The following is a 56707-nucleotide window of genomic DNA, read 5'->3' as shown; positions in this document are numbered from 1 at the left end:
TCGGTGGCGGTGGCGTCCTTGGGTACGCCGAGGACCTTGTAGTAGTCCTTCTCGACGAAGTCCTTGCCGCTCATGCGCCCACCTCGTTCCGCTCGGCAGCCGCTGAGCGGTTCACGCGCCCCTTGATGGCTCGCTCGCTGCGCTCGCTCACGGCTTCCGCCACCTCCTGATGTCCATCGTCACTGCGCTGTCAACAGCGTTTGCAGGAAGCGCTGTTGACAGCGCGCTGCGGAGTCGGCCGCCGTACCGGCCGGCGTGTGACTCCGCAGCGCACTGGTTGTCAGCTGTCACAGGTTGTCAGCTGTCCGAGCCACCGTCGGACTTGTCCTTGTCGGTGGACTTCGGCTCGGCGTCCGGGCCGGGCGTCGTCTGGGTGCCCGGCTGGGGCTCGGCCACGGCGACCATCGCCGGGCGGATGATCCGCTCGCCGATGCGGTAGCCGGGCTGGAGCACCTGCACGCAGGTGTCCTCGGTGACGTCCGAGGAGTAGCTGTGCATCAGCGCCTCGTGCTGCGTCGGGTCGAAGGGCTCGCCCTCCTTGCCGAACTGCTGCAGGCCCAGCTTGGCGACGACCGTCTCCAGGGACTCGGCGACGGACTTGAAGCCGCCCGTGACCTCGCCGTGCTCGCGGGCGCGGCCGATGTCGTCCAGGACCGGGATCAGGGACTCCAGGATGTTGGAGACCGCGATCTCGCGGACGGTCAGCCGGTCGCGCTCGACCCGCTTGCGGTAGTTCTGGTACTCGGCCTGCAGTCGCTGCAGGTCCGCGGTGCGCTCGGCCAGCTCGCGCTTGGCCGAGGCGGCGTCCTCGGAGCCCTCGCCGGCACCGCCGGCCGCGGCCTCCTCGGCAGCCTTGATCACGGCTTCCTCGGCGGAGTCGTCGCCGGGCTTGCCGCCCTGCGGCTTGTCCGTCATGCCGACGCACCGCCCTTGGGCTTCTCGTCGTCCACGATCTCGGCGTCGACGACGTCGTCCTCCTTGGCGTGGGTGGACTCGCCGGCCGCGGCGGCACCGGCACCGGCGGCGTCGGCGTTGGCGTAGAGCGCCTGGCCGAGCTTCTGGGCGGTGGTGGAGACCTTCTCGGAGGCCTCGCGGATCTTCGCGATGTCCTCGCCCTTGAGGGCTTCCTTGAGCTCGCCGATGGCGGTCTCGACCTCGGTCTTGACGTCGGCCGGCAGCTTGTCGGAGTTGTCGGCGATGAACTTCTCGGTCGAGTAGACGAGCTGCTCGGCGGAGTTGCGGGTCTCGACGGACTCGCGGCGCTTGTGGTCGTCCTCGGCGTACTGCTCGGCCTCGCGGCGCATGCGGTCGACCTCGTCCTTCGGCAGCGAGGAGCCGCCGGTGACGGTCATCTTCTGCTCCTTGCCGGTGCCGAGGTCCTTCGCGCCGACGTGCATGATGCCGTTGGCGTCGATGTCGAAGGTGACCTCGATCTGCGGCAGGCCGCGCGGCGCCGGCGGCAGGCCGGTCAGCTCGAACATCCCGAGCTTCTTGTTGTACGCGGCGATCTCGCGCTCGCCCTGGTAGACCTGGATCTGCACGGACGGCTGGTTGTCCTCGGCCGTGGTGAAGATCTCGGAGCGCTTGGTCGGGATCGTGGTGTTGCGCTCGATCAGCTTGGTCATGATGCCGCCCTTGGTCTCGATGCCGAGGGACAGCGGGGTGACGTCGAGCAGCAGGACGTCCTTGACCTCGCCCTTGAGGACACCGGCCTGGAGCGCGGCGCCGATGGCGACGACCTCGTCCGGGTTGACGCCCTTGTTGGCGTCCTGGCCGCCGGTCAGCTCCTTGACGAGCTCCGCGACGGCGGGCATGCGGGTCGAGCCACCGACCAGGACGACGTGGTCGATCTCGGCGAGCGAGATGCCGGCGTCCTTGATCACGTTGTGGAACGGGACCTTGCAGCGCTCCAGCAGGTCCGCGGTCAGCTGCTGGAACTGGGCCCGGGTGAGCTTCTCGTCCAGGTGCAGCGGGCCCTCGGCGGAGGCCGTGATGTAGGGCAGGTTGATCGAGGTCTCGGAGGACGAGGACAGCTCGATCTTGGCCTTCTCGGCGGCCTCGCGCAGACGCTGCAGGGCCATCTTGTCCTTGGACAGGTCGACGCCGTGGCCGGCCTGGAAGACCTTGACCAGGTGGTCGACGACGCGCTGGTCCCAGTCGTCGCCGCCGAGGTGGTTGTCACCGTTGGTGGCCTTCACCTCGACGACCCCGTCGCCGATCTCCAGCAGCGAGACGTCGAAGGTGCCGCCGCCGAGGTCGAAGACCAGGATGGTCTGGTCGTCCTTGTCCAGGCCGTACGCGAGGGCGGCCGCGGTCGGCTCGTTGACGATGCGCAGGACGTTGAGGCCCGCGATCTCACCGGCCTCCTTGGTGGCCTGGCGCTCGGAGTCGTTGAAGTACGCCGGGACGGTGATGACGGCGTCGGTGACGGTCTCGCCCAGGTAGGCCTCGGCGTCGCGCTTCAGCTTCTGCAGCACGAAGGCCGAGATCTGCTGCGGGTTGAAGTCCTTGCCGTCGATGTTGATCTTCCACCCGGTGCCCATGTGGCGCTTCACCGAGCGGATGGTGCGGTCGACGTTGGTGACCGCCTGGCGCTTGGCCACCTCGCCGACCAGAACCTCGCCGTTCTTCGCGAAGGCGACGACGGACGGCGTGGTCCGCGCACCCTCGGCGTTCGTGATGACGGTGGGCTCGCCACCCTCCAGAACGCTGACGACCGAGTTCGTCGTACCGAGGTCGATGCCGACCGCGCGTGCCATCGTAGATACCTCCACGGAAGAGTTGAGCTTTACAGGCTCAAGGATGCACGACCCGACGGTGGGCGTCAACAGCTATGAGTGTTCAGCGCTCAACTTTGCTGAGGCCCCGCTGGCGGGCGCGCCGTCACGTGACTGCCGCCATACCTTGGGAACCTTCTGGAGAACTGTTGCCCACCGGTAATGTCCGGGCCGTCGGCCCGGCAAGTTACCGACCAGTACAATCACTTCGGAAAACCCCAGAACCGCAGACACTGCTCAACCGCAAGCCGCAGGAGACGGAGAGCGATGCAACTAGCAGCGATCGTCATCTCGCTGGTCACCTTCGTGATCGGCACCGCGCTCGCCCTCCGTGCGGCGTGGCACATCTTCAGGGTCGTGCTGACCGGCGCGCCGGACTCCACCCGCTTCGGGCAGCCCGCCCAGCGCGTGAAGACCGTCGCGACCGAGTTCTTCGGCCACACCAGGATGAACCGTTGGGGGATCGTCGGCATCGCCCACTGGTTCGTCGCCGTCGGCTTCTTCAGCCTGGTGCTCACCATCGTCAACGCGATGGGGCAGCTCTTCGACGCCGAGTTCGAGCTGCCGATCATCGGCCACTGGGTGGTCTGGCAGCTCTTCGTCGAGCTGGTCGGCACCCTGACCACGCTGGGCATCGCCACCCTGATGGTGATCCGGCTGATGAGCCTGCCGTCCCGGTCCGGTCGCAAGTCCCGGTTCGCCGGCTCGATCGCCTGGCAGGCCTTCTACGTCGAGTACACGATCCTCGGCATCGGCCTCTGCATCCTGATGCTGCGCGCCCTGGAGGGCGCCATCAACGGCGTCGACTCCTACGGCCCGGCGCACCTGGTCTCGTACCCGATCGTCACCGCGCTGAGCGGGCTGTCGCACGGCACCCTGGAGAACCTGATCTGGATCTTCGCCACCGCGAAGATCTGCATCTCCTTCGCGTGGGCGATCACCATCGGCCTCAACCCCTCGATGGGCGTGGCCTGGCACCGCTTCCTCGGCTTCTTCAACATCTACTTCAAGCGCGAGGAGGACGGCGGCACCGCTCTCGGCGCCCTCCGTCCGATGACCAGCAAGGGCCAGCCGATCGACTTCGAGGACCCGGCCGACGACGCCGTCTTCGGCGTCTCCCAGGTCGAGCACTTCTCCTGGAAGGGCATCCTCGACTTCTCCACCTGCACCGAGTGCGGCCGCTGCCAGTCGCAGTGCCCGGCCTGGAACACCGGCAAGCCGCTCTCGCCCAAGCTGCTGATCATGAGCCTGCGCGAGCACGCCTACGGCAAGGCGCCGTACCTGCTGGCCGGCGGCGGCAAGGACATGGAGGGCACCGAGCAGGCCACCGCCGAGCAGCTCAAGGACGTTCCGGCGGCCGCCCTGGCCGAGGCCGAGCGCCCGCTGATCGGCACCGCCGAGGAGAACGGTGTCATCGACCCGGACGTGCTGTGGTCCTGCACCACCTGCGGCGCCTGCGTCGAGCAGTGCCCGGTGGACATCGAGCACATCGACCACATCGTCGACATGCGCCGCTACCAGGTGATGATCGAGAGCAACTTCCCGACCGAGGCCGGGACGATGCTCAAGAACCTGGAGAACAAGGGCAACCCGTGGGGCATGGCCACCAAGGCCCGCCTGGACTGGGTCAAGGAGCTCAAGAAGGAGACCGGCATCGAGGTGCCGGTGATCGGTGAGTCCATCGACCCCGCCGAGGTCGAGTACCTCTACTGGGTCGGTTGCGCCGGCGCCCTGGAGGACCGCGCCAAGAAGACCACCAAGGCCTTCGCCGAGCTGCTGCACACCGCGGGCGTGAAGTTCGCGATCCTCGGCAAGGAGGAGACCTGCACCGGTGACTCCCCGCGCCGCCTGGGCAACGAGTTCCTCTTCCAGATGCTCGGCGCGCAGAACGTCGAGACCCTGAACGCCGCGCTGGAGGACGCCCCGACCAAGCGGATCGTGGCCACCTGCCCGCACTGCTTCAACACCATCGCCAACGAGTACCCGCAGCTCGGCGGGCACTTTGAGGTGATCCACCACACCCAGCTGCTGCAGCACCTGATCGACGAGGGCAAGCTCGTCCCGGTCAACCCGGTCGAGGGCCTGATCACCTACCACGACCCCTGCTACCTGGGCCGCCACAACAAGGTCTACAGCCCGCCGCGCGAGATCATGGACAAGGTCCCCGGTCTGCGCCAGCAGGAGATGCACCGCCACAAGGAGCGCGGCTTCTGCTGCGGCGCCGGCGGTGCCCGGATGTGGATGGAGGAGCGCATCGGCAAGCGGATCAACACCGAGCGCGTGGACGAGGCGCTGTCGCTCAACCCGGACATCGTCTCCACCGCCTGCCCGTTCTGCCTGGTGATGCTCTCCGACTCGGTCAACGGCAAGAAGAACGAGGGCGCGGCCAAGGAGCACCTGAAGGTGGTCGACGTGGCCCAGCTGCTGCTCGACTCGGTGAAGGCGGCCCCGCCCGCCGAGACCGAGGAGCCCGCGACGGTGGACGCGTAACGGCACCCGCTGTTCGACAGTTCTGCTACAACCGCCCGGCCCGGTGGACGCCGCCAACGCGCCCGCCGGGCCGGGCTTTTCGGTGCCCCGGGCGACGAACGGCGGTACGGCGGGCGGACGGCGAGTGACGCTGATCGCACGGCTGCCGGACGGGTATCCGGTCGGAAGGAAATACAGTAGGCGCCGGACCGGCTACGAGCCGGTCGACCCGTTTCGGACGGGACCAGACCACCGACGGAGGTATCGGCCCGCCGGGCCGGGCCGCACAGAGCACAAGGGGAACAGCGCAGACCATGACCGAGGCGATCATGCTCGTCGGTGGTAAGGGCACGCGACTGCGTCCGCTGACCACCCACACCCCCAAGCCGATGCTGCCGGTGGCCGGTGTCCCGTTCATCGCGCACCAGCTGGCCCGCGCGGCCGCCGCCGGGGTCACCCGGGTGGTGCTCGCCACCTCCTACCTGGCCGAGGTGTTCGAGGACCACTTCCAGGACGGCACCCCGTACGGCATCGAGCTGGTCTACCTGACCGAGCGCGAGCCGCTGGGCACCGGCGGGGCCATCCGCAACGCCGCCTCCGGGCTGACCTGCGGCCCGGACGAGCCGGTCCTGGTCTTCAACGGCGACATCCTCTCCGGCCTGGACATCGCCGCCCTGCGCGACGGCCACGTGGCCGCCGGGGCCGACGTCACCCTGCACCTGACCCGGGTGGAGGACCCGCGGGCCTTCGGCCTGGTCCCGACCGACGCCGACGGGCGGGTGCTGGAGTTCCTGGAGAAGCCGGAGACCCCGGAGCAGATCGTCACCGACCAGATCAACGCCGGCTGCTACGTCTTCACCCGGTCCGTGATCGACCGCATCCCGGCCGGCCGGGAGGTGTCCGTCGAGCGCGAGACCTTCCCCGAGCTGCTGGCCACCGGTGCCCTGCTGCGCGGCGTCGTCGACTCCTCGTACTGGCTGGACCTCGGCACCCCGGCCGCGTTCGTCCGCGGCTCGGCCGACCTGGTGCTCGGCAAGGTCGACTCCCCGGCCGTCCCCGGCCCGACCGGCGACGCCCTGCTGCTGCCCGGCGCCACCGTCCACCCCGGCGCGGTGCTCAGCGGCGGCACCGTGGTCTCCGCGGACGCGGTGGTCGAGGCCGGCGCGATCGTCGAGGGCAGCGTGATCCTGCCCGGCGCGGTGATCGGCCCGGACAGCCTGGTCAAGGACTCGATCGTGGGCGCCTTCGCCAGCGTCGGCGACCGCTCCGCGCTGGACGGCGCGGTGATCGGCGACGGCGCCATCGTGGAGTCCGACAACGAGCTCCCGAACGGCATCCGGATCGCCTGCGGCACCCTGCTGCCGGTCGGCGCGGTCCGCACCACGGCCGGCCCGGGCGGCTGCCCGGCCGGCACCACGGCGGCCGCCGCGGTGCACGGGCCGTCGGTCTCCGCCCAGCGGTAGCGGCCGGCCCTCCGGACCGCTTGCCGGCGGTCCGCCGACCGCTCCGGCGGACGGCTTTCGGCCCCGTTCGTCTCAGGCTCGCTGCAAACCGGCCCCGGCTCTGTCCGGGACCGACGCGCACTGGGCCGGACGGGTACCTTCGGAGCGTGGCTGGTAATCGATACGACAGCGGTCAGGGCGCCGACCGTCCGCACGGCGGATGGCCGGGCCCTCCGCCGCCGCCGGCGGGGGCGCCCGGGGGGTACGGGCGGACGGACGGGTCCGTGGACGGGCCCGAGTACTTCACGACCGCGCACCCGACGGCCTCGGCCGGCGGTCCGGGTGGTCCGGGCGGTCCGGGCGGTCCGGGCAACCCGGGTGGCCCGTCGAACGGCCCGGGCGGCACGGTCGGCGACGGGTACGACCCGTACGCGGCCGACCGGCCCGGCAACACCCGGGCCTTCCCGGTCGGCGGCCAGGGCCAGTACCCGGGCGGCGCCCCGTACGGGCAGCAGCCGCCGCCGTACGGCCAGGACCACGGGCAGGACCACGGCCACTACGGCCAGGGCCCGGGGCACTACGGCGACGACTACGGGCAGCAGCCGCCGCCGTACGGCCAGGACCACGGCCGGCAGCCCCAACCGCCGTACGGCCAGGACAACGTCACCGTCTACCGGGCCGGCGGCCAGTCCGCCCCGCACGCCACCGGCCCCCGGCCGCAGTGGCGCGAGCTGTTCGTCGGGATCTTCCGCGACCCGACCGCGACCTTCGACCGCACCCGTGACCACCAGGTCTGGCTGCCCGCCCTCACCGTCTCGCTGCTCTACGGCGTGCTCGCGGTGCTCGGCATCGGGCTGACCCACGACGACATCGTCAACTCGACCTTCTCGGTGGCGCTGACCGGCCTGGTCGCCGCCGCCATCGGCTTCACCGTGGCCGGCGCGGTCTTCGGCGGGGTCACCTACGCGCTGGCCCGCCAGCTCGGCGGCGACGGCCCGTGGAAGTCGACGGTCGGCCTGGCCGTGCTGATCGGCTGGCTGACCGACGCGCCCCGGCTGGTGCTGGACCTGGTGCTGCCCTCCGGCAGCGCGGTGGTCCAGGTGGTCGGCTGGATCACCTGGATGCTCTGCGCGTACCTGCTGACCGGCATGGTCCGGCGGGTGCACGACCTGCCCTGGGGCAAGGCGGCCGGAGCCGCGGCGGTGCAGCTGGTCGCGCTGCTGGTGCTGATCAAGCTGCCGACCCTGGGCTGACCGGGCCGGGGGCGCCGCGAACCGGAGGTGCCGGGCCGGTGACCGGGCTCCCGTCGATGATCAACCTCCCGGCCCCCGGCCGAGGGGCGACAGGCAGAATGGTGGGCGGGTCCGGCCGCGAGGCCCCGGGCCCGCCCACCCTCGTTCGTCCACCCCCACCGGAGCCAGCCATGACCCTCCCCACCACCCACGTCAGCTTCCCGGCCGGGGCGGTGACCGGAGAGTCCCCGGTGCTGGCGGTGCACCCGCTGGCGGACGGCCGCTACGCGGTGGTGACCGCGGCCACCCCGTTCCACCCGCTCGACCACACCTGGCCCGACCAGCCGGCCGACCACGGCACCCTCACCGTCGACGGCACCGAGCTGGCCGTCGTCGACTGCCTCACCGGCGCGGTCGGCCCGGACGGCGGCGCCCCGCTGGTCGGCGCCGAGATCCCGGTCAAGCGCGGGGACGAGGAGTGGTCCTGGCTGGTCCTGCACGTCCTCGCCACCGACCCCGGCGACCTCACCGGCCGCACCGCCGTGCTCGCCGTGGACACCGGCCGCCGGGCCGCCCTGAGCGCCTCGCACAGCGGCTGCCACCTGCTCGCCCTCGCCCTCAACGCCGCGCTCGCCCCGCGCTGGCGCAAGGACCCGGGCCGCTCGGACGCCTTCGGCAACCCCGACTTCGACAGCCTCGCCATGGCCTCCTCGGTGATGGACACCCAGGCCAGCACGGACACCTACCGGCTCGGCAAGTCGCTGAAGAAGAAGGGCTTCACCGTCGACGCCACCGAGGACTTCCCGGCCCTCGCCGACGCCCTGCCCGCCCTCACCGAGGCCGTCAACGCCCGGCTCGCCGCCTGGGTCGCGGCCGACGCCCCGGTCCGGATCGACGTCCCCGGCCCCGAGCTGACCGCCCGCCGCCAGTGGCACTGCGAGCTGCCCGAGGGCGGCGCGCAGATCTTCTGCGGCGGCACCCACCTGCACCACCTCGGCGAGCTCGCCGCGCTGCGCACCGAGCTGCGGCTGTCCGAGGACGGCGCCGAACTGGTCGCCGTCACCAGCCCCGAGCGGGCCTGAACGACGCCGCGGGCGGCCACCCCTCGCGAAGAGGGGTGGCCGCCCGCTGTGCGTGCGCTCCGTCGTGCCGTGCTCAGACGTCGCTGCGGTGGAAGTTCAGGTACGAGCGGGACGGCGTCGGACCGCGCTGGCCCTGGTACCGCGAGCCGTAGCGCGCGGAGCCGTACGGGTGCTCCGACGGCGAGGACAGCCGGAACAGGCACAGCTGCCCGATCTTCATCCCCGGGTAGAGCTTGATCGGCAGCGTCGCGACGTTCGACAGCTCCAGCGTCACGTGACCGCTGAAGCCGGGGTCGATGAAGCCCGCCGTGGAGTGGGTGAGCAGGCCCAGCCGGCCCAGGCTCGACTTGCCCTCCAGCCGGGAGGCCACGTCCTCGGGCAGCGTGATGACCTCGTACGTCGAGGCCAGCACGAACTCACCGGGGTGCAGGATGAACGCCTCGTCGCCGTCCGGCTCGACCAGCCGGGTCAGGTCCGGCTGCTCCTCGGAGGGGTCGATGTGCGGGTACTTGTGGTTCTCGAACACGCGGAAGAAGCGGTCGAGACGCACGTCGATGCTCGACGGCTGGATCATCGCCGGGTCGAACGGGTCGATGCCGACCCGGCCCAGGTCGATTTCGGTCCGGATGTCCTTGTCAGAGAGCAGCACGCTTCGAGGTTACGTGCACGACGGGGCCCCGGACGAATCGTCCGGGGCCCCGGTGTCCTCCCGTCGGCCGTCAGGCCAGGAACTCCGCGGCCTCCAACCGCAGCGCCTGCGCCAGTTGGGCCGTCGACAGCTCCCGCACGTCGGCCTGCACCGAGCTCCGGAGCCGTCCGCACTGCGGACAGCGGATCAACCGTCCGGGCCCGAGCCGCCCGGGACCGAGGTTCTGCATCGGGAACGTGGTGGTGCTGAACAGGTGCCCCTCGGCACAACGAACGACGGTGCGCTGCTCCATCGATCCCCTTCCCATCCCTAACCCAGTACTCACCCGTACTCATCGCGCCCCGGCGGCCAGGCTCCGGGACAGCGTCACATTAGGGGATGTTCCGGACATTCCACACCATGGCTCGCCGCCCCGACCCCACGCCCACCGGGGGCACTCGCACGCGGCCCAAACAGTACGCCTCCACCCCGCCCCCACCCGGCTCCGCCACGGCCCCTGAGCGGCCGTGCAACCACTGTCGCGAATGGGGTACAGTGACACTGGATTGAGCGGTCTCTGACGGCTCATCAGGCGGGCGTAGTTTAATGGTAGAACATGAGCTTCCCAAGCTTAGAGCGCGAGTTCGATTCTCGTCGCCCGCTCCGTACCGAAAGCCGCAGGTCATATGACCTGCGGCTTTCGTGTTTCCGCGGCACGGCGCGGGCGGGTCGGCGGGGGTGGCGGGTCAGGCGGCGGTGAGGAAGTCGAGGACGGTCCGGGTGTAGGCGGTCGGCTCCTCGGCGAGGACGATGTGGCCGGTGTCGAACTCGGCGTAGCCGCTGTCGGGGAGGGCGGCGTGGAGGCGGCGGGTGTTCTCGACCGGGACGGTGGCGTCCTGGGTGCAGCCGATGACCAGGGTGGGGGCCTGGACGCGGGGGAGGTACGGGGTGAGGTCGAGGGTGAGGTCGAGGGCGATGTGGCGCAGGGTGCCGGGGGTCGGCTGCATGTAGGCGGTGTTGCTCTCGACGGCTTCGCGGCCGATGCGGTTGAGGAAGCCGCGGCTGAAGGCGGTCAGGGTGGCGTAGCGGCCGAAGGCGGTGGGGTCGTCGGCGAGCGAGAGCCAGGTGGCCATCGAGAGTCGCAGGTACTCGTCCTGTTCGGCGCCGATCCAGCCGGCCGTGGCGATCAGGCGGCGGACCTGGTCGGGGCGCCGGCCGGCGGCCGCGGTGGCGACGACGGCGCCGAGTGAGAAGCCGAGCAGGTCGACCGGGCCGCGGCCGGCGTCGTCGATCACGGCGTTGACCTGCTCAGCGAGGGTCTCCAGGGTGAGCGGGGCGCCGTCGTCCTCGGCGGCCTCGCTGCCGGAGAGGTCGGGCAGCAGCACGGTGTAGCGCCCGGTGAAGGAGTCCAGCAGGTAGTCCCACATGCCGGAGCCGGGACCGGTGCCGTGCACCAGGACGAGGGTGTCGGGGCCGTCGCCGACGACGCGGTAGGGGATGTGGGCGGTGCCGACGGTGATGGTGGGCATGGGTTTCCTCCTGGTCCGGGGCCCTGGTGGGCGGTGGTGGCCCGGGTGTTCCGGGCCTCGGTGGCGACGAGAAGTAAACTACACGGTGCAGATCAGTGCTTCAACTGCACCGTGTAGTGCAATTCAAGGTCGGGTGGGGGCGGAACTGTCCGTGCCCGGCTACCGTCCAAGGAGTGACGGAATGCCTGCCCGGGTTGAACGCCGGGAGGAGTACGGAGGGCCCAGTGCAGTCAGGTGGTGCGGAACTGAACCTCGGTTGCCCGGACGGCTTCCGCCGTGCCGCGTCGGCCGCTCCGGACTGGTGGCCGGAACTGAAGCCGGATGTGACGGTCGATCAACTCGACGCGGGGGAGCACTGCGAGGCGCTGCTCCGGGACACCGTGGACGCCATCCGGCCGCTGCCGGCCTGGCAGGAGACGGTGCCGCGGGCGGGGCTGCGGCTGTTGGGGCCGGGGCGGCGCGGGCCCGGGGTGCGCTGGTACGTCACCCGGGGGCGGGACCTGCTCACCGTCGTATCGCCGGGCCGGCGGCCGGAGTTGGCGGCGGCGGTGGAGCGGCAGTGGCGGCGGCGCGGGTGGACGATCACCTCGTTGAACGCCGGGCGGGACCGGCCCGGGGTGGCCGCCACCACCCACGCTGGCTCCCAACTGGTGCTGTGCTTCGGGGAGTTCGGTGACATCCGGCTGACCGCGAGCCTGTACGGGATGGCCTGCTCGGAGCGGGTGCCCGCGCTGCCGGGGGCCGGCGAGCCGGACCCGGCGCCGCTGCCCCATGTGCACTGCGCGTACTGGAGCGCGCTGGTGTGATCGGGCGGTGAGCGGTGAGCGGTGAGCGGGCTGGGGGAGGCGTGGAGCGAGTCCCCCCGGACCCGCTCCACGCCGCCTCCGCGAGCGGCTTCGGCGCTGCCGCTCCCCCCGACACCCCGGCAGCCCCGCCGTTCCCCCCTGGCATCACCCTCCGGCGAGAGCGTTCGCACAGACCCCGGCGAGCCCCCACCCCCGGGGACGTCGTGATCTCACGCTAACAAACCGCGTGGTTGGTTTGTCAATAGTGGGATCCACGGAAAATCCACAATCGTGACGGTCCGGTCGGGACGGTGTGACGGCCGTCCCACCAGGCAGTTGTGGGTACATCAGGGTGGTGTGCGGTGGTGCCTGCACACTCCCGGACGCCCCTGGCCACCCCCGGACACGGAGGGAACGCACCTGGAATCCGACATTCCGAGCATCATGGCAGCACGGAGTGACACCGCGCGAGTGCCCAGCGCAGTGATGTACGTCCAGTGGTCGCGCGGCGGCGCGGACCCCTCAGCGCAGCAGCCGGCGCTCCTTGGCCACCGCCACCGCGCCCGCCCGGGTGTCCACGCCCAACTTGTCGTAGATCCGCCCCAGATGGGTCTTCACCGTCGCCTCGCTGATGAACAGCGCCCGGGCGATCTCCCGGTTGCCCAGCCCCTGCGCCAGCTGTTCGAGGATGTCCTGCTCGCGCTCGGTGAGTTGGGGCGCGGGAGCCCGCATCTGCGCCATCACCCGGGAGGCGACCGGCGGCGAGAGCACCGTCCGGCCCAGGGCGGCCGCGTGGACGGCGGCGAACAGCTCCTCCGGCCGCTCGGCCTTCAGCAGGTAGCCGGTGGCGCCCGCGGCGATGGCCCGGGTGATGTCGGCGTCGGTGTCGTAGGTGGTGAGCACCAGGACGTGCGGCCCGTCCGGGGCGGCGGTGATCCGCCGGGTGGCCTCCACACCGTCGATGCCGTCGCCGAGTTGGAGGTCCATCAGGACGACCTGCGGCGCCAGCTGGGCGGCCAGCGCGACGGCCTCCTCGCCGGTGCTCGCCTCGCCGACCACCTCGATGTCGCCCGCGCTGGCGAGCAGCGCCAGCAGGCCGGCCCGGACCACCGCGTGGTCGTCGCAGACCAGCAGCCGGACGGGGATCGCGTTCATCGGTGCTCCAGGGGGATCGCGGCGGAGACGACGGTGCCCTCGCCGGGGGTGCTCTCCACGGTCAGCGTGCCACCCAGCTGCCGCAGCCGGGCGCGCATGGCCGACAGCCCGTACCCGCGGGCGCCGGCGGCGTTGCGGGGACGGTCCGCCGAGGGGTCGAAGCCCTGTCCGTCGTCGGCGACGTCCAGTACGGCCTGGTCGCCCAGGAAGGACAGCGTGATCGCGGCCGTCGAGGCCCCGGCGTGCTCCCGGACGTTGGCCAGCGCGCCCTGGGCGATCCGCAGCAGCGCGGCCTGCACGGCCGTCGGCAGCGGGACGGGTGTGCCGTCCAGGTGGAAGCGGACCGGCAGCCCGCTCTCGGCGGACTCCCGCTCCGCCAGGGCCCGCAGCGCCCGGTCGAGGGTGCCGCCGTCGGCGAGTTCGACCGGGGCGAGGTCGTGGACGAAGCGGCGGGCCTCCGCCAGGTTGCGGGCGGCGACCTCGGCGGCGGTGCGGACGTGGCCGCGGGCGGTGGCCGGGTCGGCCTCCCAGGTGCGGTCGGCGGCCTGCAGCAGCATCTGCTGGCTGGACAGGCCCTGCGCCAGGGTGTCGTGGATCTCCATCGCCAGCCGCTCGCGCTCGGCGAGCGTGCCCTCCCGCCGTTCGGTGGCGGCGAGTTCGCGCCGGGTGCGGACCAGGTCGGCGATCAGCGCCCGCTGCCGGGCGGCCTGCCGGGCCATGAACAGGAACACCCCGGTGGCCAGCGCGGCCACCGCCGGCGGCAGCAGGACGAGCGTGGCGTCGGCCGTGGCGGGCAGCCGGAGCTCGGCGATCACCACCAGCAGGGTCAGGGCCGCCACCAGCGGGATCGCCGCCCGCGCGGGCAGGGCGCGCAGCGCGGTGTAGATCAGCGGGACGGCGCACCAGGCGAAGCTCGGCGCGAGCAGCACCAGCACCACCCAGAGCGCGACCACCGGGGCCAGCGGCCACCGGCGCGGCCGGTCCGGTGCCACCGGACGGCGGTGGTCCAGCCAGGACGCGGCCGGCTTGGCGACGGCCAGCGCGGCGCTCAGCCCGACCACCCAGGGGATCCGCGGGCTCCCGGTGTGATGGGTGAGGTAGCGGCTGAGCGAGGCGGCGAGCAGCAGCAGGAAGGCGGAGTCCAGCAGCAGGGCCAGCCGGCCGGCGTCCGGGTCCCCGGCGTCCCGCCCGCGGGGCGGGCGGCCGGTGGACGGGCGGGTCTGCTGCACGGGGGCTCCTGGTGCTACGGCTCTCGCTACGGCTGCTCGTCACCGGTCTCCCCACCGGTCTCCCCGTGGGTCACCCCGCCGGGCCCCGGTCCGGGCCGATGCCGGTGCGTCGACCGGCGCCGACCTGCGCCGATCCCTCGATGGTGGCCCGTCCGGCCCGGTCCCGCATCAGCCGATCGGTTGACGGCGCCGTCCTCCATCATGCCCGGACGGTCGCGCCGGACCGTCGATGCCGCGCGCCCGGGTCCGGCCGGAGGATCGAAGCAGAGCCGGGCGGTCCCCCCGCCGCCCGGCCCGCGAACCCCGTTGCGAACCCGTCACGGACCCCGCGAACCCGTCACGGACCGTGCGGTCCCGTTGAGTTGAGGAGCTGGACCATGAAGAAGACCTCCGTGCGCGCCCGGGTGCTGACCGGCACCGTCGCCGTCGCCGCGCTCGCCGCCGCCGGCGTGGGCGCCGTCTCGGCCAACGCCGAGACCACCGAGACCCCGGCCGTGCCGGCCGCCGCCAAGGTCGACGCGCAGAACAAGAACCTCGCCCAGAACACCGGTCTGACCATCGACGCCGCCACCCGCGCCGCCCAGGCCGCCCTGGACGCGGCGACCAAGGCCGGCCAGCACGTCTCGGTCGCCGTGGTCGACCGGGACGGCGTCACCCGGGTCCTGCTCAAGGGCGACGGCGCCGGCCCGCAGGCGCCCGAGTCGGCCGAGCGCAAGGCCTACACGGCGGTCTCCTGGAACGCCCCGACCTCGGAGCTGGCCAAGCGCCTCGCCCAGGCCCCGAACCTCAAGGACATCCCGGGCACGCTGTTCCTGGCCGGCGGTGCCCCGGTGCAGTCCAAGGGCGCCCCGGTCGCGGCGATCGGCGTCGCGGGCGCGCCCAGCGGCGACCTGGACGAGCAGTTCGCGCAGGCCGGCGTCGCCGCACTGGCGAAGTGACCCGCCCCGGCCGGTCGGACCGCCCCCGCGGCCGACCGGCCGGACGCGTTCCCGCCCCCGTACCGGCCCGCGGTCGGTGCCGCGCGCCGTCCTCGATCGGGTGAACAAGGGGAGGGTCGCCGCAGAACAGGCGATGACCCTTTGAAAAGCCGGTGTCGTTGTCAGTGCCGCGTGGCAGGCTTCCCGGTATGACGGCGTGGACCCTCAACGACATCGAACGTGCGATCCGCTCCTCCTGGGGTGTCGACACTTGTGCGCCCGAGGACTTGGCCCACTGGCGTCCCGACAATCCCGCCCGCGGCCAGTGCGGGGTGACGGCCATGGTGGTGCACGACCTGCTCGGCGGCGAGCTGATGATGGGCGAAGTGCACGTCGACGGGGTCCGGACGGACCTCCACTGGTGGAACCGCTTCGCCACCGGCTTCGAGATCGACCTCACCCGTGAGCAGTTCGGCCCGGGGGAGCTGGTCGGCCCCGGCCGCCCGGTCGCCCGCCCGGCCCGCCCCGGTCGGCTCCAGGCCCAGTACGAGCTGCTGCGCCACCGGGTGGTCACCGAGCTGGAGCGCGGGGCCGCCGCAGGCCGCCTCCGCCGCCCGGTCCGGGTCGCCTAGCGGTACCGGCGCGCGGTACCCGGCCCGTGCGCCGGACCCCGGCCGCTCGCCGGGCCCCGGTTCGCTCGCTCACCTGACGTACAGTCGGCTCCGGACGGACCAACGTACGGATGGCTGCGGCGACGGGAGTGCGCGGATGAGCGGGGCGACGGTCGGTTTCGTGGGGCTGGGCGCGATGGGCCAGGGCATGGCGGGCAGCCTGCTGCGGGCCGGTCACGCCGTACGGGTCTGGAACCGCTCACCCGAGCCGGTGGCCGCCCTGGTGGCCCAGGGCGCCGAGGCGGCCGGCTCGCCCGCCGAGGTGTTCGCGGCCGACACGGTGGTCTCCATGCTGGCCAACGACCGGGCGGTGGAAGGGCTGTTGCTCGACCCCGCGCTGCTCGCGGGCGCCAAGGCCACGCTGCACGTCAACATGGCCACCATCTCGCTCGCGCTGGCCGAGCGCGCCGAGGAGCTGCACGCCGAGCACGGCATCGGGTACGTCGCCGCGCCCGTCCTCGGCCGGCCCCCGGTCGCGGCGGCGGGGAAGCTCAACATCCTGGTCGCGGGCGCGCCCGAACTGCTGGACCGGGCCGGGCCGCTGTTCGCGGCGATGGGCGAGCGCGTCTGGCACTTCGGTGACCACCCCCGGCAGGCCAACACCGCCAAGATCAGCACCAACTTCCTGCTGGCCTGCGCGATCGAGTCGATGGCCGAGGCGTGCGCGTTGGCCGAGGCCCAGGGTGTGCGGCCCACCGACCTGGTCGAGATGCTCAGCAGCACGCTCTTCCCCGGCCCGGTCTACTCCGGCTACGGCTCGATGGTGGCCGAACGCCGTTACGAACCGGCCGGGTTCCGCTTGCCGCTCGGCCTCAAGGACGTGGGCCTGGCCCTGGAGGCCGGGGCCGCGCGCAACGTCCCGCTGCCGTTCGGCGGCATCCTGCGGGACGCCTTCCTGGACGCGCTGGCGCACGGCGACGGCGAGAAGGACTGGGCCGCCGTCGCCGAGGTCGCCCGCCGTCGGGCCGGCCTGCCGGACTGAGCCGCGGACCAGGTCCCGACCGGACGCCCCGACCGTCCGCCCCGACCGGACGTCCTGGCCGGATCATGATCGGACGCCCTGACCGGACCCGGTCAGGGCGCACGGAATACCTGGCGCGCCGCGGACGCTCGCCCCTCTGTCCGCAGTACCTGACGAGGGGGAGTACCCGATGACCGAGCAGTCGTCCGGCGCCGAGGCGCCGCGCCGTTTCCTGTTCCTCGACGCCAGTTCGCGCGTCGGCGGCAACACCGAGCAACTCGCCCGGCTGGCCGCGGAGTCGAGCCTGCCCGAGGGTGCCGAGCAGCAGTGGCTGCGGCTCGCGGACCACCCGCTGCCGCCCTTCCAGGACCTGCGGCACACCGGCGACGGCAGCTACCCGGAGCCGGTCGGCCACGAGCGGACCCTGCTGGAGGCCACCCAGGCGGCCACCGACCTGGTCTTCGTCGCGCCGGTGTACTGGTACACCCTGCCGACCAGCGTGAAGCTCTACCTCGACTACTGGTCGGCCTGGTTCCGGGTGCCCGGGGTGGACCTCCGTGCGGCCCTGCGCGGGGGCACCGTGTGGGACGTCACCGTCCTGGCCGGCACGGCGGACAAGGCCGAGCCGATGATCGGCACGCTGAAGCTGATCGCCGACTACATGGAGATGCGCTGGGGTGGCGCGCTGATCGGCAACGGCACCCGCCCGGGCGACGTGCTGAACGACGAGCAGGCACTGATCGCGGCCAAGTCCTTCTTCGCGAGCTGACCTCCGCGAACCGACCTCCACGAGCTGACCTCCGCGAAGCGACCTCCGCGAACCGACCCTCGCGGGCCGACCGCACGGGCGGACCGATGGATTCACGCCATCCCCGCCCGTGCGGTACCGTCCTCCGGACGTGTACCCGTCACCTTGCGGCCATCTCCGGGCAAGCGCAAAAGCCCTACCGTAGGACGGAGTTGGGCGATTCGGACGTCCACGGTCGGATAACGACCCACAACAGGGCACCTGCCTTCCGAAGTGGCTGAAACGTTCGGTACTCTCCGTCGGAATTTCAGCTTCGCGGGGGGCATGCGGCGTCTGCGCCCGTCCCTCGCGCCCGGGCCTCGCCCGGACACTTCCGTGAGGTCTCCTTGTCGATTCGTCGCAGTCTTGCCCTTGCCGGCGCCGCCGCGCTCGCGTCCTCGTTCGTACTGGCCGGCGCCCAGGGCGCCATGGCCGTCGGCGTCGCCGGTACCCCGTCCGCCGCGGCCCCGTCTGCCGCCGCCCCGTCCGCCGCCGCCGTTCAGGCCGCGCAGGCGAAGCACCAGAGCCTGGACCTCTCGGTGCGCGGTGTTCCGGACACCTTCGTCGCCGGCGGCAACGCCCGCGTCTTCTCCTACCGGATCCAGAACTCCACCAAGAACGACTTCGTCGCCTTCCCGCTGCTGAAGTTCAAGAACAAGGCCGGCACGCTCAAGGCCAAGGACCTCAAGGTCGAGTACCAGCTGCCGTCCGGGCTGCCCGGTGGCGGCACCTGGAAGACCGGCTCCATAGCGCCCGGTGGCGGAGACGGTGACGACAGCGCGGTGCTGATCCTGCTCGGCGGCGTGAACGAGGCCGGTGACGCCGCCGACGACGCGCTGCTGTACATCGCCCCGGGCAAGCGGATCGACATCGACATCCGGGTCTCCTTCACCAAGGACACCCCGCTGGGCAAGGCCGGCGTCGTGCCGGTGGCCTACGAGGCCAACGCCGACGACGAGTCCGACAACGGCCACTTCAGCTGCGACGGGATCAAGGGCGCCGGCTTCACCATCAAGGCCGGTGGCGGCGGCAAGCCCAGCCCGACCCCCACCCCGACCAAGACCGGGAAGCCGACCCCGACCCCGACCACCGCGCCGACCACGGGGACCCCCACCACCGCGCCGACCACCGGGACCCCGACCACCGAGCCCACCAGCGCGGCCCCGACCACGGCGGCCCCGACCACGCCCGCGCCGACCACCCCGGCCACCGGCACCGCCTCGCCGTCCGCCTCCCCGACCGACTCCGGCTCCGGCACGACCACCACCCCGGCCCCGTCCGGCAGCAGCACCGACGGCGCCCAGCAGCCGATCGACTTCCCGGTGGACGTGCCGAAGGTCACCCCGCCGAAGATCACCCCGGCCGTCGTCACCAAGGCCAAGACCGCCGCCGACAGCGCGGACAAGGCCCTCGCCACCACCGGTGGCGGTGACGACACCACGGCGATCGCGGCCGCCGGCGGCGCCGTCCTGCTCGCCGGTGTCGGCACCCTCGTGGTGCTGCGTCGCCGCAAGTCGGCCCAGCAGGGCTGACCCAGGCCCGATCGGCGCGGCCGGGCCCTGGCCGACCAGGGCCCGGCCGGGCCGCCCGTGCCGTCCACGAGGTCGAACCTTCGGGCGGCGCGGGCCGTTCTCGTCCGTCACATAGGATGTCCGGCCGGAGGGGGCGGAACGGCGGGGAGAGGGACAAGTGCGGGGACTGCGCACAGCACAGACCACCACCGACTACGAGTCCGCGACCGGTCGGATCGCGGGCCTGCCACTCCGCAGGCACCATGTGCTGCTGACGGCATGGACGGTGCTCTGGTTCTTCCTGGTGGAGCCCAGCGGCGGCTTCTCCTGGCACTACCTGCGCCAGGGCGAGCAACTGCTCTTCAGCCACCAGTCCGACGGTGGCCTCTCGCTCTACGCCCACCACCCGGAGCTGCAGATCGGCCCGGTCAGCCTGGCCGCGGCCCGGCTCACCGCCCCGTTCCCGCCGCACATCGGCCAGCTGATCGCCGAGGCGGTGAGCGCCGGGCTCGGCCTGGTGATGCTGGTGCTGGTCGGCCGCACCGCCGCGCTGTACTACCTCGGCACCGGCACCAACCACCGCCGGCTCCAGCAGCGGCTGTTGATCGCCGGCCTGGCGTTCATCCCGATGTGGGTCGAGGTGTCGGTCCGCTTCGCGCACCTGGACGACGTCCTCGCGCTGTTCTTCACCACCCTCGCCGCGCACGCGCTGGCCCGCGGAAAGCCCGTCCAGGTCGCGATCTTCCTGGCCCTGGCGGTGGACTCCAAGCCCTGGGCGCTGGCCTTCGCGCCGCTGATCCTGGCGCTGCCCCGGCCGGCCTGGCTGCGCACCGTGCTCTGGTTCTGCTTCCTGGTCGCGATCGCCTGGCTGCCGTTCTACCTGGGCAACCTGGACACCATGGCGGCGGCCAAGTTCACCATCCCGAACCAGCCCGCCTCGGCGCTGCGCTGGTTCGGGGTGACCGATCCGTCCACCCCCTGGTGGGACCGCCCGACCCAGTTCGCGCTCGGCATCGGCCTGGGCTGCATCGCGGTCTGGCGCGGCCGCTGGCCGGCCGTGGTGCTGCTCGGCGCGGACGCCCGGATCCTGCTCGACCCGAGCGTCTACACGTACTACACGGCCTCGATCCTGCTCGGCACCCTGCTCTGGGACGCGGTCGGGCAGAAGCGGCTGGTGCCGTGGTGGAGCTGGATCGCGCTGGTCGCGCTGTACGGTGGCACGCTGCTGCTGCCCTCCGACGCGGCCCGCGGCTTCGTCCGGCTCGCCTTCGTGGTGGTCTCCGCCGCCTACGTATTGCTCTGGCCCACCCAGCAGACCCGTCGGCCCCGGCCACCGGCCCAGCGCGGCGGGGACGGCCGCCGGCGGTCCGCCCGGCGGCGCGAGCGGGAGCTGGTCGGCGCCTGAGCCGACCTCCCGGGGCCACGGCTTGACCCTCACGCGACGTGAGAGCGGAGGGTGGTGGTCACCACCAGGGAGGAGTTCCGGATGAACGGGGACGAGGGCTACCCGGTCGGCGCCGTGGCGAAGATCGCCAAGGTGACCGTCCGGACCCTGCACCACTACGACGAGATCGGGCTGCTGTCCCCCGCGGGCCGCACCAGGTCCGGCTACCGCCGGTACGTGGACGCCGACCTCGACCGGTTGCAGCAGATCCTGTTCTACCGCGAGCTCGGATTCGCCCTGGAGGAGATCGCGGCGATCCTGGACGACGACTCGGTCAGCCCGAGCGAGCACCTCCGGCGGCAGCACGCGCTGCTGACCGACCGGATCAGGCACCTCCAGGAACTCGCCACCGCCGTCGAACACGCCATGGAGGCACGCAGAATGGGCGTTCAGCTGACCCCGGAGGAGAAGTTCGAGATCTTCGGCGAGGGCTACCGGGAGGAGTGGGAGCAGGAGGCCGAACAGCGCTGGGGCCGGACCGAGGCCTGGGCGGAGTCCCAGCGCCGCACCGGCGGCTACGGCAAGGAGGACTGGCAGCGGATCCAGGGCGAGATGACCGCGCTCAACACCCGCCTGGTCGAGGCCCTCACCGCCGGCGAGCCCGCCGACGGCACCGTGGCCATGGACCTCGCCGAGGAGCACCGGCAGCACATCAGCCGGAACTTCTACGACTGCACGTTCACCATCCACCGCGGCCTGGGCTGCCTGTACGTCCAGGACCCGCGCTGGACCACCACCTACGAGGAGCTCGCCCCCGGCCTGGCGCAGTGGCTGCACGACGCCATCGTCGCCAACGCCGACCGGCGCGAGAACGCGTAACGGCGAAGGCCCCCGCACGTAGGAAGCGGCGCGGGCCTCGGAGCGGAGGGCCTACGCCACCCCGCGCCCGAAGGAGCGCCGGTACGCGGTCGGCGAGGTCCGCATCACCCGGCCGAAGTGGTGCCGGAAGGTCGCCGCGCTCTCGAAGCCGACCGCCGCGGCGATCTCCTCCACCGACCCCTCCGGCGACTCCAGTAGCGCCAGACTGGCCGCGATGCGCTGGGTGACGACCCAGCGCATCGGGCTGGTGCCGTTGCGGGCGGTGAAGTGCCGCAGGTACGACCGGTCCGACATCCGGGCGCTCCGGGCCAGCACCGAGACGGTCAGCGGGTCGGCCAGGTGGTCCAGCGCCCACTGCATGCTGCGGGCGACCCCGTCCTCGTCCTCCTCGACCGGGCGGACCGCCGCCTCGATGAACTGCGCCTGCCCGCCGTCCCGGTGCGGCGCCACCACGAAGCGCCGGGCCACGCTGTTGGCCACCTTGGCGCCGTGGTCCCGGCGGACCAGGTGCAGGCACAGGTCGATCCCGGCGGCGCTGCCCGCGCTGGTCAGCACGTCGCCGTTGTCCACGTACAGCACGTCCGGGTTGACCCGCACCCGCGGGTGACGCTGCTGGAGCAGTTCGGCGTACCGCCAGTGGGTGGTCGCCTCCTTGCCGTCCAGCAGTCCGGCGGCGGCCAGCGCGAAGGCGCCCGAGCAGATCGACACGATCCGGGCGCCGCGCTCGTGCGCGGTCCGCAGCGCCTCGACCAGGCCGGGGGAGACCTCGCCGCTGAAGGCGTTGCGCACCCCGGGGACGACGACGGTGTCGGCCGCCGCGAGGTCGTCCAGGCCGTGCCGGGCGGTCAGCGCGAAGCCGCCCACCGTGTCCAGCGGGGTCCCCGGCCGGTCGGCGCACACCCGCAGTCCGTACCAGGGCGCCGCCAGCAGCCCGCCCAGCTCGGGCCGGGCCAGCCCGAACACCTCGACCACCACGCCGAGTTCGAACGGCGCCATGCCCTCGAAGGCGTACACCGCGACGTCGTGCACCGGCTCCGGGCGGCGGCCGATGGTGACCGGCACCGGGCGGGGACGGGCGATCCGGTCCTCGGCGGTCTGCCCGGCGATCTGCTCGGTGGTCTGCTCGGCCATGCGAACCCCCTGCTCACGGGTGGCGGAATCCCGGTGAGTGTAGCCGTCGCGGCCATCCCGGAAAGTTCTTCGAACCCCCCTGCAACCTCCACCCCCGTCACACGTCCATCAGTACGGGGGTGGAGGGAACCGGGCCGAGGGCGGCTGCGAGGATCTCCCCGATCACGATCTTGATCAGGTGAATCGACGGTCCGGCGAAGGCGCCGTCACCGTCCCGGGGGAAAGCAGAACCGCACATGTCCATGGCCATCGGGCCGTTCGCCGCGCCACGGCCGGGACGCGGCCCCTCCGTCCGCGGATTCCGTGGAGCGAGCGGGCTCCGTGCCGTCCGCGGCGTGGTCGTCGCACTGTTCGGCGCCCAGGAGGTCGACGAGCCGGGCACCGTGCCCGCCGCCGAACAGCAGGTAACGCAGCGCCGTTCCGGTTTCCGGCTGCTGCGCGGCGGCCGCAAGCCCGCGGAGGAGCGGCCCACCCTGACCGACCTGTACCACGCCCACCGGCTGGGCCTGGTCCGGATGGCCGTTCTGCTGGTCGACCATCAGGACCTGGCCGAGGACGTCGTGCAGGAGGCCTTCACCCAGCTCTACCAGCGCTACGGCGAGAACCTGGACGACCTCGACAACGCGCTCGGCTACCTCCGCACCGCGGTGGTCAACGGCGCCCGCTCGATGTTGCGCCGCCGCAGGACCGCCCGGGAGTACGTGCCCCCGCACGAGGCGGACGCGCCCTCCGCCGAGGACCACGCCGTGCTCAACGACGAGCACCGGAGGGTGCTCGTCGCGCTGCAGGAGTTGACCCCCCGCCAGCGCGAGGTGCTGGTGCTGCGCTACTGGTCCGACATGTCGGAGGCGCAGATAGCCGAGGCCCTGGGGTTGTCCCGGGGCGCCGTGAAGTCCACCGCCAGCCGGGCCCTGGACGCCCTGGAAAAGCATCTGGAGAAGGTTCGATGACCGACGAGTTCCCCCGCTCGGGCGGCGCTGACCGCGACGGCCCGGCCGAGACCCCGACGGAACGGCTGCTCCGTGAGGCGATGGCCGCACGGACGTCCGTGATCACCCCGCACAGCCTGCGCCCGGCCGCGCCCCCGAAGGGCCGGGTGCGGCGACTGCGCCCGGTGTACCTGACCGCCGTGCCGATCTTCGCCCTGGCCGCCTCCGCGGCGATCGGCCTGCTGGCCTTCCACGGCGACCCGGTCGCCAAGCGGGACGTCCCCCCGCCCCCGGCCGCCAGCCTGACGGTTTCCCCCAGCCCGACGGCCACGGCCTCCCCGACGGCCACGCCGAGCGCCACCGGGAGCGCCGCGGCGGGGACGGACACGCCGGCCGCCGGCTCCCCCTCGACGACGTCCCGGTCGACCGGTGGCGCGCCGACCGGGCCGAGCACGCCGGTCGAGTTCCGCGGCGTCAAGCTGAAGGTGCCGGCGGGCTGGCGGGTCCAGCCCTACGGCAAGGCGGACCTCCACCTGTGCGTGCTGAGCCCGGGCGCCCCGCAGACGGCCTCCGCCCAGGACTGCCGGCCGTACGGGGTGGACCTGGCGGTCTTCGACCCGGGGTCGCCGGGCTGGCCGGCGGTCGAGGACCTCGACGCGCAGAGCGGCTGGAGCCACCAGCCCGACTGTCCGGTCTGGGGCAACCCGCACCCGCCGGCCGCGGGCGAGTCGGTCAAGGCCGTCGGGCCGACGAAGAGCACCCCCACGGTCGCCGGCCGTCCCGGGGCCAAGTCGCAGTGGCAGGTGACCTGTGGCCAGGACGCCTTCACCGCGCAGGTCTGGGCCGTGCCCCAGGACCAGGTGTTCGTCTCGGCGGTCGGTCTCAAGGACGACTACCAGGCCGGGCTGGCGTCGATCGTCGACAGCCTGGACGTGGGCGATCGCGAGTCCGCGCTGTCGGCGACCCCCGCGGCGAACGACAGCGCGGCCCCGACCGCGAACGACATCGCGGTCAGCATCGACGGCCTCACGACCGGTCAGTCGCTGCGGGTGGGAAGCGCGGTCGCCACCTTCACGGTGACCTTCCAGAACACCAGCCAGCACGCGTACGCCCAGGTGGAACCCCTGGTCTTCACGGACCGCTACGCGGGCACGCCGACCCTGCCCGGTACGCAGCTGCCCAACGACGGCAAGCTGGAGCGGCAGACCGACAGCGGCTGGACGACCAAGCCGATGTCGCCGGACGCCGGCATGGCCTACGCGCAGGCCTCGGACCAGGACCTGTTCGCGCTCGCCCCGGGGCAGCGGAGGACGCTGACCTACCGGCTGACCATGGGGCCCAAGAGCGGGCCGGGGGACATGCCGCTGCGGGCGCAGGCCGTGCTGCCGTACCACGGCGGTGACCTCACCGCGCTCGGCCACCAGGACATCTCGCTCAAGCTGGTCTGGTAGCGCCGAAGGGCCCGGCCCCCCGCACGGGGAGGCCGGGCCCTTCGCCCGGGGTTCGCGGCCGGCTCAGGCGAGCGAGGCCATCCAGGCCTCGACCTCGTCGGAGCGGCGCGGCAGGCCGGCCGAGAGGTTCTCGTTGCCGTCGGCGGTGACCAGGATGTCGTCCTCGATCCGGACGCCGATGCCGCGGTACTCCTCCGGCACGGTCAGGTCGTCCTGCTGGAAGTACAGGCCGGGCTCGACGGTGAGCACCATGCCGGGCACCAGCAGGGCGTCGACGTGCTCCTCGGTGCGGGAGTGGGCGCAGTCGTGGACGTCCAGGCCGAGCATGTGGCCGGTGCCGTGCAGCGTCCAGCGGCGCTGGAGGCCGAGCTCCAGGACCTTCTCGACGTCGTACACGGACGCGTCCAGCAGGCCCCAGGCGAGCAGCCGCTCGGCGAGGACGCGCTGCGAGGCCTCGTGGAAGTCGCGGAAGCGGGCGCCCGGCTTGACCGCGGCGATGCCGGCCTCCTGGGCGTCGTACACCGCGTCGTAGATCTTCCGCTGCAGCTCGGTGAAGGCGCCGTTGATCGGCAGGGTGCGGGTGACGTCGGCGGTGTAGAGGGTGTGGGTCTCCACGCCGGCGTCCAGCAGCAGCAGCTCGCCGGGGCGCACGTCGCCGTCGTTGCGGACCCAGTGCAGGGTGGTGGCGTGCGGGCCGGCGGCGGCGATGGTGCCGTAGCCGACGTCGTTGCCCTCGACCCGGGCGCGGCGCCAGAAGGTGCCCTCGATCCAGCGCTCCGAGGTGGCGACGGCCTGGCCGAGCTCGCGGACCACGTCGGTGAAGCCGTTGACGGTGGCGTCGCAGGCGGCGCGCAGCTCGCCGATCTCCCACTCGTCCTTGACCAGCCGCAGGCCGCTCAGGAACTCCTTGAGTTCGGCGTCCCGGTCGGCGTCCAGCACGTCGGCGAGCGCGGCCTCCAGGCCGGCGTCGTAGCCGCGGACGATCCGGGTCGGCACGGCGGTGTCCCGGGCGCGCTCGGCCAGCTCCTCGGCGGCCTTGCGGACGTCGCGGGCGGGCAGGCCGAGCAGCTGCTCCTGCTCGCTCAGGCTGTGCCGGCGGCCGACCCACAGCTCGCCGTAGCCGTCCAGCCAGAACTCGCCGTTCTCGCGGTCCGAGCGGGGCAGCAGGTAGAGGGTGAACTCGTGGCCGGCGTCGCCGGTGGGCTCGCCGACCAGCACCGCGTCCTCGGTCCGGTCACCGGTGAGGTGCACGTACTCGCTGGAGGCGCGGAAGTTGTAGTCGGTGTCGTTGGAGCGCACCCGCAGGTTGCCGGCCGGGACGACCAGCCGGACGCCGGGGTGGGCGGCGGACAGCGCGGCGCGGCGGGCGGCGGCGTACCGGGCCTGGGCGAGCGGCGCGAGGCCGTGCAGCTCGGTGTCGGCCCAGCCGGACTTCATCGAGGCGGCCAGCTCGTCCGAGATCTCGCCGTAGAGACCGTTCTTGCGGCCCTTGAACTGCGGCGACTCCTCGCCGCCCTCGGCCTCGGGGTTCTCGGCCACCGCGGGGGTCCGGTCCTCGGTCACGTGCAACGCCTCCTTGGGGGTGGTACCGCCGCCCTCGGGGGAGGTGTCGGGTCGCGACACCCGCGGGCGGCCGTGCGTCCATGGTACGGACGCCCGGCCGCCCGTTCGTTCCGGGTTCGAACCGTTGCTCGAACGGTCACTCGAAGCGCGCGGCCAGCAACAGCAGGTCGTCGGTGGCGGGGGCGGCGTCCGGGGCGGCGCAGACGGCCAGCAGGTGGGCGCAGAGCCGGTCCGGGTCGATCCGCACGTCGCGCGGGGCGTCGGCGGCGGCCCGGCGCAGGTTGGCCTGGCCGGCGTGCAGGGTGGGGCCGCAGCGGCGGGCCAGGCCCTCGGTGTAGAGCAGCAGGGTGTCGCCGCGCCCGGCGGTGAACTCGACCCCGGGGGCCTCCCAGCAGGCGAGCATGCCGAGCGGCGCGGAGAGCGAGGTCTCGACGAACTCGGCTCCGTGCCGGCCGACCAGGACCGGCGGGCAGTGCCCGGCGCCGGCGAGGGTGACCCGGCGCTCCTCGGGCTCGACCCAGGCGTAGACGGCGGTGGCGGTGCGGGTCGGCTCGGTGGTCTTGAGCAGCAGCTCCAGGTCGCCCAGGACGGAGACCGGGTCCTCGCCCTCCAGCACCGCGTAGGCCCGCAGCGCGGCCCGGACCCGGCCCATCGCGGCGGCCGCGCCGGGGGCGGAACCGGGTCCGGCGCCCAGGCCGTCGCCGGAGACCGAGCCGACGGTGAGGCCGACGGTGCCGTCCGGCAGCGGGATGGCGTCGTACCAGTCGCTGCCGCTGGAGCGGTCCAGGCCGGCCGGGAGGAGCCGGGCGGCCAGCCGCAGCCCGGCGGTCTGCGGCAGGTGGTCCGGCAGCAGGCCGCGGCGCAGCGCCTCGGTGGTGCGCCGGGTGCGGTCGGCCTCCAGCTGCTTGGCGAGCAGCGGGGCGGCGATCCCGCAGTAGTGGCGGGCGAGTTCGCGCTGGCACTCGGTGGGTTCGGCGGGCCGGTCGTAGAACCAGACGGCGGCCGCGAGCGGGCCCTCCTCGTCGGTGGCGAGCGGGAGGCCGTAGGCGCCGCCGAGGCCGAGGTGGACGGCGAGTTCGCGCAGCCGGTTGCCGACCGCCGGGTCCTCGGCGAGGTCGACGGAGTGCAGCTGTTCCGGCCGGTCCCGGTCGCGCAGCAGCCGGGCGAGCAGGCTCTGCTCGGTCGGGACGGTCTCCAGGGCGCCGAGGCTGGCCCGGTCGAGGCCGAGGCCGACGGGCTGGCCGGGCCCGCCGCCGGGCAGCAGGGTGACCAGGACGCCGCGGCCGGCGCCGAGCAGGGCGGCGCCGGAGGCGAGCACGGCGTCCAGGGTGGCGGTGAGGCCGCGGGCGTGGGCGAGCCGCTCGGTGTGCTCGTGCAGGCTGGTGATATCGGACAGGCGTCCGGCCAAACGGTCCTGCACCGCGGTGGAGGGTGCCGTGGGGTCGTCGGCGCCGGCCTCCGGCGCGTCGGCGGGGCCGGGCAGGCCCGGCGGCGGGTCGAGGACCGGGTCGAGGACGGTGAGCCCGCCCGCGCAGCCGGTCTCACCCGGCTCTGCGGTCGGCGTCGACGGCTGGGACGCCGACGGGTGGGACTTGGTCATGCCGCCACTCCTGACGCGGTGCTACGTGCCATGCGGAACCCCCAGATAACGGCCCAATGTGGAGCGAGTACGGCCGAAGGGCGTGTTTCGCCTCGATTCGCTACTACTCGTCATTGATCGACAGCAATGGCACCACTTCTACACAGGCCATTCGGGGCATGTCCAGATCCAGGACGACGCGGTGGCCGGTTCCACATCGGCGCGACCCGGTCGGAGGGCGTGCACGGTTCGTGCGCGCGCCGGTCGGGGCCGGAGGCATGGAGGGAGCCGGGAGCGGGCAGAACGGAGGGAACGGACCGGGCGGCCGTCCGGATCGTATGTCCGCGCCGCCCGCGCTCCCGGCTGGCCGGAAGTCTCTCACTCGTACGGTGGAACCAAGCGCGCCCGGGCGGCGTCCATCCGGTCGCATACGGGATTCTCGTTCCAAGGGCTGTTCCAGTGCGCGGCCCTTCTCATGTCGTGCTCCACACCGTGCTCCACGTCGTAGCCGCGCCGTCCGCCATGCCGCCCGCCCCGCTTCGCGTCCTCCCGGGGCCGTGCCGCCGCGGGCCCGCGTGGCGAGTCCCGACGGATGTCGGTGGGGCGGAGCGAACCGAGCGGTCAGGGAAAGGAACGAGCGCCATGCGTGAGAACCCGAAGAGCCCGAAGAGCCGGTCGCACGAGGTGCAGGAGTCCCGGGAGTCGCAGGAGTCGTCCGCCCGGTTGGCCGCGGCCCTGACGGCCGCCGTGGAACACCGCTGGCCGGTGGTGCCGGGCACGGTGCTGTGCGGCGGCCGCTGTTCCTGCGGGGAGCCGGACTGTCCGGCCCCCGGCGCCCATCCGCACGATCCCTCGCTGCTGGCCGCGACCACGGACGCCCGGATGGTGCGCTGGTGGTGGGAGCGGCAGAACCCGGACGCGCCGGTGCTGGCGGCCACCGGCACCGCGGTCTCCGCGGTCAGCCTGCCCGCGGCGGCCGGTGCCCGGGCGCTGGTCTACCTGGGCGCGCTGCGGCTGCCGCTCGGCCCGGTGCTCGCGATGCCGGGGCGCTACGCGCTGCTGGTGGCCCCGTACTCGCTCGACGCCCTGGGCGAGATGCTCGCCCAACTCCCTTGGGTGCCGGGCTCGTTGCGCTATCACGGGCCGGGCGGCTTCCTGCCGCTGCCGCCCGGCGGCGGGGCCGGGAGGGTGCGCTGGGTGCTGGCACCGCGGCCGGCCGCGGACGGTGGGGTCCGGCTGCCGCAGGTCGGGCCGCTGCTGGGCGAGTTGGTGGAGGCGACGGTCCGGCTGGACAGTGGCCGCTCGGCGTACTGACGGACCGCCGGGCCGGAGCCGGACTCCGGGCCCCGCGGTGCGGGGTGTTCCGGAAAACAAAAGATCCGGCCGCTGGCGACGGGGGATGCACCAGCGGCCGGACTCTTTAGACAGTAACAAGGATCCGCGCCGGCGCCAATTTCCAAGACGCCCTCCAGGCCCGGAAATTGCGGCTTCACGGCGACAATGTGACGCGTATCACCCGGATCCGGTGCGCTTTAGTTCAAGGTGACCTGACGGTTCACCAGGTTCGCGCGGGCGCGCCGCTCCTCGGCGGTCAGCGGGGTGCCGTCGGCGAGGACGGCGGCGAGCCGCTCGCCGAACTCGGCGGCCGGCTTCTCGCAGTCGGCGGCGGTCATGCCGAGCGGGAGGTCCCAGACCGGGACGGTCAGGCCGTGCGCGCGGAACGAGCCGACCAGGCGGGTGTCCTGGCCGAGCGAGGCCTCGCCGGCCGCGTTCAGCCGGGCCAGCGCGTCCAGCAGCTGCTCCTCGGGCACGGTCATCACCCAGCGCAGGTGGTTCTTGTCCGGGGTGCCGCACCAGTAGGCGGCGTCGACGCTCGCGAGCTTCTCGGTCGGGATGGCGGAGGCGTTGGCGCGCTCCAGGGAGGCGGCGACCTCGCCGGTGGCGGTCTCGGCGTCCTCCAGCCAGAACTCGAAGCCGGTGTGCACGGCGGGCGCGAACGCGGCGGTGGCGTCCAGCAGGTCCTGGAGACGGCGGCCGCCCGGGACGGTCCGGCGGGCCGGGACCGGGCTGCCCGGCTCGGTGGCCAGGGCCAGCTCCAGGGCGTCCGCGAGGTCCCGGCTGAGGTCGCCGGAGGAGGACTGGGTCTGCAGGCCGAGCAGGATCGAGCCGTCCTGGCGGCGCAGGGCCGGCCAGGCCAGCGGCAGCACGGTGGCCAGGGTCACCGACGGGACGTCACCCTCGGCGGTCGCGGCCACGCCGGCGGCCAGCGTCAGCGGCACCGTGGCGGCCGGCACCAGCTCGCGCAGCGCGACCCAGTCGGCCTCGCCCGGCAGGCCCTCGAACGGGCGGTGCACCAGCTCCTGCACCGCGTGCGAGGCCTCCCGGCCGTGGCAGGCCTTGTAGCGGCGGCCCGAGCCGCAGGGGCAGTCCTCGCGGGCCCCGACCACGGGGATCTCGCCCGTGACGGCGGTGGTGGACTGGCGCTGCGGCGCCTTCTTGGCGGCCTTCTTGCCCATGCTGCGGCTCTCCCGGGGACGGTGGTCCATTTCACCGGGAAGCCTACTGACAGTTCTCCGCGCCCGACTGCGCCCAGCTGGGACCGGCCGGGGCCGCGCGTGCCCGACCGCGCCCGGCCGGGCCCGACGCGCCTCCGGATCGGCTCGTCGGGCGGGGCGGGACGCGCCCTACGCGCTGCGGGCGGTGTCGCCCCCGGTGCGCCGGGCGTGCCGGGCGCGCGCGGGCAGCGCCGCCCAGACCGTGACCTCGCCCGGCGCGTCGCGGACGCCCCAGTCGCTGGCCAGCTGGTCGACGATGCTCAGGCCGCGGCCGCCGCCGGAGGTCAGCGAGGGACTGGCGGGCAGCGGCCGGGTGGCCGCGCCGCCGTCGGTGACCTCCAGGGTGAGCACGCCGTCGGCGTGCATCTGCCAGCGGACCAGCACGCCGCCGTCCGGCTCGGTCGCGCCGTCCTCGCGCTCCCGGCCGCCCGGCGCCGGGTGCGTCCCGGCGGGTACGCCGACCAGCAGCTGGTCCACCACCTCGGCCCGGGCCGAGCGGCCCAGGGCGGGCAGCGGGCCGAGCGGACGCGCATATCGACAGGCGTTGCTCAACAGTTCGGAAAGAATCAGAACAGCATCATCGATGACCGGTTCCGGTATCTGCCGGTCACCCAGATCTCGACGCAGTCGGCGCCGTGCGACCCCGACACTCGCTGGGCCGTGCGGCACTGCCATGGTCGATGAAGTCGGCACTTCACGCGCCACCATCAACGCCACCCCCGGACCTCCTTCAGCGTATGCCGAGGGATGGATGCCCCTTGGTAATGCATCGGAAACGACCATCGGGGGATCCCGCGAGCCCATTTCGAGCGGCGCGACTCAGGGTCGACAAGAGGTCATTCCGTGCTCACCCTCCGTCGCCCGAACGCAAGAATTCCGGCAATACCGTGCGCGGAAGGTTTGATTGCCGACCGGAGCGATCAGGTTCCACCGGTACGGCGGTGGACCCCGTTCCGGGTCACCGACCGAGCTGGGCCAGCACCTCGGCCGGCTTGTTGGTGATGATCGCGGACACCCCGAGCTCCAGGCAGAGTTCGACGTCGGCCGGTTCGTCCACCGTCCACACGTGCACCTCGTGGCCCAGCTCGCGCAGCCGGGGCACCAGCTGCGGCTTGGCCTTGATCAGCTCGATGCCCGGACCGGCGATCCGCGCCCCGCCCGGCAGCGGTCGACCCGGGCGGAGCCGGCCGAGCAGCGGCAGCATCCGCTCGATCAGGAACACCCGCCGGTAGTCGGGCGCGGCGGCGGCCACCCGGTCCAGCGCGATCGAGGAGAAGCTCATGATCCGGGCGGACGGGCGCTCGCCGTCCGGGGCGGTGCCGATCTTGTACCGCTCCAGCGTCCGCAGCAGCTCGGCCTCGACCCGGCCGCGGAAGCGCACCGGGTGCTTGGTCTCGATCGCGAGGTCGACCGGGCGCCCGCAGTCCACCACCAGTTCCAGCAGCCGCTCCAGCCGCAGCACGCCGCGCAGCTCGGGGTCGGTGCTGGGCCGGCCGGTCTTCCACGCGCCGAAGTCGTACGCCTCCAGCTCGGCCAGGGTCATCGCGGAGACGGTGCCCCGACCGTTCGAGACCCGGCCGATCCGGCGGTCGTGCACGCAGACCAGGTGGCCGTCGGCGGTCACCCGGACGTCGCACTCGACGGCGTCCGCGCCCTCGTCGAGCGCGCGCCGGTAGGCCGCGAGGGTGTGCTCGGGCAGGGCGTGGGAGGAACCGCGGTGGGCGATCACCTGGACGGACGGCACGGTGCGCGGCTTGGACGGGTCTTGGCTGGTCACGGCCATAACGATAGGGGGCGCAGGTGAAGCGGGGGCGAAGACGGTGCCAACCTGCGGGGCCGGGCCGACTCCCGGACGGGAGGGCCCGGCCCCGTGGCCCACCGGGTCTCAGCCCCGGGCGGCGCGCCGGGTCAGCGGGGTGAGCGCCCAGGTGGCCAGGGCCGGCACCAGGAAGGCGAACAGCGAGGCCGAGGTCCACTCCTGCGGGGTGAAGTGCAGCGCCTGCTGGGCGGAGGTCCAGAAGTCCACCCACCAGTCGGCCACCGCGGTCGGCGCGATGAACTGGTAGACCGCGAAGCCCAGCAGCCACGGCAGCAGCATCGTCCAGCGGGACGGCGCCCGCTCGGAGAGGTTCCAGCCGTGCCGGCCGGCGCCGAAGAAGTAGTCCACCGCCAGCACCGCCAGCAGCGGCACGAACACCGAGCCGATCAGCCCGAGGAAGTTGCTGTAGGTGTCGGTGAAGCGGTCGATCCGCAGCGCCAGCACGGTGGTCAGCACGCCGATCGCGCCGCTCAGCACCCGGCGGTCCACCCGCGGCAGCAGGTTCTGCAGCGACATCGCGGTCGAGTAGACGTTGGCGAAGGACTGGTCGGTCTCGCGCAGCACCAGCACCAGCAGGAACAGCCAGCCGGCCCAGACGCCGAGGAAGGAGTCGAAGATCCGACTCGGGTCGCCGTCGGACTGCAGCAGCGCCATCAGGCCCAGCACGTAGCACCAGACCTGGGCGACGGTGTAGCCCGAGAAGCTGCCCCAGAACGCCGAGCGCGGGGTGCGCGAGTGCCGGGTGTAGTCGGCGGCCATCGGGACGAAGGAGATCGACACCGCGATCATCGCGTCGGTGGCGCCCAGGAAGCCGTGCCAGTTGCCCGCGCCCGGGTCCGGCACGCCCTGCCGGCCCAGCTGGACGGTGAAGTACACCATCGCGACGGCGACCGCCCCGGCCACGAAGCGGCGCAGCACCGCGATCGAGCCCAGCGGCCAGATCGTCAGCGCGGTGGTGAGCGCGCCCGCGAGCAGCACGAACAGCCAGCGGTAGCCGGTGGTGTGGGCGACGGTCTGGGCGCCCGCCGCGATGGTCAGCAGCTCGAACACGCCCCAGCCGATGCACTGGACGATGTTCAGCACCGTCGGCAGGTAGGACAGCCGGGTGCCGAACAGGCCGCGCAGGTTGGCCATCGCCGGGGCGCCGGTCCGGGCGCCGATCAGTGCGGCGACGCCGAGCATCGCGGTGCCGACCGCGGTACCGGTCACGATCGCCGTCACCGCGGCGGCCAGCGACAGCTCGCTGCCCTTGGCGCCGAGCACGGTGGCCGCGGTGGAGAAGCCGATCAGGCTGACGCCGAGGTTCATCCAGAGCGCGAAGTGGTCCCGGAAGCGCAGGGTGCGCGGCGGCTCGGTGTCCAGCACCAGCGGCGCCTCGACCCGCTGGTCGAGCACCGCGGTCGCGCCGGAGGCCGGCGGGAAATCCTTGGACGCGGGCGCGCCCGGAGAAGAGGATGACGAAGCAGGCGGCATGGCCGATACTCCCTACGCCGGCATTACCCGGACAGGTTCCGGCGGTCAGCGCCCCCTCGACGGTCCGCCGGTCACTCGCCTGGCGTACGGTCGACATGCGCACTCTCAGCCTGGTCGGTCCAAGCTCCCGCGTGTCAGTTTGGAGCGACAGGCTAACCGGCACGGGTACGAACGCCAAAGGCCACCGGGTGCGCGGTCCGCATCGCGGGACGCCGGGCGGGGGTGGGGAGCCCCGGTCGTCGGTGCCGCCTAAGGATTCTTATGAGTTCTTCAGAGGGGTCCTTACGGCAATCGAATCGGCGGTGCGAAAAACTATGGTCCTTGGTTCTGTCAGCTATGGAGGTCGTCCGTGAGCACCGAGCGCGAGGTTGGGCCCGCCGGGCCGCAGGGGGAGCAGCCCGCGGGGGCGCCGGAGGCGGCCGGTGCCGCGTCCGAGGGCACCGCTCAGGGCGGTCACAAGCCGACCATGGCGTTCAGCCGGGTCCCGGAGCCGGCTGCGGAGCCCGTCGTCGCCGAGCCCGTCGCCGCCGAGCCGGTGGCCGCGCCGACGGCGGACGCGGAGCCGGTCGTCGACGGTGGTCACCAGCCGACCATGGCGTTCAGCCGGGTGCCCGAGCCGGCCGCCGAGCCCGTCGTGGCCGAGCCCGTCGCGGTCGAGGCCGCTCCGGCCGAGGGCGGGCACCAGCCCACGATGGCCTTCACCAAGGTCCCCGCGCCGGAGGCCCCGGCCGCCCCGGCCGTCGAGGAGCCCGCCGTCGACCCGGTCACCGGTTACATCGACGCCCCGCCGCCGGTGCTGCCGCCCGCGCCGCCCGTCGCGCCCGCCCCGGTCGCGGCTCCGGCCGCCCCGGCCGCGCCCGCCCTGGCGCCGGGCGTCCCGGGCACCAACCCGTACGCGACCCCGGCCCACGGCGTTCCCGCCGCCGGTGCCCAGGACGGCTACGGCGCCCCGGCCGCCCATGGGCAGGAGCCGTACGGCGCCCCGGCCCCCGGCGCGCCCGCCGGCCCCGCCCACCACCCCTTCGGTGCCGGCCAGCCGCTCGGCGGCTGGGGCGGCCACGAGGCCGGCTCCGGCGGCGCGGGCTACCCCGGCGGTCCCGGCGGCCCGCTCGGCTACCCGGCCGAGTACCCCGGCGGTCCGACCGGCCCCGGCGGCCCGCGCAAGAAGCGCGGCGGTCTGGTGGCCCTGCTCGCCGCCGTCGCCCTGGTCGCCGGTGTCGCGGGCGGTGCGATCGGCGTGGTCGCCACCGACCGCACCGGCAGCCCCAGCCTGGCGGACGACCACCGCAGCACCACCGTCCAGGCCAGCAACACCCAGAAGAACGAGCCCGTCCCCGGTTCGATCGCCAGCATCGCGCAGAAGGCGCTGCCCAGCGTCGTCACCATCAAGGCGCAGGGCAACGGCGAGTCCGGCACCGGCACCGGCTTCGTCTTCGACACCGAGGGCCACATCCTCACCAACAACCACGTGGTCGCGCCGACCCTGACCGGCAGCGGCGGCAAACTGACCGTCAAGTTCGCCGACGGCACCTCCTACAGCGCCTCGGTGCTGGGCCACGCCGAGGGCTACGACGTCGCCGTGGTCAAGATCGACAACCCGCCGAAGGCCAAGCTGGCGCCGCTGCCGCTGGCCGACTCCGACAAGGTCAACGTCGGTGACGCCACCGTGGCGATCGGTGCCCCGTACGGCCTGGAGTCCACCGTCACCAGCGGCATCGTCAGCGCCAAGGACCGCCCGGTGGCCTCCGGCGACGACACCGGCTCGCAGGCGTCGTACATGAACGCCCTGCAGACCGACGCCTCGATCAACCCCGGCAACTCCGGCGGCCCGCTGCTGGACTCCAGCGGCGCGGTGATCGGCATCAACTCGGCGATCCAGTCCAACGCCTCCGCCAACGGCCGGGCCGGCAGCATCGGCCTGGGCTTCGCCATCCCGATCAACCAGGCCAAGTGGGTCGCCGACACCCTGATCAAGACCGGCAAGCCGGTCTACGCCAAGCTCGACGTGCTGCGCAACGACGACTACAAGGGCGACGGCGCGCAGATCCAGACCAAGGACGTCCAGGGCCAGCCGGCCGTCACCCCCGGCGGCGCGGCCGACAAGGCCGGCCTCAAGCCGGGCGACGTCATCACCAAGCTCGGCGGTGCCCCGATCGAGAACGGCCCGGCCCTGGTCAGCCGGATCTGGACGCACAAGCCGGGCGAGACCGTCGACGTCGAGTACACCCGCAACGGCCAGACCATGAACACCAAGGTCACGCTCGGCCAGCGGGACGGCGACCAGTGACCCGCGGGTGACCCCCGGGTGCACGCAATCGTGTGCACCGAAGCCCGCCGGACCCGTTAGGCTGACCTCCGCCTGGAGAGCTGCCCGAGCGGCCTAAGGGAACAGTCTTGAAAACTGTCGTGGCGTGACCCGTCACCGTGGGTTCGAATCCCACGCTCTCCGCTGGTAGGAGAACCACCTGCTCAAGGCGGGTGCCGAGACCACTCGGCACCCGCCTTCGGTGTTTCCCGGGGCGGTTCCCGGACGGGGTTGACCCTGACACCGTGGGAGGCAGTGGAGTGGGAGCACCATGTTGAACATCGGAGACTTCGCCGGCCACGGCCGGGTGTCGGTGCGGATGCTGCACCACTACGACGCGATCGGGCTGCTCAGGCCCGCCCGGGTCGACCCGGCCACCGGGTACCGCTGCTACGAGGCGGGTCAACTCGCCCGGCTGAACCGGGTGATCGCGCTCAAGGAGCTCGGCTTCACGCTGCAGCAGGTCCGGACCGTTCTGGACGAGCGGCCGGAGGCCGTCGAACTGCGCGGGATGCTGCGGCTGCGGCGGGCCCAACTCGCCGAGGCGATCGCCGCGGACGAGCGGCGGTTGGCCCGGGTGGAGGCGAGGCTCCGAACGATCGAGAGCGAGGGGAACATGTCCCAGCACGATGTCGTGGTGAAGCCCGTGCCGTCCGTCCGGGTGGCCCAACTGTCCGGTGTGGCGGCCAGTTACGCGCCCGAGGACATCACGCCGGTGGTCGGCCCGCTGTTCGACGAGCTGTGCCGGCGGCTGGCGGAGGCCGGGATCGAGGAGGCCGGACCGTCCGTCGCCCGGTACGAGGACTCGCCGGAGCGGGACGGCTCGGTGGTGGTCGTGGCCGCCGTCCAGGTCGCACCCTCGGTGCGCGGCGGCCGGGACGACTTCGAGGTGGTGGACCTGGCGCCGATCGAGGAGGCGGTGACCATCGTCCACCGCGGTTCGATGGAGGACGCGCTCGGCAGCTTCCAGGCGCTGGCCCGCTTCATCGAGGAGAACGGCTACCGCACGGCCGGGTACGCGCGCGAGCGCTACCTGGAGTGCCCGGACGACGTGTCCGGCTGGGTCGTCGAGTTCCAGGAGCCGGTCACCCGGCGGTAGCTCCTCGGCGGCGTCCCACCGTGACCCCGCGGCGGGGCGCCGCCCGCTCCCCGCGGCGACCGTTCCGCCCCGAGGCCCACTTGCCCGCCCCCTGCCCTCCGGGCAGAGTGCGGAGGTGGCGGGGCGGCGGCGAGTGGAGGCGGCGATGAGTGATCTGACGGACCGGCTGGCGCAGGGCCTCCCGGCGGACGCGGTGGTGGTGGATCCGGACGTGACCGCGGCCTACAGCCATGACATGGCGGGCTTCTGCGCCGCCGGTGTGCCCGCGGTGGTGGTGTTCCCGGAGACCGTCGAGCAGGTGCAGCACGTGCTGCGCACCGCCACCGAGCTGCGGGTGCCGGTGGTGCCGCAGGGGGCGCGGACCGGGTTGTCGGGGGCGGCGAACGCGATCGACGGCTGCATCGTGCTGTCGCTGGTGAAGCTGGACCGGATCCTGGAGATCGACCCGGTGAATCGCGTCGCGGTGGTCGAGCCGGGCGTGGTGAACGCCGAACTGTCGCGTGCGGTCGAGGAGGTGGGGCTGCACTACCCGCCGGACCCGTCCAGCTGGGAGTCCTGCACGATCGGCGGCAACATCGGCACCGGCGCGGGCGGGCTCTGCTGCGTGAAGTACGGCGTCACCAGCGAGTACGTGCTCGGGCTGGACGTGGTGCTGGCGGACGGGCGGCTGCTGTCCACCGGGCGTCGGACGGCCAAGGGGGTCGCCGGGTACGACCTGACCCGGCTGCTGGTCGGCTCGGAGGGGACGCTCGGGGTGGTGGTCCGGGCGGTGCTGTCGCTGCGGCCCGCGCCGGCTCCGCAGCTGGCGCTGGCGGCGGAGTTCCCGAGCGCGGACACGGCCGGTGCGGCGGTCTGCGCGGTGATGGAGCACGGGCTGACCCCTTCGCTGATGGAACTGATGGACGCGGTCTCGGTCCGGGCCGTCAACGAACTGGGGCAGATGGGCCTGCCGGAGTCGACCCAGGCGCTGCTGCTGGTGGCCTTCGACGGGCCGGACCGGGTGGCCGAGTTGGCGCGGGTCGCGGAGCTGTGCCGGGCGGCGGGGGCGACCGAGGTGGTTCCGGCCGAGGACCAGGCGGAGTCCGATCTGCTGCTGGCGGCCCGGCGGTCGGCGCTGCCCGCGCTGGATCGGCTGGGCACCACGATGATCGACGACGTGGCGGTGCCGCGGTCCCGGCTGGCCGACATGCTCGACGGCGTCGCGGTGATCGCCGAGCGGCACGGGCTGACCATCGGGGTGGTCAGCCACGCCGGGGACGGCAACACCCACCCGATCGTGATCTTCGATGCGGCGGATCCGGAGCAGACGGACCGGGCCCAGCGGTCCTTCGACGAGATCATGGCGCTCGGGCTGGAGCTGGGCGGCACGATCACCGGGGAGCACGGGGTGGGGCTGCTCAAGCGGGACTGGCTGGCCCGGGAGCTGGGTCCGGTCGGACTGGAGCTGCAGCGGCAGGTGAAGGCGGTCTTCGACCCGCTGGGAATCCTCAATCCGGGCAAGATGGTCTGATTTTCAGAGCAAGCAGATTTCCAGAGGAAGTGGATTTCAACGCCCCATGGCGCCCGCCTTTTCGGTATGACTGTCCGATGGTCCGGGAATGGCTGAAAAGTCGACATGGAAGGGTGGTCGAACTTTTCGGGGGCGTGTTCCATGACGCCCTGCGCCGGGGTGGTGCGCCCGGTGGTTCGTCCCGGCGTCGTCACGCCGCTTCCCGGCGGCCGTGAAATAGCCACCGTTCGGGCGAAATCCCAGGTCAGCTGCAGTGTGTCGACGCACTGTCCGGATCGCCTCCCGTTATGCGCGGCCTCGGTGGATATCACGCGAACGGGCGAAAACTGCTCCGCCAGCTAGTGCTTTGTCGATTTGTTGCGGAAGTCTGTCTCCCGGCGTCGCAGCCCGCAGGAGTTCGTCTGGCCGGCGAACCCCCGCATCCATGCTCGACCAATGCACGATTAACAGCTTCTTGGAGGCTCAGATGGCTCGCATCAACACCCGTCGGGTGACCGGGTTCCTGCTCGCCGCTCCGCTGGCGGCGGGTCTGCTGCTGGCGGGCGCCGGTGCCGCCGCCGCCGACTCCGGCGCGGGTGCCGCGGCCGGTTCCAACGCCGGCGTGGTGTCCAACACCGGCTCCGGCAACGTGTTCGGCGGGGTCGACGGCAACTACGTCTCCACCCAGCAGACGGCCACCGGCTCCGGCGCCTCGAACCAGAGCAACACCCTCGCGTCGAAGGACAACGCGGGCAACATCCTGGCCGGCCAGGGCAACAAGAACATCAACGTCATCTTCGCCCCGATCTTCAGCTGACCCCTCCCGGCACCATCACCGGCGGGGGCGCCGGAGGTGGTCGGACGCGGGTGGGCTGAACATCCGCGGAGGGGTTCGCAACGGTCGCCGGGCGGCAGGACCGTCCGGGTACGGACCGGGGAGATCGGACAAGCGCTTCAACCGGCCAGCGGAATGGGTCACCGTGAAGCCGGCCTCGTGGGCGGTGCCGCCATCGGCACCGCCCACGAGTGCGTCCGGCCCCGGGCGGGCGCCGGGTCGGCCCCGGGCTCCGTACGGCGCGTGCACCACCCGCGCGAGCGGCCCGGATCCGTCCAGCGAGGGCCCGCGCCCGGTGCCGTCGGTCCACGGCGGTACGGTTGCGCTCCGACAGCGCTCCACGCGCCTGGGCCCGGAACGGACGGCCCGGCCGGGGCGACGACCGCGGCAATCGGAAGGAAGGCGCGCGATGGCGGCGGAGGACGAGGGCCTGACCGGCCCGGACGGGGCCAGGCCTGCACCGGAAGCGCAGCCGCAGCCGGGCCCGGCGCCCCTGGACGAGCGCCGGCCCGGGCCGAAGTCGGTCCCCGAACTGCTGCTCGGCCGCCCGCCGATGGCCCGACCGCTGCCCTCCTTCGACCACGAGGCCGCCCCGGCCGAGCCCGGACCGCTGTTCGTGGACTGGCTCGCCACCGCGCTGGACGCCGGGGTGCTGGACCCGCAGGCCTTCACCCTCTCCACGGTCGACGCCGACGGCATGCCGGACGCCCGGGTGCTGGTGCTGCGCGACGTGGACGCGGCCGGCACCGGCTGGAACTTCTCCGCCGCCGCCGACAGCCCCAAGGGCTGTCAGCTGGCCCAGCACCCGGCCGCCGCGCTGACCGTCTACTGGCCGCAGCTGGGCCGTCAGGTGCGGGTCCGCGGCACCGTCGAGCGGGCCGCCGACCTGGTCGCCGCCGCCGAGTTCGCCACCCGCTCGCCCGCCGCCCGGGTCGGCGCGCTGGTCGGCCGGCAGAGCGAGCAGCTGGGCGGGCTGGCCGAGTACGACGAGGCGGTGGCGGTCGCCCGGCGCCGGCTGGAGGCGACCCCGGACGCGGTCGCGCCCGGCCACGCGGTCTACACCCTGTGGGCGCACGAGGTGGAGTTCTGGCAGGGCGACGCCCAGCGCCGGCACGTCCGGCTGCGCTACACCCGCACCGGCCCGGTGCGCACCCCGGAGTGGTCGCGCACCCTGCTCTGGCCGTAGGAGCCGTAAGAGCCGTAAGGGCCGCAGCCCCCGTAGGTGCTGCGGCCCCCGCAGGGCGCCGGGACGGTCAGCGCCGTCCGGTCAGCGTGGCCCCCACGCTGGCCGCGACCACGCAGCCGATCCCGGCCAGCTGGGGCGCGCCCAGCAGCTGGCCGAGCACCACCAGTCCGACCAGCGCGCTGACCGCCGGCTCCAGGCTGACCAGCACGCTGAACACCCGCTGCGGCATCCGCCGCAGCGCCGTCATCTCCAGTGCGTACGGGAGCACCGGCAGCAGCACCGCGACCCCGGCGACCGAGGCGAGCAGCACCAGCGGCGAGGCGCCGGGCGCGGTCAGCCCGTCCCAGGCCTCGCCGAGCCCGAACGGCGCGAGGGCCAGCGCCCCGACCGTCATCGACACCGCCAGGCCCTGGAAGCCCTGGAAGGTGGCGCCGACCTTGTCGGTGAACAGGATGTACACCGCGTAGCAGCCGGCCGCGCCGAAGGCGTACAGCAGGCCGACCGGGTCGAGCGAGCCGCCGCCGTCCCCCTCGCCGAGCAGGGTCAGCAGGATGACGCCGGCGGCCGCGAGCAGCGCCCAGAGCAGGTGGCTGGCGCGCCGGGCGAAGACCAGGGCGACCGCGAGCGGGCCGAGGAACTCGATGGTCGCGGCGGTGCCCATCGGCAGCCGGTCGATCGCCCCGGCGAACAGGAAGGTCATGAAGGCCGAGGCCACGCCGAGCGCGGCGGCCGCGGCGAGGTCCCGCGGGCGCTTGCCGCGCAGCCGGGGCCGGGTGACGGCGAGCAGGATGAGCGCGGCGAAGCCCAGTCGCAGGAAGGTCGTGCCGCTGACCCCGAGCGGGCCGAACAGCGGCTTGGACAGCGCGATGCCGGTCTGCACCAGGAACATCGCGACCACACACAGAAGCGGCGCCGGGATCCTCTCCGGGCGCCGCAGGACCTTGCCGAACCGGCCGGTGGACCGGTCGGGGTGCAGTCCCGGGGGCGCCGCGGAGCCGGGCTCCCCACCTCGTCGCCAGCCACCCCGCTCGCCGGCCGGCTCGCCCTTGGGGGCGGGTGGCATGGCAAGGGCCTCGGCGACCGCGGCGGCCGAGGTGGGGGCGGTGGTTTCGCCGGTATGGGAGCTGGGCATGCGGACGAGTTTGCCGTAAGGAGTGACCAAGGGGCAAGCTCGTTACAAGAATGTGGACGGATGCGGACGGGTGCGCCCGAAAGGGTGGACTCGCGAGGGGTCTGCGGCGTGGTTGCCGCGTTCGTCCGATGGTCCGTCAGTATCAAGGCCGGGTGCGCTATCTCCGCCCGGCGGCCCTCCTCGCCGCCTCCCTCGTGCTCCTGCTGGCCACCGACGGGACGGGCGTGAGCGCCGAGGCCTCCGCGCCGACCGCCGCCGCCGTCCCGCGCATCCGCGCCGTCACCCTCCCGGACCGGTTCGGCCCGCCCCGGCTCCGCGACAACTGGAGCGGCCCCGCCTTCGAGGCCTGCACCGCGCCCCCGGCCGAGGCCCTGCGGGCCTGGCGCCTCGCCTCCCCGTACGGCGCGGTCGGGATCTACGTCAGCGGCTCCCAGCGCGGCTGCGCCCAGCCCCGGCTCACCGCGGACTGGATCCGCCAGGCCCGCGCGATCGGCTGGCGCTTCCTGCCGGTGCACGTCGGACTCCAGGCGCCGTGCGCCGACCCGAGCCGCAAGCCCAAGCGGATCGACCCGGCCAGGGCCGCCGAGCAGGGCCGGGAGGAGGCCGACGAGGCGCTGCACGCGATGCGCACGCTCGGGCTCGGCAAGGGCGGCCCGGTCTACCTGGACATCGAGTCCTACCCGATGCACGACCCCGCCTGCGGCCAGGCGGTGGTCGACTTCACCCTCGGCTGGACCCAGGCCCTGCACGCGGCGGGCTACCGCTCCGGCTTCTACTCCAGCCTCGACTCCGGCGTCGCCGACCTGGCCGCCGCCGCCCGGGCCGGCAGCTCCCCGCTCCCCGACGCGGTCTGGTACGCCCGCTGGGACGACCACGCCGACACGGCCGGCTCCGGCCCGCTCACCCCGGACCTCTGGCGCTCCCACCAGCGCGTCCACCAGTACCGCGGCAACGTCCAGGAGAGCTACGCCGGCCAGACCCTCACCGTCGACCGCGACCAGGTCGACGGCCCGACCGCGGGCTGACGGGCCGCCGAACGACCGTCCGTCGGCGAACCGAGGCCGGTCCGTGATCCGTGCAACGGGTTCGGCCTGCTGACAGCGGGCGGGACGGAACGGCACAATCGGGCACGTCCGCGGGCATTACCGTCCGGTAGCCGCGCCGCGGGCGTGACCAGTGCCGCCAGGTCGAGGAGGACCCGCGTGTTCAGCACGATGCAGGACGTACCGCTCACCGTCACCCGGATCCTGGAGCACGGCTCCACGGTGCACGCCCGCTCGACCGTCACCACCTGGGACGCCACCGGTCCCGTCGTCCGGACCTACGCCGAGGTGGGCGCCCGCGCCGCGCAGCTCGCCCACGCCCTGCGCGACGAGCTCGGCGTGACCGGGGACGACCGGGTGGCGACGCTGCTGTGGAACAACGACGTCCACCTGGAGGCGTACCTCGCCGTCCCGGCCATGGGCGCCGTGCTGCACACCCTCAACCTGCGGCTGCCCGCCCAGCAGCTGTCCTTCATCATCGACCACGCCGCCGACCGCGTGATCGTCGTCAACGGCAGCGTCCTGCCGCTGCTCGCCGCCGTGCTGCCGCAGCTCGCGCCCACCCTGAAGCACATCGTGGTGGCCGGCCCCGGCGACCGTTCGCTGCTGGCCGGCTTCGCGGGCGGCGTGCACGACTACGAGGAGCTGATCGCGGGCCGGCCCACCGGCTTCCCGTGGGAGCGCGACCTCGACGAGCGCCGGGCCGCCGTGCTCTGCTACACCTCCGGCACCACCGGCGACCCCAAGGGCGTGCTCTACAGCCACCGTTCGATCTACCTGCACTGCATGCAGGTCAACACCGGTGACAACTTCGCCTTCACCCCGCGCGACACCGCCCTGCCGGTGGTCCCGATGTTCCACGTGAACGCCTGGGGCATCCCGCACGCCGCCTTCATGTCCGGCGCCAACCTGCTCATGCCGGATCGTTTCCTCCAGCCCAAGCCGATGGCCGAGATGATCGCCGCCGTCCGCCCCACCGTCAGCGCCGCCGTCCCGACCATCTGGAGCGGCCTGCTGGACGAGCTGGACGCCGGCGACTACGACACCTCCAGCCTGCGCATGGTGGTCATCGGCGGCAGCGCCTGCCCGCCCTCGCTGATGCAGGGCTACGAGGAGCGCCACGGCATCCGGGTGCTGCACGCCTGGGGCATGACCGAGACCTCCCCGCTCGGCACCTTCGCCCAGCCGCCGGGCGGCCTCACCCCCGAGGAGGAGTGGCCCTACCGGATCACCCAGGGCATCTTCCCGGCCTCGGTCGAGGCCCGGCTGATCGGCCCGGGCGGCGAGCGGATGCCGAACGACGGCGTCGCCGCCGGCGAGCTGGAGGTGCGCGGCCCGTGGATCGCCGGGGCCTACTACGGCGGCGCCGGGCAGGACCCGGTCCGCCCGGAGGACAAGTTCTCCGAGGACGGCTGGCTGCGCACCGGCGACGTGGGCACCATCACCGCCGACGGCTACCTGACCATCACCGACCGGGCCAAGGACGTCATCAAGTCGGGCGGGGAGTGGATCTCCTCGGTCGACCTGGAGAACGTCCTGATGGGCCACCCCGAGGTGGCCGAGGCCGCCGTGGTCGCGGTGCCCGACGAGAAATGGGGCGAGCGCCCGCTGGCCACCGTGGTGCTGCGCCCGGGCGCGACCGCCGGGCTGGTCGAACTGCGCGCCTACCTGGCCGAGCGGATCGCCTCCTGGCAGCTGCCGGAGCGCTGGGTGATCGTCGAGTCCGTCCCGAAGACCTCGGTCGGCAAGTTCGACAAGAAGGTGGTCCGGGCCGAGTACGCGGCCGGTGAGCTGGACGTCACGGTGCTCGGCAAGGAGTAGGCGAGGAGCAGCGGACGGCACGAGGGCCGGCCGCCCCGATCGGGGTGGCCGGCCCTCCGTCGTGCTCAGCCCGCGGCGGCGACGCCCGCCTCGCCCATCGCGCCGATCCGCCCCAGCAGGTCGACGATCCGGGACTGGACGTCCTCGCTGGTCGAGCGCTCGGCCAGGAAGAGCACCGTCTCGCCGGTGCGCAGCCGGGGCAGCTCGCGCGGGTCGAGGTCGACCGAGGTGTACACCACCAGCGGGGTGCGGTGCAGCCGGTCGTTGGCGCGCAGCCAGTCCAGCAGGCCGACCCGGCGGCGGCGGATCTGGAACAGGTCCATCACCACCAGGTTGGGCTGCACACTGCTGGCCCGGGCGACCGCGTCGTTCTCGTCCACCGCGTGCTCGACGTGCATGCCGCGCCGCTCCAGGCTGCTGATCATGGCGGCGGCGATGTCCGGGTCGCCCTCGACCAGCAGCACCCGCGGGGCGTGGTGCTCGCCGTCCCGCGGGGCCAGGGCGCGCAGCAGCACGGCCGGGTCGGCGCCGTACGCGGCGTCCCGGGTGGCCTGGCCGAGGCCGGCCGTGACCAGCACCGGGATCCGGCTGTTGAGCGCCGCGGTGCGCAGCGACTGCAGCGCGGTGCGGGTGATCGGGCTGGTCAGCGGGTCGACGAAGAGCGCCGCCGGGAAGCCGGGCACCTGGGCGTCCACCTCCTCGCGGGAGCGGACGATCACCGGGAGGTAGCCGCGCGACTGGAGGGCCCGACCGGTGGCCGGGTCGGGCTCGGGCCAGACCAGCAGCCGGCGGGTGTTGGCCAGCTCGCCGGAGCCGCTCTGCGGCGGCTCGGCCTCGGGGCGGTCGGCCGCGGCGGCGGGCAGTTCGGCCAGCGCCCGTGGCGCGGCGGGCGTCGGCGGCTGCGCCGGGACGACGGGCACCGGGGCACCGATCGGGGCGCCCACCGGTCGCGGCGGGGCGAGCTCGGCCAGGCCGCTGCCGACCGGCCGCGGGCCGTCCGGCTCCTCGGCGGAGGCGGCGGCGGGCAACGCGGGCCGGGCGGGCTCCAGCGCGGCGCCACCGGCCTGCGGGGCGGGGGTGGCGGCCGGGGTGTCCGCCGCGGGCCCGGGCGGTACCGAGAGTCGGCGGCGGCGGCCGGTCGGCGCGGTGGCGGGCTCGGTCGGGGCGGGCGCCGGACCACCGGCGGGCAGCGCGTGTTCCAGGCCGGGGTACGCCGGGGTCTCGCCCACCCCGGGCAGCGCGAAGCCACCCGAGGAGTCCTCGGCGGAGGGCAGCGCCCGGCGTCTGCGCGGTTTGGCCTCGCCGCCGTCCTCGGCGGCGCCGGCGGTGGGCTCCGCGACCGGAGCGGGCGCGGGCGCCGGTGTGGGTGCGGGGCCGAGCGCGAGCGGCTCGCGGCCGCCGGGCCGGTGCTGCTGCGGGCGTCCACCGTCGACGGGCACGGCGTAGGCGGGGCCGGAGCGGCCGTCGTCCTTGCCCCACGGGTCGCTCTGCGCCGCCTCGGGGGCGGCCGGGCCCCGACGGCCGTACGCGGGGTCGTTGCCGGTGCCGTTCCACTGCTCGGGGACGGCCCGCTCGACCCGGGCGGGGGCGTTCGGCCACTGGTCGGCCGGGACGGCGGGGGCGGCGGTGGCGGCCGGGGCAGCGGCCCCGGGGGCCTGGCCGGTCGATTCCTGCTGGTCGGCGGCGGGCCGGCCGCGGCGGCCGCGGCGCTCGGCCGGGGGCTCCTCGGCGGGCGCCTGCTCCGGTTCGGGGGCCTCGCGGCCGGGCCGGGCGTCGTCCGCGCCGGGTGCGGCGGCGGCCGTGGACCCGGTGTCCCCGTCGGTGTCACCGCTGCTGGGCAGCTGCGGGATGCCGGGCAGTTCGGGCAGGACGGCGCTGTCGCCCTCCTTGGGCCGGTCGGAGCGGCCCTCGGCGGCGGCGCGCTCGGCGGCGGCCTTCGCGGCGGCCGGGTCCAGCGGCAGCTCGACCACATAGGTGGTCCCGGCCTTGCCGGGCAGCTCGTGCGGCTGGAGCACGCCACCGTGGCGCTCGACCACCGCGCGGGCTATCGGCAGGTGGACGGGGCTGCCGCCGACGCCGGGGCCGCGGATCTCGACCCGGGCCACCTCGCCGCGCTGGGCGGCGGCCAGCACCACGGTCGGCGGTTCGGCGGGCGCGGCCGGGGCGGGCTGGCCGCCCAGCCCGGGGACGGACAGCCCCGGGACGGCCAGCCCGGGGGAGGGGGCCGCGGGGGCGTCCAGGGCGAGGCCGGTGCCGCTGACGTCGGCGACCAGGTGGGCCAGCGCCTGGGCGAGCCGCCGCTCGTCGGCGATCACCTCGACCGCGGCGGCGTGCACCGAGAAGCGCACCCGGCCGGGGCCGACCAGCTCGCCGGCCTCCTCGACGGCCCGGCGGACCACCTTGTCCAGGCCGACCGGCACCCGCTGGGCGGCCTTGCGGCCGTCCTTGCCGTCCTTGCTGCCCTTGGCGTCCTTGCTGTCCTTGCCGTCCTTGGCTTCGGCCGCTGCGCCCTCGCCGGCCTCGGAGCGCTGGTGTTCGAGCACGCCGTCGATCAGCTTGCCGAACCGGCGACATTCGTCGGCGAGCCGGCGCAGGGTCCAGTTGGCCTCCGGCCAGAGCTGCCCGGCCGGGTCGGCGGCGAGGGTGTCCAGTCGCTGGTTCAGCGCGCTCAGCGCGCCGCCGAGCTCGCTCTCCAGCACGGCGACGAGGTGCTCGTTGCGGGCGACCAGGGCGAGTTCGCGGCTGCGGTCGGTGAAGGTCATCACCGCGCCGACCAGTTGGTCGCCGTCCCGGACCGGGGCGGTGGTGAGGTCGACGGTGACCGGGCGGCCGTCCTTGCGCCACAGCACGGTCCCGCGCACCCGGTGCTTGCGTCCGGAGGTCAGGGTGTCCAGCAGTGCGGACTCCTCCAGCGCCAGCGGGGTGCCGTCGGCCCGGGAGTGCTGGATCAGCGGGTGCAGCTCGCGCCCGCCGAGCTCGCTCGCCCGGTACTCCAGGATGTGCGCGGCGGCCGGGTTGACCAGCACGCAGCGGCCTTCGAGGTCCACCCCGAGCACGCCCTCGGCGGCGGCCCGCAGGATCATCTCGGTCTGCTTGTGCTGGCGGCGCAGTTCGGCCTCGACGCCGAGCCGGCTGGTGAGGTCGCGGACCAGCAGCAGGAGCAGGTCGGAGGACGAGGAGGCGCGCGGGCCCTCGCGGTACGAGTCGTACGGGGAGCGCCCGTAGCCGTCGCCGCCCTCGGTGGCGAAGTCGTTGCCGGACACCTCGACCGGGAAGGTCGTGCCGTCGGTGCGGTGGGCGGTCATCCGGACCGGACGGTCCAGGTCGTCGCCGTCGCGGGTGGCCGGGCGCATCGAGCCGGGGATCCGGCTGGGGTCGAACTCGGGCAGCAGGCCGAGCACGCCCATGCCGACCAGCGAGGTGCCCGGCGCCTGCAGCGCCTGCACCGCCGCGCTGTTGGCGTCCACCACCGTGCCGTTGCTGTTCACCAGCAACAGCGCCTCGGGCAGGGCGTCGAGTATGGCGTCGAGGCGAGCAGCGCCTCGGATCGGCCTGCTGCTCACGTCGACAGGTCTCCTCGGCTCAGGGCAGCTCCTCCGGAGTCGGCAGTATCTCATTCTTCTTTGCGGCGGGGACGACCCGCCTAGTAACGTTGGCGGTGGTTGGTGCCGGGCCCCACGGTTGTGGCATCATCACTGACACACGGAACGGGTCCGCTCACGCGGATGTGGTCCATGTGGGGAGGCTTCGCCTAGTCCGGTCTATGGCGCCGCACTGCTAATGCGGTTTCGGGGTTATTCCTGATCGAGGGTTCAAATCCCTCAGCCTCCGCAGTACCGGGAGCCCCGCCGACGATCTCGTCGGCGGGGCTCTTCGCATGTCCGGGGCGTGATCGCCGGCCTGCCCGGCGGGGGGTCCGCAGGGGGGTCGGCGGTGGTCGGATCAATCGATTTCGCCCCACGTCGCAGGTCATGTAATGTTGTCCCCGCAACGCCCCGGCGGCACGGTTCACCGGGGCGAGCGCTCATAGCTCAACGGATAGAGCACTTGACTACGGATCAAGAGGTTGCAGGTTCGAATCCTGCTGAGCGCACCAACCTTCGCAAGATCGGGTCCGCCCGTTCCTTGCGCTCATAGCTCAACGGATAGAGCACTTGACTACGGATCAAGAGGTTGCAGGTTCGAATCCTGCTGAGCGCACCAGCGAGAAGCCCTCGGCCACCGGCCGGGGGCTTCTCCGTTTTCCGCCGTCCGCCACCGCCGTGTCGTCGGTCACCCCAGGTCGGTCCGGTTGATCCACGGCACGTCCCGGCGGTCCAGGAACCAGTCCGAGCTGGTCAGCGGGCGGTTCCGGTTGAAGGTCGCCGGCACCGGGTCGTGCCGGACCAGCCCGGCGGCGGCGCCCAGGGTGAGCAGCAGTTCCGTGAGCTCGCCGACCAGCCCCGGCGGGCCGGAGAGGTGGACCTCCCAGCCGCGGAAGTCGCCGTGCCCGAGCAGGGTCCGCCGCAGCAGCGCGGTGCTCCCGTCCGGGCCCGCGGAGCGGTCGGGGGTGGCGGTCAGCACCCGCAGCCGGGGGTTGCGGGTGAGCAGTCGCCGCACCGTGTCCAGGTCGTACTGCCCGGCGGCCGAGCGGGCCGCCAGCAGGACGGTGGCCTCCCGTTCCGGTTGCTCGGCGGTGAGCTGCTCCAGCAGGGCCTTGGCCTGTCCCCAGCCGCTGCCCGCGGCGACCAGCAGCAGCGGCCGGTCCGAGGCGGGGGCGAGCACGGCCTCGCCGAGCGGCGGCCCGAGCCGCAGCAGCTCGCCGGGCATCACGTCCTCCACCAGGACGGGGCTCAGCAGTCCGCCGGGCACCCGCCGCACGTGCAGTTCCAGGCTGCCGTCCGGGCGCGGCGCGTTGGCGAGCGAGTACGGCCGCCAGACCCGGGGCGTCCGCGGGCTGGTGAGGGTGAGGTACTGGCCGGCGGTGAAGGGGTACGGGCGGGTCGGGGCCAGGGTGAGCACCACCAGGTCGGGCGCGGCCCGGCGGCGGCCGGCCACCTCGGCCTCCCACCAGGCCGGGTGGTCGTCCAGGGGGTCGTCGGCGGCCCCGGTCATGATCCGGGCGATCATGGCGTACGCCTCGGTCCAGGCCCGCTCGGTCTCCGGCGTCCAGGAGTGGCCGGAGCACTGCCGCAGCGCGGCGATCAGGCTGGCCCCGACGGCCGGGTAGTGCTCGGGCGCGACCTGGAACTTGCGGTGGTCGCGGCCGAGCGCCCGCAGGTACTCGACGAGCCGCTCGGGCTCGTCCAGCCGCAGCACGATCCGGGTGAGCGCGGCGAACAGCCGGTCCCGCTGCTCGTGCATCCGGGCGGGGAAGAGCGGGCGCAGCCCCGGGTTGTGGTTGAAGAGGTGGGCGTAGAAGAAGGTGGTCAGATGGTCGGCCCGGCGCTCGACGACGGCGAAGCTGGCGCGGACGACCGCGGGGTCGAAGGCCACCGCACCGCCCCCGGCTAGGCCGACCGGGCTTCGGTGAGTGCCGCGCCCATGGTGTCGCTGACCACCGCGTAGACGGCGGTCCAGGCGGCCTCGGTCTCCGGGGTCCACTCGTCGCCGGCGTAGTGGGCCAGGGTGGCCAGCAGGCTCGCGCCGACGGCGGGGAAGTGCTCCACCAGCGCGCCGTGGGCGGCGTGCCGGGTGCCGAGGTCGCGGAGCAGCCCGAGCACGGTGTCGGTGTCCTCCAGGTGGGTGACCAGCGCGCCGAGGGCGGCGAACAACCGGTCCTGCTGCTCGTCCAGGTGCTCGGCGAAGAGGCCGCGGAGAGCGGGATCGTGCTCGAACAGATGCCGGTAGAAGTATTCGGCGACGACCGGGCCGTGGGGCGCCACGGCGGCGAAGCTGCGCTTGACGAGTACGGGGTCCAGGGTCACGGGGCCCGACTCTACTGAGCGGGTGGGTAATTCGAACAGGCTTCCCCGATGAATGGTCAGGTACCGGACACTGGTGTCCGTCGAATCAGCCGGAATTCCCCCCTCTCGGCCATTCGGGTGGGTTCGGCCGTTCGGGCTGGATCCATTACCGCCTAATGGATGAAATGCAGCCGATTCGGGTACATCCCGTCCTGCCGCCCGGATGACCGCCAATCGGGTGGGACGCGGCCAAAAGCGCAGGTGTCGCAGTATGACCGGTCTGGGGCCGTGATTCCGTTTTGTCCGATCGTGTGCCCAGGCGGCCCGCCACCCCGGCAGCCGACCGTGAAGGAGAGCCGGATGAGCCGACGGTTTCCCCGCACAGCCGTCGTCCTGGCCGTCCTCGCGGCCGGGGCGCTGGCCGGTTGGAACGCCCCGCTCTCGGTGGCCCGGCAGTCCCCTGACGCCTGGTCGGGCGAGCGCCGGGCGGTGCTGCCGTCCGGGCTCTCCGTCCAGTTCGACGCCACGGCCGAACCCGGCAACGCCCTCGCCGCCGAGGCGGGCCGACTGGCCGACCGTTCCGGAGGGGGGCGCTCCACCGCGCTGTACGCGGACGGAAAGCGTCCCGGGGACGCCGCCCAGACCTTCACCCTCACCCCCGACCGTCCGCAGACGGACGGTTCCTGGCGCACCGTCGGAACGCTCCGGCTGAGTTTCTCCCGGCCGGTCCGCAATCCCCGACTGCACCTCAGCGGGCTGGCCGCGGTCGCCACCGGGAAATCCGGCACCACCAGCACCGCGGCCCGACTGACCCTCACCGGCGGCTCGCCCGCCGCCCCCGCCCTGGTCGGACGCACCGACTGGCCCGGCTGGACGGTCGACGCCACCTCCCTCGCCCCCGCGGGCGGCGACGGCGGCTCCGACGGCGCCCCGGGGGCCGCGGCCGAGGGCACCCTGGAGCTCACCGGGACGGTCCGCACCGCGGAGTTCCGGGTCGAGCAGCGCTCCACCGCCCGGGCCGGCAGCACCACCCCCGCGCCCGTCCTGCGCCAGGCCTGCACCGTCACCGTGGACGAGGAGCTCGGCACCGCTCCGCAGGGCTACGGCAACGCCTCGCACGTGGTCTCCGACCTCTTCCTGGGCGCCGACGCCACCACCCCGTCCCGGCGGGACCGGAGCCGGCCCGCCGGCGTCGGGGGAGGCGCGGGCGACGAGCCGCTGGTCGAGCTCGACCACGGCGCGGTCCGGCGCGGCAACCCCTTCGCGAGCACGGCCGCCAGCCCGTCACCGCCGCCCAAGCTCCAGCCCGGCCGCGGTGAGTACCAGGGCGCCGACCCGTCGATCGGCTTCCCCGACGAGGCCGCCATCGGCCGCTCCTACCGGGTCACCGTCCCGGTCGCGGCGGGCGGGCAGCCCGCCACCCTGGCGGGCTGGATCGACTTCGGCCACAGCGGCCGGTTCGACCCGGCCGACCGGGTGCAGACCGAGATCCCGCCCGGAGCGGACACCGCGACCCTGGAGTGGACCGTCCCGGCGGACGCCGCCGCCGGCGACACCTGGCTCCGGCTGCGGATCGGCCGGGACACCAGCCAGCTCGTCCCCTCCGGCGGTTTCGCCGACTCGGGGCAGGTCAGCGACCAGCGGATCAGACTGACCGTCGGCGCCGCGCGGCCCGAGATCGCCGAGCCGGTCGACGGCACGGTGCTCGCCGACGCCCGTCCGTGGATCCGCGGCGAGGGTGCGGTCGCCGGCGCCTCGATGGAGATCCGGGAGGGCGACGGCGCGCTCTGCAGGGCCCGGGTCGGGCGCGGCGGCGACTGGTCCTGCCGTCCCGACGGCCCGCTCGCCGCCGGGGCGCACGGTCTCACCCCGGTGGAGACCACCGGCGGCGGGGTGGTGCTGCGCGGGGAGCCGGTCAGGGTGACGGTGAAGACCGCCCCGCCGGCCGCGCCCGTGCTCACCCTCCCCGCCTACACCAACGACCCGGGGCTGCAGCTCACCGGCACCGGGGAGAGCGGCAGCACCGTCTCGGTCACCGACCAGTCCAGCTCCTCCGAGCTGTGCAGCAGCGCGGTCCGGAAGGACGGCGGGTGGTCCTGCCTGCCGGTCGAGAACCTGGCGGACGGCAGCCACCGGCTCACCCCGGTCGCGGTCGACGCGGCCGGGAACCGGACGGCCGGGCAGCCGGTCGCGCTGGTCGTCGACACCGTGCCGCCGGACAAGCCGGTGCTCACCTCCCCGGCCCCGGGCGAGCTGCTCCGGGTCAGTCGGCCGAAGCTCGGCGGTCGGGCCGAACCGGGCACGGACGTGCTGGTCACGGCTGCCCCGACGGTGGACTCCGGGGACCGCACGGTGCTCTGCGGGGCCTCCGTGGCGCTGGACGGGAGCTGGACCTGCACCGCCAACCGGGATCTGGCGGACGGCGTGCAGTGGCTGACCGTCACGGCGACCGACCGGGCGGGGAACGGGACTTCGGCGGACCCGGTGCAGGTGCGGGTGGCGGCCGCGGCGGCTCCGCACCCGGCGGCTCCGGCCTCGGTGTCGGCCTCCGCCGTCGCCCCGGGCTCCGGTCCGAGCAGTCCGGTCCCGTCGGTGGCCGCTTCCCCGTCGTCCGCTTCCCCGTCGTCCGCCTCCTCGGCGTCCGTCGCGCCGAGCGCGAGCGCTTCGGCCGGGGCGTCGGCGGCGCCCTCGCCCCCGTCCTCACCCCCGTCCTCCTCCGCTTCCTCGCCCTCGCCCTCGCCGAGTCCCTCCGCTCCGGCGGCGTCCCCGTCGGCCTCGCCCACGGCCGTCGGGCCGACGGGCCCGGCCGAGGCACCGGAGCTGCGGCCGGTCCCGCCGGGGCTGTTGCCGATCTTCGTCCCGCCGGTGGTCGGGAGCCCGGCGCAGCCGGTTCCGTTCGTCCCCGCGACCCCTTCCGCTCCGACCTCCCCCGCCGTTCCGTCCGCCTCGGCCCGCCCGACCGCCCTGGCCGGGTCGGCCGCCTCCGCCCCGCCGTCCCGCAGCGCCGCCGCGTCGTCCCCGGGCGCCGCTTCGACCACCGGTGCCACCGCGGTCCCCGCCGGTTCGCCGAGCGCGGCCCCGGCGTCGCCCGGTGGCCGTCCGGCCCGGGCGGCCGAATCCGCGGCGGTCGGGCCGTCGTCGGCCGAGCCTTCGTCGGCCGTCGTCGCGGAGCCGCTGTCGGCCTCCGACCAGGGCGGATCCCGGGTGGGCGGTGCCGCCGCCCGACCGCTGCCCGCGCCCCCGATCGAGGGGGCGGCGGTGGGGCGGTCCCGGGAGGCCCGTTGGCACGGCCTGCTCGCCGGGCTGCTGCTGGTGCTCTCCGGAATCGGGCTGATCACCCGTCGGGTGTTCGCCCGTGGATCCGGTGCCCGACGGCGCTGACCTGCGCCGAACCGTCCCGACCCGCCATCGATGTGCCTGCGCGTCAGGTCAGCTTTGGACGATTCGTCAGCAAATGTCGACACACCTCGGCTCAAATGTCGCATTTGATGACGTATGAACTTAGCCTGACTCTGGCACTGCCCGTCAGATCCGGGCCGCCCGTTGCGCGACACACCAGACCCAGAGGATCCGTGCATGGACGTCACCCGCGATTCTTCGCAGCGACCCGACAACCTGCCCAAGTCGTTCCCGCCGGCCGTGCCGGAACGTTCCGCCACCGGTGCCAGCCCGCTGGCCAAGGTCTCCACCGTCAAGGCCGCCAAGCCGCTCGGCCCGGTCGCCGCGGCCGACAGCGGCCCGGCGACCGCCCCGATGGCCGTCCTCCCCGCCCCGTCCCCGGCGGGCCCCGCCGACCTGCGGGACCCGCTGGAGACGGCCGCCCCGGAGACCGTCGAGCTCCCCGGCGCCGTCGTCCAGGCCGGTGCCCCGGCCGCCGCCACCTCCCGCCGCCCCCCGCGCGCGGACCAGGCGCTGCGGGAGCACACCGCCACCGCCCTGCCCGGCTGGGTCGCCCTGCTGGTGGTGCTGCTCGGCCTGGCCGCCGTCGGATACCTGCTGCTGCGCACCGGCGTCGTCCCGCGCTGGGACGCGCTGCCCGAACTGCGCAGCCCCGCCGCGCAGGACAGCGGCCGGGCCGAGGTGGACGTCCTGGCGATCGCCGGGGTCGGCGCGGCCGGGCTGCTGATGGTGTTCGCGCTGGCCGGACTGCTGGCCAACGCGGGCGGCGAGACCCGGGTGCTGACCCGGTGGGGCCGCTACCGGGGCACGGTGCGCAGGACCGGGCTGCTCTGGGTCAACCCGCTGCTGCGCCGCCGCCGGGTCGACGTGCGGCTGCGGCACTGGCGCAGCGAGCCGGTCAAGGTGGTCGACCGCACCGGCACCCCGATCGTGGTCCGGCTGCTGATCGTCTGGCGGGTCAAGGACACCGCGCGGGCGCTGCTGGCGATCGAGGACCACGAGAGCTACCTGCGCGAGCAGGTCCAGGCGGTGCTCACCCGCACCGCCTCCACCCTGCCCTGCGACAGCAACGCGGCGCCCGGTCCGGCGCTGCGCGACGGGCAGTGGTTCGCCGACGAGCTGACCCGGGCGCTGGCCGCCGAGGCCGCCCCGGCGGGCCTGGAGGTCTACTCGGTGCAGCCGCTGGCGCTGGACTACGCGCCCGAGGTCGCCGAGTCGATGCGCCGCCGTCGACTGGCCGATCTGGACGCCGGTCTGCGGACCGTGCTGGTCGACGACGCGGTGGAGGCGGCGGCGCTGGCCGTCCGCCGCCTGGAACGCGCGACCGCCCACGAGCTGGACGAGGCCGCCCGCAGTGCGCTGATGGAACAGCTGCTGGTCGCCTTCGTCGCCCCGGCCGGAGTGGCCGCCTCGGTACCGCCCCCGGCCGCCCGTGCCGGGCGGAAGGAAGGACGACCCGCATGAGGATAGCCACCGGCGCATACGCCGAACCCGGTCTCGGCCCCGACGCCGACTCCGGACTGATCGGCTTCGAGGAGCGTCTCGGCAGCATCCCCGCGATCACGGGTTGCGGCTGCCCGAACTGCGCCGCCCGGCCGCGCACCGCCAGCGCCGCCGAGCCGGGCGGTGGCGGCCGAATACACCGGGCCGTGCGAAGTACCTGCCTGGCCACCACCGTGCTGGCGGGCGCCGGCGTGGTCGGCCTGACGGCGGGGGCCGGTTCCGCGCACGCCGCGGCCGGCAAGCAGGGCTGGGACGGGTCGAAGTACTGGTTCAAGAACGGCGCCGGTGAGTGGCGTTGGACCAGCCACTACGACGTCTACGCCAGTCGCACCGGGCAGTCCGGCGGTTCCGGCGGTTCGGGCGGCCAGGCCGTCTCGAACGGCTCGGCCTCCTCCTGGGGCCTGCGCCAGGGCTGGGACGGGTCGAAGTACTGGTTCAAGAACGGCGCCGGTGAGTGGCGTTGGACCAGCCACTACGACGTCTACGTCAGCCGCACCGGGCAGTCCGGCGGTTCCGGCGGTTCCGGTGCTTCGGAGCAGCCGTCCCGGCCGTCCTCCGGCGGGCAGTCGTCCACCGGGAACACCGAGTCGGCCGTCGACTACGCGCTCGCCCAGCTGGGCAAGCCGTACGTCTGGGGCGGCAACGGGCCGTCCGGCTACGACTGCTCCGGGCTGGTCCAGCAGGCCTACCGGCGCAGCGGGATAAGCCTGCCGCGGGTGGCCGACGACCAGTACGCGGCGACCACGCCGATCAGCGCGGGGCAGCTGCGCCGCGGTGACCTGGTGTTCTGGTCGGACAGCGGCCGGGCCTCGGGGATCCACCACGTGGGGATCTACCTGGGCGGCGGCCAGTTCGTGGAGGCGCCCCGGCCGGGCAAGACCGTCCGGATATCGACCCTCAACTCGGGCTACTACCCGACCCACTTCGGTCGGCCGTAGCCGGAGGGCACCGGCGGGGGGGCCGGCCGGCCCCCCGCGGGGGGGGGGGGGCGGGGCGGGGGGGGCGGGGGGCGGGGGGGGGCGGGGGGGCGGGGCGGGGGGGGCGGGGGGGCCGGGGGCGGCGGGCCCGCGGG

General features: G+C 73.8%; 44 protein-coding genes, 5 tRNA genes and 1 pseudogene (1 of these 50 cut by a window edge). 30 read left to right on the top strand and 20 right to left on the bottom strand.

Features of this window, described 5'->3' with window-relative positions:
• From dnaJ to dnaK, 3 genes are all read right to left on the bottom strand, one after another.
• On the bottom strand, positions 1-74 hold the beginning of the coding sequence (gene dnaJ, locus ABTZ03_RS22285) for a molecular chaperone DnaJ (protein WP_350514787.1). 1084 nt of this gene lie to the left of the window's left edge; 74 of the gene's 1158 nt are visible here — the first part of the coding sequence; the start codon lies at positions 72-74; its stop codon lies beyond the left edge, outside the window.
• A 223-nt stretch (positions 75-297) separates the two neighbouring features.
• Entirely contained in the window at positions 298-915 is a 618-nt protein-coding gene (gene grpE / locus ABTZ03_RS22280) for a nucleotide exchange factor GrpE (RefSeq protein WP_350514786.1), read from the bottom strand.
• The gene (gene dnaK, locus ABTZ03_RS22275; protein ID WP_350514785.1) at positions 912-2759 is read right to left on the bottom strand and encodes a molecular chaperone DnaK; all 1848 of its coding nucleotides are present in this window, start codon (positions 2757-2759) and stop codon (positions 912-914) included. Before dnaK ends, grpE begins: the two co-directional genes overlap by 4 nt.
• A 285-nt stretch (positions 2760-3044) precedes the next feature.
• Between dnaK and ABTZ03_RS22270 the strand changes: the two genes are divergently transcribed.
• The 4 genes and pseudogenes from ABTZ03_RS22270 (at position 3045) to ABTZ03_RS22255 (ending at position 9002) form a co-directional block, all read left to right on the top strand.
• The gene (locus tag ABTZ03_RS22270; protein WP_350514784.1) at positions 3045-5267 is read left to right on the top strand and encodes a (Fe-S)-binding protein; all 2223 of its coding nucleotides are present in this window, start codon (positions 3045-3047) and stop codon (positions 5265-5267) included.
• Positions 5268-5560: 293 nt separating this feature from the next.
• Positions 5561-6625: pseudogene (gene manB / locus ABTZ03_RS22265) on the top strand (mannose-1-phosphate guanylyltransferase); the annotation flags it as partial.
• A gap of 347 nt (positions 6626-6972) precedes the next feature.
• Positions 6973-7941: a Yip1 family protein gene (locus ABTZ03_RS22260; RefSeq protein ID WP_350514783.1), complete on the top strand. Its 969-nt coding sequence runs from the start codon at positions 6973-6975 to the stop codon at positions 7939-7941.
• A 170-nt stretch (positions 7942-8111) separates the two neighbouring features.
• Entirely contained in the window at positions 8112-9002 is an 891-nt protein-coding gene (locus ABTZ03_RS22255; RefSeq protein WP_350514782.1) for an alanyl-tRNA editing protein, read from the top strand.
• A 73-nt stretch (positions 9003-9075) separates the two neighbouring features.
• On the opposite strand, the gene dcd is transcribed toward ABTZ03_RS22255, so the two are convergent.
• Both dcd and ABTZ03_RS22245 read right to left on the bottom strand, forming a co-directional pair.
• Entirely contained in the window at positions 9076-9651 is a 576-nt protein-coding gene (gene dcd / locus ABTZ03_RS22250) for a dCTP deaminase (RefSeq protein WP_350514781.1), read from the bottom strand.
• Positions 9652-9721: 70 nt separating this feature from the next.
• Positions 9722-9958, bottom strand: coding sequence for a hypothetical protein (locus ABTZ03_RS22245; protein ID WP_350514780.1), 237 nt, complete (start codon positions 9956-9958; stop codon positions 9722-9724).
• 264 nt (positions 9959-10222) lie between these two features.
• Here ABTZ03_RS22245 and ABTZ03_RS22240 point away from each other — a divergent pair.
• A tRNA-Gly gene (locus ABTZ03_RS22240) sits at positions 10223-10293 on the top strand.
• Between the two features lie 83 nt (positions 10294-10376).
• Here the strand turns inward: ABTZ03_RS22240 and ABTZ03_RS22235 are convergent.
• Positions 10377-11159: an alpha/beta fold hydrolase gene (locus ABTZ03_RS22235; RefSeq protein ID WP_350514779.1), complete on the bottom strand. Its 783-nt coding sequence runs from the start codon at positions 11157-11159 to the stop codon at positions 10377-10379.
• 323 nt (positions 11160-11482) lie between these two features.
• Between ABTZ03_RS22235 and ABTZ03_RS22230 the strand changes: the two genes are divergently transcribed.
• Complete coding sequence (locus ABTZ03_RS22230; protein ID WP_350514778.1) at positions 11483-11965, top strand: hypothetical protein; 483 nt, start codon at positions 11483-11485, stop codon at positions 11963-11965.
• Positions 11966-12466: 501 nt separating this feature from the next.
• On the opposite strand, the gene ABTZ03_RS22225 is transcribed toward ABTZ03_RS22230, so the two are convergent.
• The gene (locus ABTZ03_RS22225; RefSeq protein WP_350514777.1) at positions 12467-13099 is read right to left on the bottom strand and encodes a response regulator; all 633 of its coding nucleotides are present in this window, start codon (positions 13097-13099) and stop codon (positions 12467-12469) included.
• Positions 13096-14328 (bottom strand): sensor histidine kinase, encoded by a 1233-nt coding sequence (locus ABTZ03_RS22220; protein WP_350514776.1) that lies wholly within the window; start codon positions 14326-14328, stop codon positions 13096-13098. Before ABTZ03_RS22220 ends, ABTZ03_RS22225 begins: the two co-directional genes overlap by 4 nt.
• Positions 14329-14705: 377 nt before the next feature.
• Between ABTZ03_RS22220 and ABTZ03_RS22215 the strand changes: the two genes are divergently transcribed.
• The 7 genes from ABTZ03_RS22215 to ABTZ03_RS22185 all read left to right on the top strand — a co-directional run bounded on the left by ABTZ03_RS22215 (position 14706) and on the right by ABTZ03_RS22185 (position 21438).
• Positions 14706-15266 carry a GlcG/HbpS family heme-binding protein gene (locus ABTZ03_RS22215; protein ID WP_350514775.1) on the top strand — a complete coding sequence of 187 codons (561 nt, stop codon included), beginning with the start codon at positions 14706-14708 and terminating at the stop codon, positions 15264-15266.
• Positions 15267-15454: 188 nt separating this feature from the next.
• Positions 15455-15877, top strand: coding sequence for a YunG family protein (locus tag ABTZ03_RS22210; RefSeq protein ID WP_350514774.1), 423 nt, complete (start codon positions 15455-15457; stop codon positions 15875-15877).
• A 136-nt stretch (positions 15878-16013) separates the two neighbouring features.
• Complete coding sequence (locus ABTZ03_RS22205; protein WP_350514773.1) at positions 16014-16898, top strand: NAD(P)-dependent oxidoreductase; 885 nt, start codon at positions 16014-16016, stop codon at positions 16896-16898.
• Between the two features lie 169 nt (positions 16899-17067).
• Positions 17068-17646 carry a flavodoxin family protein gene (locus ABTZ03_RS22200; RefSeq protein ID WP_350514772.1) on the top strand — a complete coding sequence of 193 codons (579 nt, stop codon included), beginning with the start codon at positions 17068-17070 and terminating at the stop codon, positions 17644-17646.
• A gap of 365 nt (positions 17647-18011) precedes the next feature.
• Positions 18012-19196 (top strand): LPXTG cell wall anchor domain-containing protein, encoded by a 1185-nt coding sequence (locus tag ABTZ03_RS22195; RefSeq protein ID WP_350514771.1) that lies wholly within the window; start codon positions 18012-18014, stop codon positions 19194-19196.
• A 157-nt stretch (positions 19197-19353) separates the two neighbouring features.
• Positions 19354-20580: a hypothetical protein gene (locus ABTZ03_RS22190; protein WP_400917079.1), complete on the top strand. Its 1227-nt coding sequence runs from the start codon at positions 19354-19356 to the stop codon at positions 20578-20580.
• A gap of 81 nt (positions 20581-20661) precedes the next feature.
• Positions 20662-21438 carry a MerR family transcriptional regulator gene (locus ABTZ03_RS22185; RefSeq protein ID WP_350514770.1) on the top strand — a complete coding sequence of 259 codons (777 nt, stop codon included), beginning with the start codon at positions 20662-20664 and terminating at the stop codon, positions 21436-21438.
• A gap of 51 nt (positions 21439-21489) precedes the next feature.
• Here ABTZ03_RS22185 and ABTZ03_RS22180 read toward each other — a convergent pair whose 3' ends face one another.
• Positions 21490-22569, bottom strand: coding sequence for a helix-turn-helix domain-containing protein (locus ABTZ03_RS22180; protein ID WP_350514769.1), 1080 nt, complete (start codon positions 22567-22569; stop codon positions 21490-21492).
• 97 nt (positions 22570-22666) lie between these two features.
• Positions 22667-22807 (bottom strand): hypothetical protein, encoded by a 141-nt coding sequence (locus tag ABTZ03_RS22175; protein ID WP_350514768.1) that lies wholly within the window; start codon positions 22805-22807, stop codon positions 22667-22669.
• Positions 22808-23000: 193 nt separating this feature from the next.
• Here ABTZ03_RS22175 and ABTZ03_RS22170 point away from each other — a divergent pair, with 193 nt between their 5' ends.
• Entirely contained in the window at positions 23001-23519 is a 519-nt protein-coding gene (locus ABTZ03_RS22170; protein WP_350514840.1) for an RNA polymerase sigma factor, read from the top strand.
• Positions 23516-24949, top strand: a complete 1434-nt coding sequence (locus tag ABTZ03_RS22165; protein WP_350514767.1) for a hypothetical protein — start codon at positions 23516-23518, stop codon at positions 24947-24949. Before ABTZ03_RS22170 ends, ABTZ03_RS22165 begins: the two co-directional genes overlap by 4 nt.
• 63 nt (positions 24950-25012) lie before the next feature.
• Here the strand turns inward: ABTZ03_RS22165 and ABTZ03_RS22160 are convergent, their stop codons facing one another.
• Both ABTZ03_RS22160 and ABTZ03_RS22155 read right to left on the bottom strand, forming a co-directional pair.
• Entirely contained in the window at positions 25013-26512 is a 1500-nt protein-coding gene (locus tag ABTZ03_RS22160; protein ID WP_502894548.1) for an aminopeptidase P family protein, read from the bottom strand.
• Between the two features lie 136 nt (positions 26513-26648).
• A complete protein-coding gene (locus tag ABTZ03_RS22155; protein WP_350514766.1) occupies positions 26649-28112 on the bottom strand; it encodes a PP2C family protein-serine/threonine phosphatase in 1464 nt (487 codons plus the stop codon).
• A gap of 621 nt (positions 28113-28733) precedes the next feature.
• Here ABTZ03_RS22155 and ABTZ03_RS22150 point away from each other — a divergent pair.
• On the top strand, positions 28734-29405 hold the full coding sequence (locus tag ABTZ03_RS22150; protein WP_350514765.1) for a bifunctional DNA primase/polymerase: 672 nt from the start codon (positions 28734-28736) through the stop codon (positions 29403-29405).
• 218 nt (positions 29406-29623) lie between these two features.
• Here the strand turns inward: ABTZ03_RS22150 and ABTZ03_RS22145 are convergent, their stop codons facing one another.
• The 4 genes from ABTZ03_RS22145 to ABTZ03_RS22130 all read right to left on the bottom strand — a co-directional run bounded on the left by ABTZ03_RS22145 (position 29624) and on the right by ABTZ03_RS22130 (position 33938).
• Complete coding sequence (locus ABTZ03_RS22145; RefSeq protein WP_350514838.1) at positions 29624-30607, bottom strand: DUF5926 family protein; 984 nt, start codon at positions 30605-30607, stop codon at positions 29624-29626.
• Positions 30608-30775: 168 nt separating this feature from the next.
• Complete coding sequence (locus ABTZ03_RS22140) at positions 30776-31363, bottom strand: ATP-binding protein (protein ID WP_402429414.1); 588 nt, start codon at positions 31361-31363, stop codon at positions 30776-30778.
• Positions 31364-31604: 241 nt separating this feature from the next.
• Complete coding sequence (locus ABTZ03_RS22135; RefSeq protein ID WP_400917096.1) at positions 31605-32429, bottom strand: glycerophosphodiester phosphodiesterase; 825 nt, start codon at positions 32427-32429, stop codon at positions 31605-31607.
• Between the two features lie 102 nt (positions 32430-32531).
• Positions 32532-33938 (bottom strand): purine-cytosine permease family protein, encoded by a 1407-nt coding sequence (locus ABTZ03_RS22130; protein ID WP_350514763.1) that lies wholly within the window; start codon positions 33936-33938, stop codon positions 32532-32534.
• Between the two features lie 349 nt (positions 33939-34287).
• Here ABTZ03_RS22130 and ABTZ03_RS22125 point away from each other — a divergent pair, with 349 nt between their 5' ends.
• From ABTZ03_RS22125 to ABTZ03_RS22100, 6 genes are all read left to right on the top strand, one after another.
• Positions 34288-36225: a S1C family serine protease gene (locus tag ABTZ03_RS22125; RefSeq protein ID WP_350514762.1), complete on the top strand. Its 1938-nt coding sequence runs from the start codon at positions 34288-34290 to the stop codon at positions 36223-36225.
• Between the two features lie 74 nt (positions 36226-36299).
• Positions 36300-36387: transfer RNA gene (locus tag ABTZ03_RS22120), tRNA-Ser, on the top strand.
• Between the two features lie 127 nt (positions 36388-36514).
• On the top strand, positions 36515-37342 hold the full coding sequence (locus ABTZ03_RS22115) for a MerR family transcriptional regulator (protein ID WP_350514761.1): 828 nt from the start codon (positions 36515-36517) through the stop codon (positions 37340-37342).
• A gap of 145 nt (positions 37343-37487) precedes the next feature.
• Positions 37488-38852, top strand: a complete 1365-nt coding sequence (locus ABTZ03_RS22110; protein WP_350514760.1) for an FAD-binding oxidoreductase — start codon at positions 37488-37490, stop codon at positions 38850-38852.
• A 466-nt stretch (positions 38853-39318) separates the two neighbouring features.
• Entirely contained in the window at positions 39319-39648 is a 330-nt protein-coding gene (locus ABTZ03_RS22105) for a hypothetical protein (RefSeq protein ID WP_350514759.1), read from the top strand.
• 427 nt (positions 39649-40075) lie between these two features.
• Entirely contained in the window at positions 40076-40852 is a 777-nt protein-coding gene (locus ABTZ03_RS22100) for a pyridoxine/pyridoxamine 5'-phosphate oxidase (RefSeq protein WP_350514758.1), read from the top strand.
• Between the two features lie 67 nt (positions 40853-40919).
• Here ABTZ03_RS22100 and ABTZ03_RS22095 read toward each other — a convergent pair whose 3' ends face one another.
• The gene (locus tag ABTZ03_RS22095; RefSeq protein WP_350514757.1) at positions 40920-41984 is read right to left on the bottom strand and encodes an EamA family transporter; all 1065 of its coding nucleotides are present in this window, start codon (positions 41982-41984) and stop codon (positions 40920-40922) included.
• Positions 41985-42136: 152 nt separating this feature from the next.
• Here ABTZ03_RS22095 and ABTZ03_RS22090 point away from each other — a divergent pair, with 152 nt between their 5' ends.
• Together ABTZ03_RS22090 and ABTZ03_RS22085 are read left to right on the top strand one after the other, a co-directional pair.
• A complete protein-coding gene (locus tag ABTZ03_RS22090; RefSeq protein WP_350514756.1) occupies positions 42137-43009 on the top strand; it encodes a DUF1906 domain-containing protein in 873 nt (290 codons plus the stop codon).
• A 177-nt stretch (positions 43010-43186) separates the two neighbouring features.
• Positions 43187-44848 carry a long-chain fatty acid--CoA ligase gene (locus ABTZ03_RS22085; protein ID WP_350514755.1) on the top strand — a complete coding sequence of 554 codons (1662 nt, stop codon included), beginning with the start codon at positions 43187-43189 and terminating at the stop codon, positions 44846-44848.
• 65 nt (positions 44849-44913) lie between these two features.
• Here the strand turns inward: ABTZ03_RS22085 and ABTZ03_RS22080 are convergent, their stop codons facing one another.
• Positions 44914-48411, bottom strand: coding sequence for a PAS domain-containing protein (locus ABTZ03_RS22080; RefSeq protein WP_350514754.1), 3498 nt, complete (start codon positions 48409-48411; stop codon positions 44914-44916).
• Positions 48412-48588: 177 nt separating this feature from the next.
• Here ABTZ03_RS22080 and ABTZ03_RS22075 point away from each other — a divergent pair.
• From ABTZ03_RS22075 to ABTZ03_RS22065, 3 genes are all read left to right on the top strand, one after another.
• Positions 48589-48679 (top strand) — tRNA-Ser (locus tag ABTZ03_RS22075).
• Between the two features lie 189 nt (positions 48680-48868).
• Positions 48869-48944: transfer RNA gene (locus ABTZ03_RS22070), tRNA-Arg, on the top strand.
• A 31-nt stretch (positions 48945-48975) separates the two neighbouring features.
• Positions 48976-49051 (top strand) — tRNA-Arg (locus ABTZ03_RS22065).
• Between the two features lie 69 nt (positions 49052-49120).
• Here the strand turns inward: ABTZ03_RS22065 and ABTZ03_RS22060 are convergent.
• Positions 49121-50323, bottom strand: coding sequence for a globin domain-containing protein (locus tag ABTZ03_RS22060; RefSeq protein ID WP_350514753.1), 1203 nt, complete (start codon positions 50321-50323; stop codon positions 49121-49123).
• Positions 50324-50337: 14 nt separating this feature from the next.
• A complete protein-coding gene (locus tag ABTZ03_RS22055; protein WP_350514752.1) occupies positions 50338-50754 on the bottom strand; it encodes a globin domain-containing protein in 417 nt (138 codons plus the stop codon).
• A gap of 339 nt (positions 50755-51093) precedes the next feature.
• Here ABTZ03_RS22055 and ABTZ03_RS22050 point away from each other — a divergent pair, with 339 nt between their 5' ends.
• The 3 genes from ABTZ03_RS22050 to ABTZ03_RS22040 all read left to right on the top strand — a co-directional run bounded on the left by ABTZ03_RS22050 (position 51094) and on the right by ABTZ03_RS22040 (position 56573).
• On the top strand, positions 51094-54114 hold the full coding sequence (locus ABTZ03_RS22050; protein WP_350514751.1) for an Ig-like domain-containing protein: 3021 nt from the start codon (positions 51094-51096) through the stop codon (positions 54112-54114).
• A 195-nt stretch (positions 54115-54309) separates the two neighbouring features.
• Complete coding sequence (locus ABTZ03_RS22045; protein WP_350514750.1) at positions 54310-55596, top strand: SPFH domain-containing protein; 1287 nt, start codon at positions 54310-54312, stop codon at positions 55594-55596.
• Positions 55593-56573 carry a C40 family peptidase gene (locus ABTZ03_RS22040; protein ID WP_350514749.1) on the top strand — a complete coding sequence of 327 codons (981 nt, stop codon included), beginning with the start codon at positions 55593-55595 and terminating at the stop codon, positions 56571-56573. Before ABTZ03_RS22045 ends, ABTZ03_RS22040 begins: the two co-directional genes overlap by 4 nt.
• Positions 56574-56707: the final 134 nt, after the last annotated feature.

Source organism: Kitasatospora sp. NPDC096077 (assembly GCF_040303245.1).
Taxonomy (GTDB): domain Bacteria; phylum Actinomycetota; class Actinomycetes; order Streptomycetales; family Streptomycetaceae; genus Kitasatospora.
Note: the sequence above shows the minus strand (reverse complement) of the source record. Positions and strands in the feature narration are given on the sequence as shown.

What these genes read in the sequence shown, in the direction of transcription:
- ABTZ03_RS22245 (WP_350514780.1), bottom strand. Translation starts at nt 9,958, where the DNA reads ATGGGAAGGGGATCGATGGAGCAGCGCACCGTCGTTCGTTGTGCCGAG.
- ABTZ03_RS22165 (WP_350514767.1), top strand. Translation starts at nt 23,516, where the DNA reads ATGACCGACGAGTTCCCCCGCTCGGGCGGCGCTGACCGCGACGGCCCG.
- ABTZ03_RS22185 (WP_350514770.1), top strand. Translation starts at nt 20,662, where the DNA reads ATGAACGGGGACGAGGGCTACCCGGTCGGCGCCGTGGCGAAGATCGCC.
- ABTZ03_RS22145 (WP_350514838.1), bottom strand. Translation starts at nt 30,607, where the DNA reads ATGGGCAAGAAGGCCGCCAAGAAGGCGCCGCAGCGCCAGTCCACCACC.
- ABTZ03_RS22180 (WP_350514769.1), bottom strand. Translation starts at nt 22,569, where the DNA reads ATGGCCGAGCAGACCACCGAGCAGATCGCCGGGCAGACCGCCGAGGAC.
- ABTZ03_RS22130 (WP_350514763.1), bottom strand. Translation starts at nt 33,938, where the DNA reads ATGCCGCCTGCTTCGTCATCCTCTTCTCCGGGCGCGCCCGCGTCCAAG.
- ABTZ03_RS22255 (WP_350514782.1), top strand. Translation starts at nt 8,112, where the DNA reads ATGACCCTCCCCACCACCCACGTCAGCTTCCCGGCCGGGGCGGTGACC.
- ABTZ03_RS22115 (WP_350514761.1), top strand. Translation starts at nt 36,515, where the DNA reads ATGTTGAACATCGGAGACTTCGCCGGCCACGGCCGGGTGTCGGTGCGG.
- ABTZ03_RS22150 (WP_350514765.1), top strand. Translation starts at nt 28,734, where the DNA reads ATGCGTGAGAACCCGAAGAGCCCGAAGAGCCGGTCGCACGAGGTGCAG.
- ABTZ03_RS22210 (WP_350514774.1), top strand. Translation starts at nt 15,455, where the DNA reads ATGACGGCGTGGACCCTCAACGACATCGAACGTGCGATCCGCTCCTCC.
- ABTZ03_RS22205 (WP_350514773.1), top strand. Translation starts at nt 16,014, where the DNA reads ATGAGCGGGGCGACGGTCGGTTTCGTGGGGCTGGGCGCGATGGGCCAG.
- ABTZ03_RS22135 (WP_400917096.1), bottom strand. Translation starts at nt 32,429, where the DNA reads ATGGCCGTGACCAGCCAAGACCCGTCCAAGCCGCGCACCGTGCCGTCC.
- ABTZ03_RS22040 (WP_350514749.1), top strand. Translation starts at nt 55,593, where the DNA reads ATGAGGATAGCCACCGGCGCATACGCCGAACCCGGTCTCGGCCCCGAC.
- ABTZ03_RS22095 (WP_350514757.1), bottom strand. Translation starts at nt 41,984, where the DNA reads ATGCCCAGCTCCCATACCGGCGAAACCACCGCCCCCACCTCGGCCGCC.
- grpE (WP_350514786.1), bottom strand. Translation starts at nt 915, where the DNA reads ATGACGGACAAGCCGCAGGGCGGCAAGCCCGGCGACGACTCCGCCGAG.
- ABTZ03_RS22045 (WP_350514750.1), top strand. Translation starts at nt 54,310, where the DNA reads ATGGACGTCACCCGCGATTCTTCGCAGCGACCCGACAACCTGCCCAAG.
- ABTZ03_RS22175 (WP_350514768.1), bottom strand. Translation starts at nt 22,807, where the DNA reads ATGTGCGGTTCTGCTTTCCCCCGGGACGGTGACGGCGCCTTCGCCGGA.
- ABTZ03_RS22050 (WP_350514751.1), top strand. Translation starts at nt 51,094, where the DNA reads ATGAGCCGACGGTTTCCCCGCACAGCCGTCGTCCTGGCCGTCCTCGCG.
- ABTZ03_RS22105 (WP_350514759.1), top strand. Translation starts at nt 39,319, where the DNA reads ATGGCTCGCATCAACACCCGTCGGGTGACCGGGTTCCTGCTCGCCGCT.
- ABTZ03_RS22235 (WP_350514779.1), bottom strand. Translation starts at nt 11,159, where the DNA reads ATGCCCACCATCACCGTCGGCACCGCCCACATCCCCTACCGCGTCGTC.
- ABTZ03_RS22100 (WP_350514758.1), top strand. Translation starts at nt 40,076, where the DNA reads ATGGCGGCGGAGGACGAGGGCCTGACCGGCCCGGACGGGGCCAGGCCT.
- ABTZ03_RS22215 (WP_350514775.1), top strand. Translation starts at nt 14,706, where the DNA reads ATGAAGAAGACCTCCGTGCGCGCCCGGGTGCTGACCGGCACCGTCGCC.
- ABTZ03_RS22200 (WP_350514772.1), top strand. Translation starts at nt 17,068, where the DNA reads ATGACCGAGCAGTCGTCCGGCGCCGAGGCGCCGCGCCGTTTCCTGTTC.
- dnaK (WP_350514785.1), bottom strand. Translation starts at nt 2,759, where the DNA reads ATGGCACGCGCGGTCGGCATCGACCTCGGTACGACGAACTCGGTCGTC.
- ABTZ03_RS22225 (WP_350514777.1), bottom strand. Translation starts at nt 13,099, where the DNA reads ATGAACGCGATCCCCGTCCGGCTGCTGGTCTGCGACGACCACGCGGTG.
- ABTZ03_RS22110 (WP_350514760.1), top strand. Translation starts at nt 37,488, where the DNA reads ATGAGTGATCTGACGGACCGGCTGGCGCAGGGCCTCCCGGCGGACGCG.
- ABTZ03_RS22155 (WP_350514766.1), bottom strand. Translation starts at nt 28,112, where the DNA reads ATGACCAAGTCCCACCCGTCGGCGTCCCAGCCGTCGACGCCGACCGCA.
- ABTZ03_RS22270 (WP_350514784.1), top strand. Translation starts at nt 3,045, where the DNA reads ATGCAACTAGCAGCGATCGTCATCTCGCTGGTCACCTTCGTGATCGGC.